The sequence below is a fragment of the Micromonospora thermarum genome (assembly GCF_012034245.1).
Taxonomy (GTDB): Bacteria; Actinomycetota; Actinomycetes; order Mycobacteriales; family Micromonosporaceae; genus Micromonospora; species Micromonospora thermarum.
This window is the reverse complement of the sequence record NZ_JAATEO010000028.1, coordinates 1-57671: the sequence shown is the minus strand read 5'-3', so window position 1 is coordinate 57671 and position 57671 is coordinate 1. Positions and strand designations below refer to the sequence as shown.

52 protein-coding genes (1 of these 52 running past the window's edge) are annotated in these 57671 nt (G+C 73.5%); 14 read left to right on the top strand and 38 right to left on the bottom strand.

What is annotated here, in order from left to right; genetic code table 11:
* Nucleotides 1-1183, bottom strand: partial view of a radical SAM family heme chaperone HemW gene (hemW, locus tag HCJ94_RS22965; protein WP_205801741.1) — the 5' portion only. It extends 41 nt beyond the left edge of the window; only the first 1183 of its 1224 coding nucleotides appear in the window; the start codon lies at nt 1181-1183; its stop codon lies off the left edge, out of view.
* A 19-nt stretch (nt 1184-1202) separates the two neighbouring features.
* Between hemW and HCJ94_RS22960 the strand changes: the two genes are divergently transcribed.
* A complete protein-coding gene (locus HCJ94_RS22960) occupies nt 1203-1985 on the top strand; it encodes an enoyl-CoA hydratase-related protein (protein ID WP_168003112.1) in 783 nt (260 codons plus the stop codon).
* Between the two features lie 175 nt (nt 1986-2160).
* Nucleotides 2161-3024, top strand: a complete 864-nt coding sequence (locus tag HCJ94_RS22955; RefSeq protein ID WP_168003111.1) for a hypothetical protein — start codon at nt 2161-2163, stop codon at nt 3022-3024.
* Nucleotides 3025-3048: 24 nt separating this feature from the next.
* Here the strand turns inward: HCJ94_RS22955 and HCJ94_RS22950 are convergent, their stop codons facing one another.
* From HCJ94_RS22950 to HCJ94_RS22910, 9 genes are all read right to left on the bottom strand, one after another.
* Entirely contained in the window at nt 3049-3690 is a 642-nt protein-coding gene (locus tag HCJ94_RS22950; protein ID WP_168003110.1) for an MOSC domain-containing protein, read from the bottom strand.
* A gap of 115 nt (nt 3691-3805) precedes the next feature.
* Nucleotides 3806-4636: a carbohydrate ABC transporter permease gene (locus tag HCJ94_RS22945; protein WP_168003109.1), complete on the bottom strand. Its 831-nt coding sequence runs from the start codon at nt 4634-4636 to the stop codon at nt 3806-3808.
* Nucleotides 4633-5619, bottom strand: coding sequence for a carbohydrate ABC transporter permease (locus HCJ94_RS22940; protein WP_168003108.1), 987 nt, complete (start codon nt 5617-5619; stop codon nt 4633-4635). Before HCJ94_RS22940 ends, HCJ94_RS22945 begins: the two co-directional genes overlap by 4 nt.
* Nucleotides 5616-6902, bottom strand: a complete 1287-nt coding sequence (locus HCJ94_RS22935) for a sugar ABC transporter substrate-binding protein (RefSeq protein WP_168003107.1) — start codon at nt 6900-6902, stop codon at nt 5616-5618. The genes HCJ94_RS22940 and HCJ94_RS22935 overlap by 4 nt, the downstream gene beginning before the upstream one ends.
* Before the next feature lie 216 nt (nt 6903-7118).
* Nucleotides 7119-7403: a GlsB/YeaQ/YmgE family stress response membrane protein gene (locus tag HCJ94_RS22930; RefSeq protein WP_168003106.1), complete on the bottom strand. Its 285-nt coding sequence runs from the start codon at nt 7401-7403 to the stop codon at nt 7119-7121.
* A gap of 203 nt (nt 7404-7606) precedes the next feature.
* Nucleotides 7607-7894 (bottom strand): GlsB/YeaQ/YmgE family stress response membrane protein, encoded by a 288-nt coding sequence (locus tag HCJ94_RS22925; RefSeq protein WP_168003105.1) that lies wholly within the window; start codon nt 7892-7894, stop codon nt 7607-7609.
* A gap of 366 nt (nt 7895-8260) precedes the next feature.
* Nucleotides 8261-10138 carry a translation elongation factor 4 gene (lepA, locus tag HCJ94_RS22920; RefSeq protein WP_168003104.1) on the bottom strand — a complete coding sequence of 626 codons (1878 nt, stop codon included), beginning with the start codon at nt 10136-10138 and terminating at the stop codon, nt 8261-8263.
* Nucleotides 10139-10370: 232 nt separating this feature from the next.
* Nucleotides 10371-10907, bottom strand: a complete 537-nt coding sequence (locus tag HCJ94_RS22915) for a DUF4240 domain-containing protein (protein ID WP_168003103.1) — start codon at nt 10905-10907, stop codon at nt 10371-10373.
* On the bottom strand, nt 10904-11068 hold the full coding sequence (locus tag HCJ94_RS22910) for a hypothetical protein (protein ID WP_168003102.1): 165 nt from the start codon (nt 11066-11068) through the stop codon (nt 10904-10906). Before HCJ94_RS22910 ends, HCJ94_RS22915 begins: the two co-directional genes overlap by 4 nt.
* A 129-nt stretch (nt 11069-11197) precedes the next feature.
* On the opposite strand from HCJ94_RS22910, the gene HCJ94_RS22905 reads away from it, so the two are divergent.
* A complete protein-coding gene (locus HCJ94_RS22905; RefSeq protein WP_168003101.1) occupies nt 11198-12352 on the top strand; it encodes an aminoglycoside phosphotransferase family protein in 1155 nt (384 codons plus the stop codon).
* Nucleotides 12353-12681: 329 nt separating this feature from the next.
* The gene (gene rpsT, locus HCJ94_RS22900) at nt 12682-12948 is read left to right on the top strand and encodes a 30S ribosomal protein S20 (protein WP_168003100.1); all 267 of its coding nucleotides are present in this window, start codon (nt 12682-12684) and stop codon (nt 12946-12948) included.
* 157 nt (nt 12949-13105) lie between these two features.
* On the opposite strand, the gene HCJ94_RS22895 is transcribed toward rpsT, so the two are convergent.
* The 9 genes from HCJ94_RS22895 to pepN form a co-directional block, all read right to left on the bottom strand.
* On the bottom strand, nt 13106-13546 hold the full coding sequence (locus tag HCJ94_RS22895) for a hypothetical protein (RefSeq protein ID WP_168003099.1): 441 nt from the start codon (nt 13544-13546) through the stop codon (nt 13106-13108).
* Complete coding sequence (holA, locus tag HCJ94_RS22890) at nt 13543-14523, bottom strand: DNA polymerase III subunit delta (protein WP_168003098.1); 981 nt, start codon at nt 14521-14523, stop codon at nt 13543-13545. Before holA ends, HCJ94_RS22895 begins: the two co-directional genes overlap by 4 nt.
* Before the next feature lie 573 nt (nt 14524-15096).
* Nucleotides 15097-17487 carry a ComEC/Rec2 family competence protein gene (locus HCJ94_RS22885; protein ID WP_168003097.1) on the bottom strand — a complete coding sequence of 797 codons (2391 nt, stop codon included), beginning with the start codon at nt 17485-17487 and terminating at the stop codon, nt 15097-15099.
* Nucleotides 17484-18293, bottom strand: a complete 810-nt coding sequence (locus HCJ94_RS22880) for a ComEA family DNA-binding protein (RefSeq protein ID WP_373684420.1) — start codon at nt 18291-18293, stop codon at nt 17484-17486. Before HCJ94_RS22880 ends, HCJ94_RS22885 begins: the two co-directional genes overlap by 4 nt.
* A 444-nt stretch (nt 18294-18737) precedes the next feature.
* Nucleotides 18738-19604, bottom strand: coding sequence for a DegV family protein (locus HCJ94_RS22875; RefSeq protein ID WP_168003096.1), 867 nt, complete (start codon nt 19602-19604; stop codon nt 18738-18740).
* Nucleotides 19605-19720: 116 nt separating this feature from the next.
* Nucleotides 19721-20347 carry a histidine phosphatase family protein gene (locus HCJ94_RS22870; RefSeq protein WP_168003095.1) on the bottom strand — a complete coding sequence of 209 codons (627 nt, stop codon included), beginning with the start codon at nt 20345-20347 and terminating at the stop codon, nt 19721-19723.
* Complete coding sequence (gene rsfS, locus HCJ94_RS22865; protein WP_168003094.1) at nt 20344-20745, bottom strand: ribosome silencing factor; 402 nt, start codon at nt 20743-20745, stop codon at nt 20344-20346. The genes HCJ94_RS22870 and rsfS overlap by 4 nt, the downstream gene beginning before the upstream one ends.
* A gap of 110 nt (nt 20746-20855) precedes the next feature.
* Nucleotides 20856-21452, bottom strand: a complete 597-nt coding sequence (nadD, locus tag HCJ94_RS22860; RefSeq protein ID WP_168003093.1) for a nicotinate-nucleotide adenylyltransferase — start codon at nt 21450-21452, stop codon at nt 20856-20858.
* Between the two features lie 83 nt (nt 21453-21535).
* Entirely contained in the window at nt 21536-24052 is a 2517-nt protein-coding gene (pepN, locus tag HCJ94_RS22855; RefSeq protein ID WP_168003092.1) for an aminopeptidase N, read from the bottom strand.
* Between the two features lie 68 nt (nt 24053-24120).
* Between pepN and HCJ94_RS22850 the strand changes: the two genes are divergently transcribed.
* Nucleotides 24121-24339, top strand: coding sequence for a DUF397 domain-containing protein (locus HCJ94_RS22850; RefSeq protein ID WP_168003091.1), 219 nt, complete (start codon nt 24121-24123; stop codon nt 24337-24339).
* A 6-nt stretch (nt 24340-24345) separates the two neighbouring features.
* On the opposite strand, the gene HCJ94_RS22845 is transcribed toward HCJ94_RS22850, so the two are convergent.
* Nucleotides 24346-24732 (bottom strand): hypothetical protein, encoded by a 387-nt coding sequence (locus tag HCJ94_RS22845; protein WP_168003090.1) that lies wholly within the window; start codon nt 24730-24732, stop codon nt 24346-24348.
* A 196-nt stretch (nt 24733-24928) separates the two neighbouring features.
* Between HCJ94_RS22845 and HCJ94_RS22840 the strand changes: the two genes are divergently transcribed.
* Complete coding sequence (locus HCJ94_RS22840) at nt 24929-26176, top strand: cytochrome P450 (protein ID WP_168003089.1); 1248 nt, start codon at nt 24929-24931, stop codon at nt 26174-26176.
* Between the two features lie 41 nt (nt 26177-26217).
* Here the strand turns inward: HCJ94_RS22840 and HCJ94_RS22835 are convergent, their stop codons facing one another.
* The 5 genes from HCJ94_RS22835 to HCJ94_RS22815 all read right to left on the bottom strand — a co-directional run bounded on the left by HCJ94_RS22835 (nt 26218) and on the right by HCJ94_RS22815 (nt 30084).
* Entirely contained in the window at nt 26218-27387 is a 1170-nt protein-coding gene (locus HCJ94_RS22835) for a zinc-dependent alcohol dehydrogenase (protein WP_168003088.1), read from the bottom strand.
* Complete coding sequence (locus HCJ94_RS22830; RefSeq protein WP_168003087.1) at nt 27384-28019, bottom strand: SRPBCC family protein; 636 nt, start codon at nt 28017-28019, stop codon at nt 27384-27386. Before HCJ94_RS22830 ends, HCJ94_RS22835 begins: the two co-directional genes overlap by 4 nt.
* 199 nt (nt 28020-28218) lie before the next feature.
* Nucleotides 28219-28869 (bottom strand): DUF3618 domain-containing protein, encoded by a 651-nt coding sequence (locus HCJ94_RS22825; RefSeq protein WP_168003086.1) that lies wholly within the window; start codon nt 28867-28869, stop codon nt 28219-28221.
* A complete protein-coding gene (locus HCJ94_RS22820; RefSeq protein WP_168003085.1) occupies nt 28866-29294 on the bottom strand; it encodes a phage holin family protein in 429 nt (142 codons plus the stop codon). Before HCJ94_RS22820 ends, HCJ94_RS22825 begins: the two co-directional genes overlap by 4 nt.
* 31 nt (nt 29295-29325) lie before the next feature.
* Nucleotides 29326-30084, bottom strand: a complete 759-nt coding sequence (locus tag HCJ94_RS22815) for a F0F1 ATP synthase subunit B family protein (protein ID WP_168003084.1) — start codon at nt 30082-30084, stop codon at nt 29326-29328.
* A gap of 248 nt (nt 30085-30332) precedes the next feature.
* On the opposite strand from HCJ94_RS22815, the gene HCJ94_RS22810 reads away from it, so the two are divergent.
* Nucleotides 30333-30803, top strand: coding sequence for a DUF4383 domain-containing protein (locus HCJ94_RS22810; protein ID WP_168003083.1), 471 nt, complete (start codon nt 30333-30335; stop codon nt 30801-30803).
* 154 nt (nt 30804-30957) lie between these two features.
* Here HCJ94_RS22810 and HCJ94_RS22805 read toward each other — a convergent pair whose 3' ends face one another.
* The 7 genes from HCJ94_RS22805 to HCJ94_RS22775 all read right to left on the bottom strand — a co-directional run bounded on the left by HCJ94_RS22805 (nt 30958) and on the right by HCJ94_RS22775 (nt 39867).
* The gene (locus tag HCJ94_RS22805; protein WP_168003082.1) at nt 30958-31386 is read right to left on the bottom strand and encodes a GNAT family N-acetyltransferase; all 429 of its coding nucleotides are present in this window, start codon (nt 31384-31386) and stop codon (nt 30958-30960) included.
* 70 nt (nt 31387-31456) lie between these two features.
* Nucleotides 31457-32905 (bottom strand): GTPase ObgE, encoded by a 1449-nt coding sequence (gene obgE / locus HCJ94_RS22800; RefSeq protein WP_168003081.1) that lies wholly within the window; start codon nt 32903-32905, stop codon nt 31457-31459.
* Nucleotides 32906-32995: 90 nt separating this feature from the next.
* Entirely contained in the window at nt 32996-33250 is a 255-nt protein-coding gene (rpmA, locus tag HCJ94_RS22795; RefSeq protein WP_088975624.1) for a 50S ribosomal protein L27, read from the bottom strand.
* A gap of 11 nt (nt 33251-33261) precedes the next feature.
* Nucleotides 33262-33576 carry a 50S ribosomal protein L21 gene (gene rplU / locus HCJ94_RS22790; RefSeq protein ID WP_117229528.1) on the bottom strand — a complete coding sequence of 105 codons (315 nt, stop codon included), beginning with the start codon at nt 33574-33576 and terminating at the stop codon, nt 33262-33264.
* A gap of 242 nt (nt 33577-33818) precedes the next feature.
* Complete coding sequence (locus tag HCJ94_RS22785) at nt 33819-36926, bottom strand: Rne/Rng family ribonuclease (protein WP_168003080.1); 3108 nt, start codon at nt 36924-36926, stop codon at nt 33819-33821.
* Nucleotides 36927-37056: 130 nt separating this feature from the next.
* Complete coding sequence (locus tag HCJ94_RS22780) at nt 37057-37776, bottom strand: TIGR03936 family radical SAM-associated protein (RefSeq protein WP_168003139.1); 720 nt, start codon at nt 37774-37776, stop codon at nt 37057-37059.
* Between the two features lie 105 nt (nt 37777-37881).
* Nucleotides 37882-39867 (bottom strand): TIGR03960 family B12-binding radical SAM protein, encoded by a 1986-nt coding sequence (locus HCJ94_RS22775; protein ID WP_168003079.1) that lies wholly within the window; start codon nt 39865-39867, stop codon nt 37882-37884.
* Nucleotides 39868-41189: 1322 nt separating this feature from the next.
* Between HCJ94_RS22775 and HCJ94_RS22770 the strand changes: the two genes are divergently transcribed.
* Nucleotides 41190-42344: a hypothetical protein gene (locus HCJ94_RS22770; RefSeq protein ID WP_168003138.1), complete on the top strand. Its 1155-nt coding sequence runs from the start codon at nt 41190-41192 to the stop codon at nt 42342-42344.
* A gap of 104 nt (nt 42345-42448) precedes the next feature.
* Nucleotides 42449-43855: a cryptochrome/photolyase family protein gene (locus HCJ94_RS22765; RefSeq protein WP_309227389.1), complete on the top strand. Its 1407-nt coding sequence runs from the start codon at nt 42449-42451 to the stop codon at nt 43853-43855.
* Between the two features lie 23 nt (nt 43856-43878).
* Here the strand turns inward: HCJ94_RS22765 and HCJ94_RS22760 are convergent, their stop codons facing one another.
* Together HCJ94_RS22760 and ileS are read right to left on the bottom strand one after the other, a co-directional pair.
* Nucleotides 43879-44577, bottom strand: coding sequence for a lysophospholipid acyltransferase family protein (locus HCJ94_RS22760; protein WP_168003078.1), 699 nt, complete (start codon nt 44575-44577; stop codon nt 43879-43881).
* Between the two features lie 87 nt (nt 44578-44664).
* The gene (gene ileS, locus HCJ94_RS22755; RefSeq protein WP_168003077.1) at nt 44665-47811 is read right to left on the bottom strand and encodes an isoleucine--tRNA ligase; all 3147 of its coding nucleotides are present in this window, start codon (nt 47809-47811) and stop codon (nt 44665-44667) included.
* Nucleotides 47812-48378: 567 nt separating this feature from the next.
* Between ileS and HCJ94_RS22750 the strand changes: the two genes are divergently transcribed.
* The 3 genes from HCJ94_RS22750 to HCJ94_RS22740 all read left to right on the top strand — a co-directional run bounded on the left by HCJ94_RS22750 (nt 48379) and on the right by HCJ94_RS22740 (nt 50253).
* Nucleotides 48379-48828: a hypothetical protein gene (locus HCJ94_RS22750; RefSeq protein WP_240944438.1), complete on the top strand. Its 450-nt coding sequence runs from the start codon at nt 48379-48381 to the stop codon at nt 48826-48828.
* Nucleotides 48829-48894: 66 nt separating this feature from the next.
* Entirely contained in the window at nt 48895-49620 is a 726-nt protein-coding gene (locus HCJ94_RS22745) for an ABC transporter permease (RefSeq protein WP_168003076.1), read from the top strand.
* 192 nt (nt 49621-49812) lie between these two features.
* On the top strand, nt 49813-50253 hold the full coding sequence (locus HCJ94_RS22740; protein ID WP_168003075.1) for a carboxymuconolactone decarboxylase family protein: 441 nt from the start codon (nt 49813-49815) through the stop codon (nt 50251-50253).
* A gap of 124 nt (nt 50254-50377) precedes the next feature.
* Here the strand turns inward: HCJ94_RS22740 and ndk are convergent, their stop codons facing one another.
* Nucleotides 50378-50803 carry a nucleoside-diphosphate kinase gene (gene ndk / locus HCJ94_RS22735; protein WP_168003074.1) on the bottom strand — a complete coding sequence of 142 codons (426 nt, stop codon included), beginning with the start codon at nt 50801-50803 and terminating at the stop codon, nt 50378-50380.
* A 141-nt stretch (nt 50804-50944) separates the two neighbouring features.
* Here ndk and HCJ94_RS22730 point away from each other — a divergent pair, with 141 nt between their 5' ends.
* Nucleotides 50945-52327 (top strand): VOC family protein, encoded by a 1383-nt coding sequence (locus HCJ94_RS22730; protein WP_168003073.1) that lies wholly within the window; start codon nt 50945-50947, stop codon nt 52325-52327.
* A gap of 69 nt (nt 52328-52396) precedes the next feature.
* Here the strand turns inward: HCJ94_RS22730 and HCJ94_RS22725 are convergent, their stop codons facing one another.
* From HCJ94_RS22725 to HCJ94_RS22715, 3 genes are read right to left on the bottom strand one after another with little or no spacing between them, the layout of a single operon-like run.
* Nucleotides 52397-52810 (bottom strand): DUF4233 domain-containing protein, encoded by a 414-nt coding sequence (locus HCJ94_RS22725; RefSeq protein WP_168003072.1) that lies wholly within the window; start codon nt 52808-52810, stop codon nt 52397-52399.
* Nucleotides 52807-54141: a bifunctional folylpolyglutamate synthase/dihydrofolate synthase gene (locus HCJ94_RS22720; protein ID WP_168003071.1), complete on the bottom strand. Its 1335-nt coding sequence runs from the start codon at nt 54139-54141 to the stop codon at nt 52807-52809. Before HCJ94_RS22720 ends, HCJ94_RS22725 begins: the two co-directional genes overlap by 4 nt.
* Nucleotides 54138-56756 (bottom strand): valine--tRNA ligase, encoded by a 2619-nt coding sequence (locus tag HCJ94_RS22715; RefSeq protein ID WP_168003070.1) that lies wholly within the window; start codon nt 56754-56756, stop codon nt 54138-54140. Before HCJ94_RS22715 ends, HCJ94_RS22720 begins: the two co-directional genes overlap by 4 nt.
* A 69-nt stretch (nt 56757-56825) precedes the next feature.
* Between HCJ94_RS22715 and HCJ94_RS22710 the strand changes: the two genes are divergently transcribed.
* Nucleotides 56826-57509, top strand: coding sequence for a hypothetical protein (locus HCJ94_RS22710; protein WP_168003069.1), 684 nt, complete (start codon nt 56826-56828; stop codon nt 57507-57509).
* Nucleotides 57510-57671 lie beyond the last annotated feature (162 nt).

Sequence of the window (57671 nt, the reverse complement as noted above, 5' to 3'; positions counted from 1 at the left end):
GGCCGCGCAGGGTGAGCACGGCCCGGCCGGCGGCGTAGTCGGCGTCGGCCAGCAGGCCGGCCGCCCGCGCGCGCTCGGCGCCGGCGCGGCCGGCCGGGTCCAGCACGTCCAGCGGCAGGCCGGAGGCGAGCCGCAGGCGCAGCATGACGTCCTCCATGTGCGTCTCGTCGGCGGTCAGCACCTCCCGGGCCAGGCCGGGTGACTCCCCCGCGGCGAGGCGCTTCGCGTACGCCGTGGGGTGCTTCACGTTCCACCAGCGCACGCCGCCGACGTGGCTGTGCGCCCCCGGCCCGAGGCCCCACCAGTCCCCGCCGGTCCAGTAGAGCAGGTTGTGCCGGCACCGGGCGGCCGGCGTCCGGGCCCAGTTGGACACCTCGTACCAGGAGAAACCGGCCGCGTCGAGGGCGGCCTCCGCGGCCAGGTAGCGGTCCGCGGCGACGTCGTCGGAGGGGTACGCCAGCTCGCCGCGCCGCATCCGGGCGGCGAGCCGCGTGCCCTCCTCCACGATCAGGGCGTACGCGCTGACGTGGTCCACGCCGGCGGCGACCACCTGGTCGAGCGTGGCGGCGAAGTCCTCCGCGCTCTCCCCCGGCGTGCCGTAGATCAGGTCCAGGTTGACGTGGTCGAATCCGGCGTCGCGGGCCTCCCGCGCGGCGGCGACGGCCCGGCCGGCGCTGTGCCGCCGGTCCAGAATCGCCAGCACCCCGGGCGACGCGGACTGCATGCCCAGCGAGATCCGCGTGTAGCCGGCCGCCCGCAGGGCCGCCAGCGACTCCGGCGTGACCGATTCCGGGTTGGCCTCGGTGGTGACCTCGGCGTCGGCCGCCAGCCCGAACGTGCGGTCGATGCCGTCGAGGATCCGGGCCAGGTCGTCGGCGGGGAGCAGGGTCGGGGTGCCGCCACCGACGAAGACCGTGTCGACCCGGGGCGGCGGGTTGTCGCGCAGCACCCGGGCCGCGAGGGCCAGCTCGGCCAGCACGGTGTCCGCGTACTCCTCGCGGCTGGCGCCGCCGCCCAGCTCGGCGGCGGTGTACGTGTTGAAGTCGCAGTAGCCGCAGCGGCTGGCGCAGAAGGGGACGTGCACGTACACGCCGAAGCCGCGGGCGCCGACCGAGGTCAGGGCGGTGGCGGGCAGCGAACCGTCGGCGGGGACGGTCTCACCTTCTGGAAGGACGCCGGGCATGGCCACTAGTGTGCCCGGCATGACCTCTCCGGACGCGCTCGTGCGGGTCGCCACGGCCCGCGGGGTGACCACCCTCACCCTGGACAGCCCGCACAACCGCAACGCGCTCTCCACACCGCTGATGACCCAGCTGCTGGACGGCCTCGCCGCGGCGGTCGCCGACGATGCCGTCCGTGTCGTCGTGCTGGACCACACCGGGCCGGTGTTCTGCTCCGGCGCCGACCTGAAGGAGACCGCGGCCGCGTACGCCAGCGGGACGGTGCCGGCGGGGATGCTGGGTGACGCGCTCGCGGCGGTCTGGGAGTGCCCGAAGCCGGTGGTGGCGCGGGTCGCCGGGCCGGCGCGGGCCGGCGGCCTGGGGTTGCTCGCGGCGGCCGACCTGGCGGTCTGCGCGCAGGAGGCGACCTTCGCGTTCACCGAGGTCCGGATCGGGGTGATCCCGGCGGTGATCTCCGCGACCGTGCTGCCCCGGCTGCACCCGCGCGCGGCGGCCGAGCTGTACCTGACCGGGGACACGTTCGACGGGCGGCGGGCCGCCGAGGTCGGCCTGGTGACGGCCGCCGTGCCGGCGGCGGAGCTGGACGACACGGTGGCCCGGTACTGCGACTCGCTGGTCCGGGGGGCGCCGGGCGCCCTGGCCGGGGCCAAGGGCCTGCTGCGCCGCCCGGCCGCCACGGATCTGCGCACCGAGATCGCCGACCTGGCCGCGCTGTCGACCGGCTACTTCCTGTCCGACGAGGGGCGGGAGGGCGTGCTGGCGTTCCGGGAGAAGCGGCCGGCGAGCTGGGTGCCGGGCGAGTAGCTGGTTTCCGCGCGGGGTGACGCGGGAAGGCCCCGTCCGCCTGCCGTCCGGCTGACCTGCGGTTTCCGCGCCCGCCGCGGCGGCACGGCCACGCTCGGCGGAGCCGTCTGGAACCGGTCGGACGACCCGCGGGGCGCGACGGGGGACGTACGCTCGTCGAACTGTCAGACAGGGGGTGCAGGTGCGAACTCGGGCCGCCGTCGCTGGTGGTGTCGTCGTCGTTCTCGTCGCCGTGGTCGGGTTGTTCGTCGTCCTCCGGCAGTTCGGCGACGGGCTCACGTTGCCGCTCGCCGCCCGGACGTGCACGGTGCAGGCCGACGGCGAGGTGGCCTTGGACGCGGACCAGATGGCCAACGCGGCGACGATCGCGGCCATCGGCATCCAGCGCGGAATGCCCGAGCGGGCCGTCGTGGTGGCGCTCGCCACCGCGTACCAGGAGTCGGGCCTGCGCAACCTCGCCGGCGGCGACCGCGACTCGGTGGGCCTGTTCCAGCAGCGGCCGAGCCAGGGCTGGGGCACGCCGACGCAGGTCCGCGACCCGCGGTACGCCGCCAACAAGTTCTACGCGGCCCTGGCCAAGGTGCGCGGCTGGGAGCGGATGCGGGTCACCGACGCGGCACAGAAGGTGCAGCGGTCGGCGTTCCCCGAGGCGTACCAGAGGTGGGCCGACGAGTCGGAGGTGCTGACCCGCGCGCTGCTCGCGCACGCGACCGGCGCGGTCGCCTGCACGGTCGGCGACAGTCCGCTGCGGCGGGGCGCGGCGGCGACCGCCGCCCTGACCCAGGGTTTGGCGCTCGATTGGGGCCTCGCCACGACGGCCGCCGCGGTAAGCCTGACCGGCCTCACGGTGACGCCCGACGACGAGCGCGGCGGCTGGCGGTACGCGCACTGGCTGGTGTCGCACGCCGAGGACAACGGCGTGCGGCTGGTCCGCTTCGGCGACCGGCAGTGGACCGCCGAGAAGGGCACCTGGGAGCGGGTGACGGGCGCGAAACCGGCCGACGCCCGCGTGGTGGCGGAGGTCTTCGCCGCGACGTGAGCCGGCGGCGGCGCGGGCCGCGCCTCAGCCGGCGGCGGTGACCCGGCGGCGGGCCTTCTCCCGGATCCACGACGGCAAGTCCTCCGCGTCGAGCAGCCGGGGCAGCAGCTCCGGCTCCAGGTTCAACGCCCGGAACACCTCGCCGATCGTCACCCCGTGCGCGGGCCGGTCCACCACCTGGACCGGGTCGCCGGCGCCGATCTCACCCTCGTGCAGCACCCGCAGGTACGCACCCGGGAGGGCCCGCACGGTGAACCGCTTGATCAGATCCGGCACGTCCCAGAACCCGGCGAACGTGGTGCAGGGCGTACGGGGCATCGTCACCTGGAGCACCACCGACCCGATCGACCACCGCTCGCCGATCACCGCGCCGGTCACGTCGACCGCGTGGGTGGTCAGGTTCTCGCCGAAGGCGCCGGGACCGATCCGGCGGTCCAGCTCGGCCGCCCACCAGGCGGCGTCCTCCTCGGCGTACGCGTACACCGCCTTGTCCGGGCCGCCGTGGTGGGCGCGCTCCCCGATGAAGTCGCCGGCGAGCCCCTCGGCGCCCACGCGCACCGGGCCGGGCGCGGGCCGCTTGTCGATGCCGCTCCGACCGCTCGCGTCGCCCGCCCACTCCGCCTCGGTCACGATGCCGAGGTTCACCGATGCCACCCTGCCCGTCATGGCGGCCAGCCTAGTCGCCCCCGCCCGGCCCGTCGATCTTGCACTTTCGGCCGCCATTCGTCGCCTTCGTGGCTTCTGTCGGGGCGGAAACTCCACGATCGCGGGGGCCTGCCGGTCAGCCCTTGACGGCGCCGGCGACCAGGCCGGAGACCATCCGGCGCTGCACCAGCAGGAAGAAGACGATCACCGGCAGCGTGAAGATCGTCGAGGCGGCCATCACCGGGCCCCACGCCGTGTCGTCCCGGCCGAAGAAGAACGTCATCGCCACCGGCAGCGTGTAGCGGTCCTGGTCGTTGATGAACGTCAACGCGAAGATCAGCTCGTTCCAGGCGGTGATGAACGAGAAGATGCTGGTGGCCACCAGGCCGGGCGCGACCAGCGGGAAGAGGATCCGCCGGAAGGTCTGTGCCCGGCTGGCCCCGTCGATCGCCGCGGCCTCCTCCAGTTCCTTCGGGACCGCGGCGACGAAACCACGCAGCATCCAGACCGCGAACGGCAGCGAGAAACCGAGGTACGTGAGGATGAGGCTGGGCAGCGTGTTGTAGAGCCCGAGCCGCTGGATCATCAGGAACAGCGGGATGACCAGGGCCTCCAACGGGATCATCTGCACCACCAGCAGCATGATCAGGAAGCTGGTCCGGAGGGTGAAGCGGAACCGGGCGACCGCCGTCGCCGCGAGCAGGGCAACCAGGCCGCTGAGCAGCACGGTCGCCCCGGCCACCAGGGCGCTGTTGAGGAAGAAGTCGGCGAAGGTCACGCCCGGGATCAGGTTGCCGGTGAGGATCTGCCGGTAGTGCTCCAGCGTGGGCTCGCCGGGGAGCGGCCGGGGCGTGCTAGAGAAGATCTCCGAACTCGGCTTCAGGGACGTGACGATCATCCAGTAGACCGGGAACGCCGCGAAGAGCGCCACCAGCAGACCGGCGCCGTTGAGGGCGAGCCGCTTCACGCGTCCTCCTCCTGCTTGAGCACCATGCGGACGTAGACGCCGGTCACCACCAGCAGGATCAGGGTCAGGATCACGGCGATCGCCGCGCCGAGCCCGTACTTGGGCGGCGGCGAGAAGGCCTCGGCGTACGAGTAGACCGAGAGCATGAAGGTGGACCGGTCCTGGGTGCCCCCGGCGAGGACGTAGTACTGGGTGAAGACCTTGAAGTCCCAGATGGTGGAGAGCACGACCAGGATCCCGAACACCGGCCGCAGCAGCGGGAAGGTGATCTGCCAGAACACCTTCCACGGGCCGGCCCCGTCGACCCGGGCCGCCTCGTGCAGTTCGCTCGGCACGCTCTTCAGCCCCGCGAGGACGCTGACCGCGATGAACGGGAAGGAGTGCCAGACCACCACGAGGGTGAGGATCGCGAAGAAGAGCAGGGGCGAGTTGAACCACCCGTAGCCGGTCCACTCACTGCGTCCGAACAGCGCCTGCGACAGGCCGTCGGGCAGCGCGTTGAACAGCCACGTGACGAGCCCGCTGGTGTCGTCGAAGATCCATTTCCAGACGATCGTGCCGGTCAGCGCCGGAGTGGCCCAGGCGAGCATCACGCAGCTCGCCACGAACGCGACCATCCGCTTGCCGAGCCGGTTGAGCAGCAGGCCGACCAGGGTGCCGAGGACCATCGTGAGGGCCACGTTGGCGGCGGCGAAGAGGACGGTGTTGCGCAGCACCGTCCAGAAGAACGGATCACCGAGGATGTCGGTGTAGTTCCCCAGGCCCACCCACGGCCACTCGCGGTCGCCGCGCAGCTGCCGCACGTTGTTCAGGCGGAAGAAGGACATCGCCACCACCTGGCCGAGCGGCCAGAGCAGCAGCACCGCGATGATCACCAGGCAGGGCAGGAGCAGCAGGTACGGGAGGCGGTCCACCCGTCGACGCCGCCGCGCGGGGGTCTCCCGCGCGGCGGACGTCTCCGGCGCCTCGGTCAGCGTGGTCACTTGGCGTTGAGGATGCTTTCCATCTCCGCGGCCGCGTCGGCGGTGGCCTTCTCGACCGTCTTCTGACCCTTCATGACCGAGCTGTTCATCGCCTGGGTCACCGTCTTGGTCCGGCTGACCTCGACCCACTTCGGGGACAGCGGCGTGAGCTTGGTGTTCTTCATGGCGGTGGCGAACGCCGCCATCATCTTGTCGTTGCTGTACTTCTCGGCGCCGACCAGATCCTGGTAGACGGGGAAGAAGCCCAGGCTCTCGGCGAACGCCTGGTCGTTCTTCTTGTTCAGCAGCACCGTCAGGTAGTCCCACGCGAGGTTCTGACGCTCGCTGTCCTTCCAGATGGCGATGTCGGAGCCACCGGCGAAGGCGGGCGCGGGCTGGCCGTCCGGGCCGGGGATCGGGAACGTGCCCCAGACCTTCTCGATCTCCGGGTTGTCCTTCTTGATGGCGCCCTGCTGCCAGCTACCGCCGAACGCCATCGCCGCCTTGCCGGTGGCGAACTGGGTCCGGGCGTCGATCTCGTTCCAGCCCGCGGCGGCCGACGGGGCGACCTTGTGCACGGTCACCAGGTCGGTCCAGAACTTGACGGCCTTCTGGGCCTCCGGGGTGTTCAGGCCGGACTTCCAGGTGTCGCCCTCCTTGGTGGCGACCTCCGCGCCGGCGCCCCAGAGGAACGAGTAGAAGGGCAGCTCTGAGTTACCGGGCACGGCGATGCCGTAGGTGCCGGGCTTCTTCGCCTGCACGGCCTTGGCGGCGGCGACCAGGTCGTCCCAGGTCTTCGGCGGCTGGACACCGGCCTCGGCGAACCAGTCGGTGCGGTAGTAGATGCCGCGCACGCCGGCGTACCACGGCACGCCGTACTGCTTGCCGTCCAGCTGCGCGTTCTTGACCAGGTCGGGGAGGATGTCCTTGCCCTCGGCCCAGCCGCCGAACTTGTCGGTCACGTCAGCGAGCGCCTCCTGGGCCGCCCAACCCTGGGTCTCGGTGTTGCCCAGCTCGGTGACGTCCGGCCCCTCACCACCGGCGAGGGCGGCCTGGAACTTCTTCGGCGCCTCGAGCCAGGGAACGTACTGGACCACCACGTCGGTGTCCGGGTGCTTCTGCCGGAACTCGGCCTCGACGCCGTCCAGGAACTTCGTCTGCGCGTCGCTGCCCTCGCCCATCATCCAGACGGTCAGCTTGCTGTTGTCAGCCGCCTCGTCGTCGGAGCCACCGCAGCCGGTCAGCACCATCGCGGCCGAGGCCACGACGGCGGTGACCGGGGCCAGCCGCTTCCACCTGTTCACGCCTATTCTCCCTCGCGCCACTTGGCACTAACCTTCTCCGCCGCACCTTAGTACGTAAAAATCCTTTACGACAGTGGGCGACCGGTGCGAAGCGTGGCGACCGTACCGCAGGGGGCCCGCCTTCGGGCGGACGGGACCGGGGCGAAAGTGGCGGTACCAGGACGAACGGGCGCCCGACCGGGAGGTCGGGCGCCCGTTGTTCAGGCTGTGCGAGTTTTACCGGTGGGTGATGCCGCGGCGCCGACCGGCGCCGGCCACCAGGGCCACCGCGACGGCGGCCAGCACGACCTGCAGCAGCAGCTCACGCCAGTCGAGGCCGGCGGTGTCGGCGAAGCCGGAGGCGCGGGCGATGATCGTGCCGAGCAGCGCGGCGCCGACACCGATGAGCATGTGCAGCCAGATCGGCATGTTCTGCCGCCCCGGCACGACCAGGCGGCCCAGCGCGCCGACGATCAGACCGACGATCAGCGCGGTGATGATGCCCCAGACGGTCAGCTCCACGGTCGTTCTCCTAACGGGAAGAGTGAGGTTCCGTGTCGGGTGGTGCTTGTGTGGTGACCACTCAGTTCCCGACCCGCCGAAGCCCCAAACCGACTTTGCGGGACAGCCCGACCCGGCAAGCCCCAGACCGGGCACCGGATCGAACCCGCACACACGACGGGCGCCCGACCTGCCGGTCGGGCGCCCGAGGCGAGATTCAGTTGTCAGTAGCGGCTGACACTGCGACGTCGCCCCACCCCGGCCACCAGGGCCACGGCGATGGCGGCCAGCACAACCTGGACCAGCAGCTCGCCCCAGTCGATGCCGGCGGTCTCGGTGGCGATGCCCATGGCCCGCGCCAGCACGGTGCCGAGCAGCGCCGCGCCGACACCGATCAGCATGTGCAGCCACATCGGCATGTTCTGCCGCCCCGGCACGACCAGGCGGCCCAGCGCGCCGACGATCAGACCGACGACGAGCGCGGTGATGATGCCCCAAACGGTGAGCTCCACGGTCGCCCTCCTTCACGAATTGTGTCCACCGTGTTGTGGTGTTCCTGTCGTGCCCCCTCAATGCCCGACGGGTCGGAAACCCAAACCGACTCACGGCGCGACCATTTCTTCGTCCGTCGATGGCGCCCCTGCGTCGATTCCGGCCTGGGCGACATCGGCGCAGGTCGGGGCCGGTCCGGACGGCGGTCGCCGGGCCGCGGCCGGGAGGGGAAGTTCTTCGGGCGGAGACACGTCCGCCGGTCGGGACGGCCGCGGCGAGCACCGGACACGGCGGCGCCCCGGCCGGGCGGGAGGCGGTCACGCCTCCCTGCCGACCGGGGCACCGGTATCGCGTACGTCGTCGAGCCGGCCGACCGCCGGCGGCGGTCACTTCTTGCCGGGTGCCTTGCCGTCGCCGGAGTCGGAGGAGAGCGCGGCGATGAAGGCCTCCTGGGGAACCTCCACCCGGCCCACCATCTTCATCCGCTTCTTGCCCTCCTTCTGCTTCTCCAGCAGCTTGCGCTTCCGGCTGATGTCACCGCCGTAGCACTTCGCGAGGACGTCCTTGCGGATCGCGCGGATGGTCTCCCGGGCGATCACCCGGCTGCCGATGGCCGCCTGGATCGGCACCTCGAACTGCTGGCGCGGGATGAGGTTCCGCAGCTTCGCGGCGATGCTGGTGCCGTAGTTGTACGCCTTGTCCTTGTGCACGATCGCGCTGAACGCGTCGACCGGCTCGCCGTGCAGGAGGATGTCGACCTTCACCAGGTCCGACGACTGCTCGCCGGAGGGCTCGTAGTCCAGCGACGCGTACCCCTTGGTGCGGCTCTTGAGCTGGTCGAAGAAATCGAAGATGATCTCCGCGAGGGGCAGCGTGTAGCGCAGCTCCACCCGGTCGGCGGACAGGTAGTCCATGCCGAGCAGGTTGCCCCGGCGGCCCTGGCACAGCTCCATCACCGCACCGACGTAGTCGTTCGGCGTCAGGACGGTGGCCCGCACGGTCGGCTCGTACACCTCGGCGATCTTGCCGGTCGGGTACTCGCTGGGGTTGGTCACCACGACCTCCTGGCCGTCCTCCTGGAGGGCCCGGTAGACCACGTTCGGCGCGGTGGAGATCAGGTCGAGATTGAACTCCCGCTCCAGCCGTTCCCGGATGATCTCCAGGTGCAGCAGGCCGAGGAAGCCACAGCGGAAGCCGAAGCCCAGCGCCCCCGACGTCTCCGGCTCGTACGTCAGCGCGGCGTCGTTGAGCTTCAGCTTGTCGAGCGCGTCACGCAGGTTCGGGTAGTCGGACCCGTCGATCGGATAGAGGCCCGAGTAGACCATCGGCTTCGGGTCCTTGTAGCCGCCGAGCGGCTCGCTCGCCGGCCGGGAGTTGATGGTGACCGTGTCACCGACCCGGGACTGCCGGACGTCCTTCACACCGGTGATCAGGTAGCCCACCTCACCGACGCCGAGCGCGTCGGCCTTCACCATCTCCGGCGAGATGACACCGATCTCCAGCAGCTCGTGGGTGGCGCCGGTGGACATCATCTTGATCCGGTCCCGGGCGCTGATCCGCCCGTCGATCACCCGGACATAGGTGACCACGCCCCGGTAGACGTCGTAGACCGAGTCGAAGATCATCGCCCGGGCCGGCGCCTCGGCGTCCCCGACCGGCGGCTGGAACTGCCGCACGATCTCGTCGAGCAGGTGCGGCACACCCTCGCCGGTCTTGCCGGAGACCCGGATGCAGTCCGCCGGGTCGCCACCGATGAGGTGGGCGAGCTCCTCGGCGTACTTCTCCGGCTGCGCGGCCGGCAGGTCGATCTTGTTGAGCACCGGGATGATGTGCAGGTCGTTCTCGAGCGCCAGGTAGAGGTTGGCGAGAGTCTGCGCCTCGATGCCCTGCGCTGCGTCGACCAGCAGGATCGCACCCTCGCAGGCGGCCAGCGACCGCGACACCTCGTACGTGAAGTCGACGTGCCCCGGCGTGTCGATCATGTTGAGCACGGCGCTCTCGCCGGCCCGGGCGCCCTCCCGGATCGTCCACGGCATCCGGACGGCCTGGCTCTTGATGGTGATGCCGCGCTCGCGCTCGATGTCCATCCGGTCGAGGTACTGCGCACGCATCTGCCGGGGGTCGACCACGCCGGTGAGCTGCAGCATCCGGTCGGCCAGGGTCGACTTCCCGTGGTCGATGTGGGCGATGATGCAGAAGTTCCTGATGCGCCCGGGGTCGGTGGCACCAGGAGCGTTCACGCCGGGATCGAGCGTCGGTGGCACAGCGGTCCGTTCTGGTCGGCTGACGTTGAGCAGGCCGGCGCGTCGCCGGCCCCCTCTATGCTCCCACGTCGCCCCCGCCCGCCCGCTGCGCGGGCGAACCCCGCTCCGCCAGGCCCGCGCATCTGCCGGCAGGCAGCCGCCGGCCCCGGCTGCTGCGGCCGGCCTCACGACGGCCGGTGGCCGGCGCGCTGTGGCGGACGGCCGGCGCGCGGCGCCGGGAGGCGAACCGCCGTCACTCGCCGGGCGGCTCCACGAACAGGGCGGCGAGCTTCGGCAGCCGGCGGCGGGCCTCGTCCTCGTCGTCGAAGTCCCAGAAGTCGTTCAGGTCCGGCACCGGGACCGGATCACGGTCCGCCGGCAGGTCGGCCGCGGTCGCCTTCCGGTACGCGTCCCACGGCACCGTCAGCATCTCCTCGCAGGCGAACTCCTCCCCGGAGAGCGACGCGGCGCGCACCTGGGGCACCTCGGCCAGCGAGTCCGGATCGGCGACCGCCCGGGCGAAGACCGCTCGCCCCTGGGCCATCAGCCAGCCTCGGAAGTGGTGAAAGCCGTCGTCGGAGACGCCGCCGTTGATCAGGTACGCCGCACCCCACAGGTCAACCCGGTGCGACGCGGCCAGCACGCGGGCCTGGTGGCGCGCGTACCCGACGATCTCCTCCGGATCCCGCCGCGCGAGCAGGGCCACCGCCCGGGCGGCGACCGCGTGCGGCTCTCCCCCGCCCCCGGCGCGGGCCTGGTCGATCAGCTGCCAGAAGTCGTCGGTCCTCATGGCCTGGCAGTCTCCCAGACCGCCACGTCGCCCCCGACGGGCAGCGGGAACAGCACGGCGAGCCGCGGGTAGCGCCGCCGCAGCTCGGCCGGGTCGTCGAGATCCCACGGCTCGCCGGCCGGGTCCGGGCTGCTGCTCAGGACCCTCCCGTGCGCCGCCACCGCGTCGTCCAGCCAGGCCAGCCGGTCCTCCGGGTCGCCGGTGGCGGTCGCCGACGCCTCGACCAGCGCCCAGAAGTCATCGGTCCCAATTACCCGGGCAGTATCGCCGTGACGTACGACACTGAAGGGGTGACCAGCTCACCGCCGTACCCGACGACCGCCCGCCGGCCCGGGTGGTCGGAGCTGCCGGTCGGCCTGCGGGCCGCGCTCGCCGACCGGCTCGGCGCCCCGGTGGTCGGGGCCACCGCCGCCGCCGACGGCTTCACCCGCGGGTTCGCCGGGGTGCTGACCGCCGCCGACGGCGGGCGGGTCTTCGTCAAGGCCGCGCCCGGGACTTCCCACCTGACCGACTGGTACGCGCGGGAGGCCGCCGTCCTCGACCGGCTCCCGCCGGGGGTACCGGCACCCAGCCCGCGCTGGACGCTGCACGAGGCGGGCTGGTTCGCGCTCGGCCTGGACGTGGTCGACGGGCACCCGCCCCGGCGGCCCTGGGAACCGGCGGAGCTGGCGACGACGCTGGCCACGTACGCGGCCGTCGCCGCCGCACTGGCCGAGCCGCCCGCGGACCTCGCCGCGCTCGACCCGCCCCACCTGGCCGACCTGGCCCGCGACGACATCCTCCGCTGGGGTGACGTGGCGGCGGGCCGGGAGCCGGCGCCGGCGCTCCCCGCCCACCTGGAGCGGCGGCTGCCCGAGCTGGTCGCGCTGGAGTCCCGCCTCCCGGTCTACGCCGCCGGGGCGACCGGCCTGATCCACGGCGACCTGCGCCCCGACAACGTCCTGCTCGACGCGGACGGGCGGGCGTGGTTGTGCGACTGGACCTGGCTCTGCCACGGGCCGGCCTGGTTCGACCTGGCCACCCTGCTCCTCGGCGGCTACGCCGACGGGCCGGAGGCGGTCGTGTCCGGGCCGGAGGCGGTCGTGTCCGGGCCAGAGGCGGTCGTGTCCGGGCCGGAGGCGCTCGCTGCTGGCGGCGGGACGGACTCGGTCGTTCCCGCTGGCGGGGCGCTCGCCGCCGGCGGCCGGACGGAGGCGCTCGCTCCCGCTGGCGGGGCGCTCGTTCCCGGCGCCGCCGCGGGGCTGGATGCCGCCTTCGCGGCGCACCCGGCCGCCGCCGACGCACCGCCGGACGCCCTGGACGTCACGCTGGCCGCCCTGGCCGGCTACTTCCTCACCACGGAGTCGATCACGTCGCCGACCGCGACCGAGCGGCTGCCGGTCCACCAGCGCCGCAGCGGCGAGCAGGCGCTGGCCTGGCTCGCCCGCCGCCAGGGCTGGACGTGAGCCGTCCGCGCCCGGTCACCTCGGGGTGGCGTGACCGCCGGCGCCTGGTCACCTCGGTGCGACGAGAACCGCCCGTGCGTAATGACCTGGCGTGACGCCCCTTCCCGTGCCGGCCCTGCCGGGCGTGGTCGCCGCTGGTGCCCGCGTCCTTGGTGCACGTCTGAGCCGGCGTTGTCGTGGCGCCCCGAACGCCGACCGGCACGAGTGGCCGGGAGGCCGTTTTGGCCCGTCCCCAGGCGACCTGGTAACCTGGCTCTTCGCGCAGCGATGACGCATGCTCGCGGCGCGTGGAAGCAGACCAACCCGAGCTATCAAGACGAGGCTGTCGCGTGGCGAACATCAAGTCCCAGATCAAGCGCAACCGGCAGAACGAGAAGCGCCGGCTGCGTAACAAGTCGGTCAAGTCGTCGCTGAAGACCGCCATCCGCAAGTTCCACGAGGCCGCCGAGTCCGGCGACGTCGAGCAGGCCACCGTCCTCATGCGGGAGGCGACCCGCAAGCTGGACAAGGCCGCCAGCAAGGGCGTGATCCACGCCAACCAGGCCGCGAACCGCAAGTCCGCCATCGCCAAGCGCGTGGCGTCCTTCTCCGCCTGACGCGGCGCCTGAAGACCTGACCGGAAGCCCCGGGCGACCCGCCCGGGGCTTCCGCCTGTCCGCACCCGCGCCCAGGGCGCGAACCGCGCCACCGGATCACCGTGCCCCGAGATCTCAGCGCGTGGCGCGAGCCGCGCTCCGTCTTCCGCGGTGCCGGTCAGGGTGCGGGTGGGGATGTCGGTTCGCGTAGCGAGGGCGGCAGGGGCTCCTCCGGCGTGGACGAGACGACGACGCCGGGCACGCTGTGCCGGATCCAGTCGACGCGGGCGGTGCCGACCGCCGGTTCCATCTGCCGCCGGAAGCGGTCCCGCTCCTGCTCGGGCACGAGCGCCGCGGAACGGACGACCCGGGCCGCCACCAGGTCGTTGAGCTTCACCATCACCGCGACCGTCGCGGGCAGGACCAGCACGGCCCACCAGGTGACCAGCTCGGCGAGGGCGAGCAGCGTGGCGAGGGCGACGGAGCCCTCGAAGAAGATGAAGCAGAGCACGCCACCGGGGTTGACGAACCGCAACCCGAGGACGCGGGCGTAGAGCGGCCGGTAGCGCTCCTCGTCGGCCACCACGGTGGCCCACGTCCCGCGGGTGGCTCCGGTCACCGGGCGCCACCCTGCCGCGCGGCCGCGACCGAGAAGACGGCCTTCTCGAGGGCGTACGCCCGGTCGTCGGAGCCGCCCTTCACCGCCGCGTTGCACTCGGCGGCGGCCTGCATGGCGTGGACGAGCCCCTCCGGTGTCCAGCCCCGCGCCTGCCGCTGCGCCCGCTCGATCTTCCACGCCGGCATGCCCAGGGTGCTCGCCAACTGGTACGGGCTGCCCCGCCCGGCGGAGGCGACCCGCGCCACCGTGCGTACGCCGTCGGCGAGGGCGTCCGCGATCGGCACCGGGTCCACGCCGACGTGCAGCGCCCAGCGCAGCGCCTCCAGCGCGGCCGGCACGTCCCCCACCATCGTGGCGTCGGCGACCGTGAAGCCGCTCACCTCGACCCGACCGCGGTAGTAGCGGGCCACCGTGTCGGGGCTGATCTTCCCGTCGGTGTCGGCCATCAGCTGGGAGCAGGCGGCGGCCAGCTCGCGCAGATCGGTGCCGACCGCCGCGATGAGCGCCTCGGCGGCGTCGTCGGTGCACCGGCCGCCGGCCCGGCGGATCTCGTCCCGTACGAACGCCACCCGCTCGCGGTGCCCCTTCAGCTTGACCGCCGGGACGACGGTCGCGCCGGCCGCCTTCAGACCGTCCGCGAAGGCCTTGCCCTTGGCGCCGCCCAGGTGGAGCACGACCAGGTGCACGTCCGGGTCGGGGTTCTTCGCGTACGCAAGCAGCGCGGTCGTCAGATCCTTGCGTGCGTCCTGGCCGGACCGCAGGACGAGCAGTCGCCGCCCGCCGAAGAGGGACGGGCTGAGCATCTCCGCGATCTCGCCGACGGTCAACGAGCCGGCCTGGTACTCGCGGACGTCCACGTCGGGGTCCATGCCGCGGGCGCGGGCGATCGTCTCGGTGACCGCGCGCGTGGCGAGCAGCTCCTCGTCGCCGAGGACGAGCACAATGGGAGCGAGGCTGGCGGCGGTCACGCCGCCCATATTCGCACGGTCGGCCGCCGGTGCCAGCCTGGTCGTCCGGACTCCGATGGCGGACCCCGCACTCAGCGCAAATCCCGACATTTATCTCCGGTCATCGCAATTCCGGCAACAAACCCTTCGATGCGGGTGCGGCGTGATCCGGTCCGCCGTGTCGACCACCGCGGAGTTCGGCCGCCTGCTCCACGCCCCGGCCGTCGCCCCACGTCGGTCTCTGTCACCACCGGCCCGCGTCACTGCGGCCCTGCCTCCCGCGATGGGCGAATGGTGCCGGTTGCACCCACTGCATCGATGTCCCAGAAGCGGCCGAAGGCGTTGAGTCGGTCGACGATTATCCGGCCGATCTCAGCCGGAATATGAGGGTCAAGGGTCATTTTCCCGCCGACGGGCTCCGCTCCGAGCAAGGCTCGGGCGAGCACGATCGGGACTCCGCTGGCCCAGGCCTGCGGACTGCACGCCGTCGGGTAGGGCACGGCGAAGTTGGTCTGGCTCCGGGGATGGCCGGCAAGTGCCTCCGGTAGCCGGTAGTCGAACTGCGCGTTGTCCGGCCCGCCGTGGACGGGCCGTGACGTCGCGCTAGGTGGGAGGCCGAAGCCGGTTCCCCCGCACGACGACGGCGAGACCCGACGGCCGAACCACGGCCGCCACGTCACCGTCGACGTCGGTACGCAGCACCCGCGCACCGCCCCGCGCGAGGCGGCCCAGCACCGCCGGGTTCGGGTGCCCGTACGTGTTGCCCGTCCCGACCGGGACGAGGGCGACCGCCGGTCGGACCGCGTCGAGGAAGGCTGGATCCTGGTACGCCGACCCGTGGTGAGCGACCTTCAGCACGTGCGCCCGGAGCCCGCCCGGCGGAGGGCGGTCGAGCAGGGCCCGCTGCTCCTCCGTCTCCGCGTCGCCGGCGAGCAGGATCCGCACCCCGCCGACCGTGGCGAGCAGCACCAGCGAGTTGTTGTTCGGGTCCGACCGGGTGCCGCGCAGCGGGTAGGGCGGCCCCACCACGGTCAGCTCGACCCCGCCGGCCCGGTAGCGCCAGCCGGCCGAGGCGGACAGCAGGTCGGCCGAATTGGCTGCGGCCTCCGCCCGCACCTGGTCCCGCCCGGTCGCCGGGTCGGGCCACGACGGGGTCAGGACGGCGGTGACGCGGCGCCCCCGGAACACGCCCGCGACACCGCCGGTGTGGTCGACGTGGAAGTGGCTGACCACGAGCAGCGGCACCTCCCGGACGCCGAGCCCGCGCAGGCAGCGGTCGGCCGCGCCGGGATCGGGCCCGGCGTCCACCACCACCGCCCGACCCGGCCCGACCGGCAGCACCACCGCGTCGCCCTGCCCGACCGCGCACGCGGCGACCACCCAGCCGGCCGGTGGCCACCCGGACGCCACCAGCCGCACCGGTAGCGCACCGAGCACGGCGGCGACGACCACCACGGCCACCAGTTGACGGACGACCCGACGCCGGGCGGCCGTCAGCAGCGCCAGGGTCAGACCGGACAGCAGCAGCGCCCCGGCCAGGCCGTCGGGCCACGGCAGCGTCCCCGCGGGTACGCGCGCCCCGTGGTGCGCGACGGTGACCAGCCACCACGCCGGCCAGCTTCCCAGCCACGCGAGGAACCCGGCCCCGGCCGGCCAGAGCGGCGAGAGCGCCGCCGCCACCACGCCGAGCACCGTGGCGGGCGCGATGGCGGGCACCGCCAGCAGGTTCGCCGGGACGGCCACCAGGCTGACGGTGCCGGAGATCCCCGCCACGACCGGTGCGCAGGCGAGCTGCGCGGCGGCCGGCACCGCCACCGCCTCGGCGACGCCGGCCGGCACCCGGCGGCGGCGCAGCGCGTCCCGCCACCGCGGGGCGAGCAGCAGCAGCCCGCCGGTGGCGAGCACGGAGAGCGCGAAGCCGGCGTCACCGGCCAGTTCGGGGTCGAGGAGCACCAGTACGGTCACCGCCGCGGCCAGCGCGGGCAGCGCCGCCCGGGGCCGGCCGGCCGCCAACGCGGCGAGCCCGATCGCTCCCATCGTGGCCGCCCGGACCACGCTGGGCGACGGGCGGACCAGAATCACGAAGCCGACCAGCGCGACCCCGCAGAGACCGGCGGCGAGCCAGGGACCCGCCCGAGCCCAGCGGGCGAGCAGCAGCACCGCACCGACGATGATCGCCACGTTGGATCCGGAGACGGCCGTGAGGTGCGTCATCCCGGTGGCGAGGAAGTCCTCCTCCACCATGGGCGGCAACCGGCTCGTGTCACCCACCACGAGCCCGGGCAGCAGGCCGCCCTGCTCGTCCGGCAGCGGGTCGCAGGCGTCCTGGAGACCGGTGCGTAGCGCGCCGGCGGCCCGCTGGGACGTCGGCGGTGCGCCGTGCTCGCCCGGAGGCCGCGCCGACCGGAGGACGGCGGCGGTCAGGTCACCGCCACGGGGAGCGGACAGTCGGCCGTCGGCGGTCAGCCGCTGCCCGGGTAGCAGCCCTCGCCAGGCCGAATCGGTGGCGAGGACGAGAACGCGCACCCGCGCCTCGACGCTACGACCGTCCGGCCCGATGAAGCGGGTCGACTCCACCGGGACCAGGAACATCGCGGGACGTCCGGGGACGCCGCGTACCGCTCGCGGGTCGTCACGGACGACCAGGTCGGCGGTGACGGTGGCGCCGGCGTCGACGAGCGCGCGGATCGGCGGCGCGTCCCGTACGGCGACCCGCGCGGCGGTGGCGCTCGCCCCGCACACCACGCCGAGGAGCACGGCGACGGCGATCCAGCCGTGACGGCGCACGGGCGCGGCCGCCGGCCGCCCCAGGTGGCCGAGCAGGTGCAGCGCGCCGACGCCGGCCGCCACGGCGGCGACCAGTGCGACGAGGAGCGTCGTCCGGGCATCCAGGTGCAGCCCGGCCAGCGCCGCGAGCCACGCGGCGACGGCCAGGCCGGCGAGCCGCAGATCCGGCACGGCATGGGTGCCCGGCGGTTCACGGTGGCCGGTCACACCGTCACCAGGTCCTTGAGCTGCTCGTACCGCGCGTCGCCGATGCCGTCGACCTGGCGCAGGTCGCTCACCGACCGGAAGCCGCCCTGCTGGTCCCGGTGGGTGAGGATGCGCTGCGCGAGCACCGGCCCGACCCCGGGCAGCGCGTCGAGCTGCGCCAGCGTGGCGGTGTTCAGGTTCACCTTGCCGCCCGCCCCGGGCATCGCACCCAGGTGCGGCCCGGACGGTGCCGCGCCGGGCGGTGCGGCGACGCCGACGAGGATGAGCTCCCCGTCGACGACCTTGCGGGCCGGGTTGAGCAGGGCGACGTCCACGCCCGGTAGCGCACCCCCGGCCGCCTGCACCGCGTCGGCGACCCGGGCACCGGCCGGTACGCGCACCAGCCCCGGCCGGCGGACCTTCCCGGCGACCGCCACCACCAGCTCCGCACCGGCCGTCGGCGACGGCTCGGACCCGGCCGGGGCTGGAGCGACCGCCGACGTCTCCACCACCGGCGTGACCGGCTCCGCCTGCGGACGGGACCGCCAGGCCCAGAACGCGGCACAGAGCACCACCAGCACGGCGACGACGGCCAGCGCCCGCACCCCACGCCGTCCCGGGTCGAACGCCCCCGGCCCCGCCAACGCCCGGCCGGCGCCACCCCCCGACCGGCCGCTCCCGTCGGCTGTCCATCCCTCGTCGTCGGCGGTCGTAGAAGGCATGTCGTCCGGGTCGCTGACCGGCGGCGCGTCGTCCGCATCAGTCAAGATCGCCGGCGCCGCCCCGCCGAGGCGCGGCCGGACGACAGCGAGCGGTCCGCGCTGGATCCACGGCCGACCTGGACGGACGCCGGACCGAGAGCCGGCCGCGAGACCCTCCACGCCGGTCCCGTCGTGAGCGGTGTCCCCCGGGGAAGCGGCGACACCGTGGTGTATCGACGTGGCGACCGGCGGATCGCCCACGCGGAGCCGGTTGGGGACGGCATCCGCCGGCTGACGGCCGATGCCATCGCCCGGCAGGACGTCGAGGACAGGCTGGTGTGGCGCGGCGGAGTCGTCCCCGTCGCCCATCGCCAGCGGTAGCACGCGGTGCAGCCGCTCCCGTACCACCGTCTCCTCGTCGTACGACACGGCGTGAGGCTAGGCCGCGACGGGCGGCGAGCGCGGCCCGTGACCTCCGCATCTGTGGACAACGGCGCCACTGTGGACAACGCCCTGATCATGCTGCCGGTGTGGTATGCGGGGCAGCGCACCGGCGCTATCGCAGCATTGTCAACGCGCCGTCGCTGCCGGTGGGCGGCGGTGCACGACCACGCAGGCCAGGCCCGGTCCGGCGTGCGCGGCGACCACCGCGCCGGCCTCGGAGACGTACGTGTCGCGCAGGCGGTCGCCGAGCCGGGTGGTCAGCGCCTCCCGGAGCGCCTCGGCGCGTTGCGGGGCGGCCAGGTGGTGCAGGGCGAGGTCCACGTCCGCGTCGCCGGCCGCCTCGACCGCCAGGTCGACCAGGCGCGCAACGCCACGGCTGGCGGTGCGTACCTTGTCCTTGAGGACGATCGCGCCGTCCGGCATGTGCATGATCGGTTTCACCGAGAGGGCGGTGCCGAGCAGCGCCGAGGCTGCGTTGATCCGACCGCCCCGGCGCAGGAACTCCAGCGTGTCGACGTAGAAGAAGACGGTGGTCCGGACGACGGCGTCCTGCGCGGCGTCGCGTACCCCGGAGAGGTCGGCACCGCCCGCGGCGGCCGCGGCGGCGGCGACCGCCGGGAAGCCGATCCCCATTCCGCAGGAGCGGCTGTCCACCACCGCCACCCGGTCGCCGAGTTCGGCGGCGGCCAGCCGGGCGGCCTCGACGGTGCCGGACAGCTCCGCCGACAGGTGGACCGACACGATCCCCTCGGCGCCCTCGTCGAGGAGCCGGCGGTACGTCGCCGCGAACTGTTCCGGAGCGGGTCGGGAGGTGCTCACCGACACCCGCCGGCCGCTGAGCGCGCGGGTGGCGTCGGCGGGGAAGGTCTCCACCCCTTCCAGCCCCTCCACGCCGTTCAGGACGACGGTCAACGGCACCACCGTCAGCCGGTGGGCGGCCAGCGGCTCGGGGGGCAGGTAGGCGGTGGAGTCGGTGACGACCGCGACGGGCATGCCGGAACGCTAGCCGATCTCGGCGAGGATCGCCGAGGCCGGACCATCGCCGGTCCGGACGACCGGGCCGCAGCGACGACCGCCGCCTCGGGACGACGGTGGCGGTCCGGTCGGCGTCAGACCGGGTCGGCGACCGGCGCGGAGATGAACCCGACGTTGTGGGCCCGCAGGTGCCAGCCCCGGGCGTCGTCGTGGCGCAGCTCCGTCCAGTGGCAGTTCTGCAGGGAGCCGACCGTCCGCAGGACGCTGTGGTCCCAGCCGAGCAGCTGGCCCACGCCCTGCCGGGCGCCGCCGCCGTGCGTGGTGACCACGACGGTGCCGCCGGGCACGGCGTCGGCGGCGTCCTGGAGTGCCGCGCCGACGCGCTTGCCGAGGTCGTCCAGCGTCTCGATGCCGGCGCCCGGGTCGGGGTCACCGGCGCGCCAGCGGGCGTACTCGTCCGGGTAGCGCTCGGCGGCGTCGGTGAGGGCGAGCCCCTGCCAGAGCCCGAAGTACCGCTCGCGCAGCCGCGTGTCGGTCCGGACCGGCAACCCGGTCAGCGCCGCCAGCGCGGCGGCCGTGTCCGCGGCGCGGCGCAGGTCGCTCGCGACGATCGCGTCCGGGCGCAGCGCGGCGAGCAGCGGCGCGGTGGTGCGGGCCTGCTCGCGCCCGAGGTCGTTCAGCGCGACGTCGGTCTGCCCCTGGACGCGGCCGGTGGCGTTCCAGTCGGTGTTGCCGTGCCGCCAGACGATCAGGCGGGTCATTCGGCGGCGGCGCCGGACTCGGCGGCGGCGAGGTCCCGGTCGACGAACGGGATCTGCGGGCAGTCCTTCCAGAGCCGGTCGAGGGCGTAGAACTCGCGCTCCTCGGTGTGCTGGACGTGCACGACGATGTCGACGTAGTCGAGCAGCACCCAGCGGCCGCCGCGCTCCCCCTCGCGCCGGACCGGCTTGGCCTTCTCCGGCAGCTCGAGCAGCCGCTCCTCGATCGCGTCGACGATGGCGAGCACCTGACGCTCGTTGGGGGCGGCGGCGAGCAGGAACGCGTCGGTGATGGCGAGCTGGTCACCCACATCGATGATGACGATGTCCTGTGCCTTCTTGTCGGCGGCGGCCTGCGCGGCGGCCATCGCCAGCTCGTGAGCGCGTTCGGAAACTGTCACCGTTCTCCTTCGATCATCCGTGCGACCCCTCCAAGCCTCTCACACACGGCCGCGTTCCGACCGGTCAGTTACCGTGCGTCGAGGGCACGAACAACCGCATTCGGGACAGATCACGCCCGATAGAGTCGCCGCTTGGCGATGTACTGCACCACACCGTCGGGGACCAGGTACCACACCGGCTCACCCCGGGCGACGCGCTCGCGGCAGTCGGTCGACGAGATCGCCATCGCCGGCACCTGCACCAGGCTCACCGTGTCGGCCGGCAGGTGAGCGTCGGACAGGACGAAGCCCGGCCGGGTCACCCCGATGAAATGGGCCAACTCGAAGATCTCGTCCAGGTCCTTCCAGGACAGGATCTTCGCCAGGGCGTCCGCGCCGGTGATGAAGAAGAGCTGGACCTTGGGACCGTACTCGGCGTGCAGGTCGCGCAGCGTGTCGACGGTGTAGGTCGGCCCGCCGCGGTCGATGTCGACCCGGCTGACCTGGAAGCGGGGATTGGAGGCGGTGGCGATCACCGTCATCAGGTAGCGGTCCTCGGCGGGGCTGACCGGCTCGTCCGCCTTCTGCCACGGCTGGCCGGTGGGAACGAAGACGACCTCGTCCAGCCCGAAGCGGTCGGCCACCTCACTGGCCGCGACCAGGTGCCCGTGGTGGATCGGATCGAAGGTGCCGCCCATGATCCCGATCCGCCGGATGTCTTCCTCCACCCCGCGATCCTAGGCCGGGCCCCGCTCCGGCTGCCCTGGGCCCGTCCGGCCGGCGCGGGAGGACCCGCGCCGGCCGGGACCGGTCAGGCCGCGGCGGCGGCGACGGCCGTGCGGGCGACCAGGGCGCGCCGCAGGTCGTCGTCGGCGTCGACCACGCGCCGGCGCAGACCGGGCGTGAGGTCGTCGCGGGCGAGCAGCGCCGCGACCTCCTCCCGGGTGGTCTGCGCGACGGCGTAGCGCGGGAACGCCAGGGCCGCGATCCGGTCCGCCACCCAGGGCGTACGGCGCTGCGCGGCGGCCGGCATGTCCGCGAAGTAGCGCGTCACGTACGGGCTGGTCAGCTCGGCCTGCTCCGGCTGCCAGAAGCCCTCGGCCGTGGCTTCGACCAGCCGGTTGGACAGTTCGGTGTCGGCCACGACGATCTCCCAGGCGGCCTGCTTGGCGGCCGGGTCGGGCAGCGCGGCACGGCAGCGGGCGGCCCGCTCGGCGCCGGCGGCGCTCCGGTCCGCCGCCGCCTCGGCGGTGATCTCCGCCGGGCCCGCCGCCCCGAGCACCACCAGCCGGCCCAGCACCGCCCAGCGCAGTTCGGCGTCGACGGCGAGCCCCGGCGGCACGTCCCGGCCGGCCAGCCAGCCGGTCAGCAGGTCGGCGTCGGTGGTCGCGGCGATCCAACCCCGGGCCGCCGCGAGCTGCAACGACCCACCCGCCGGAGCGGTGTCCAGCAGCTGGCGGCAGGCACCGGCGACACGGACCAGCGCCGCCTCCCGGGCCAGCGGGTCGAGATAGCGGTCGACCAGCGAGCGGCTCAACGTGAGCACGTCCTCGGCGATCACCACCTCGGTCTCCGCGGGCAGCGCGGCGGCGATCAGCCCCACCAGGGCGGCGACCGGTCGCTCCCCGTCGGCCGCGACGTCCAGCGCCTCGCCCCAGAGCAGCGCCCGCGCGAGCGGGTCCGCCAGGCCGGGCAGCACCAGCGGGACGGCGTCCGCCGAGGCCGGGTCGAGACGGATCTTGGCGAACGTCAGGTCACCGGCGTTGGGCAGCAGCAGTCGGGCGGCCGGGGCCCCGGCCAGCTCGGCGAGCACCGTCCGGCCGCCGTCGGCGTCCGGGTCCAGGTCGACCTCGGCGTGCGCGACGGAGCCGTCGGCCGCGTACCGGGCGACGCCGATCCGGTGCGGACGCAGCAGGGGGTGGGACTCGGGGGCGCTCTGCACCACCGCCACCTCGGTGTAGCGACCGTCGGCGTCGACGGTGACCTCGGCGCGCAGCGTGTTGACCTGCGCCGCGCGCAGCCACCGGTCGGCCCAGCCGGTCAGGTCCCGCCCGCTCGCCGCGGACAGGCTGCCCAGCAGGTCGGCCAGGGTGGCGTTGCCGAACCGGTGCTTCGCGAAGTGGGCGTTGAGGCCGGCCAGGAAGGCGTCGTCGCCGAGCCACGCCACGAGCTGCCGCAGGACGCTGGCGCCCTTCGCGTACGAGATGCCGTCGAAGTTGAGCAGGCCCTCGGCGGCGTCGCGCACCTCCTCCGGTGCGACCGGGTGGGTGGACGGGCGCTGGTCGGCCGCGTAGCCCCAGGCCTTGCGCCGCATGGCGAACGTCGTCCACGCCCGGTCGAAGCGGGTGGCCTCGGCGGTCACCCTCGTGCCCAGGTACTCCGCGAACGACTCGTTCAGCCACAGGTCGTCCCACCAGCGCATGGTGACCAGGTCGCCGAACCACATGTGCGCCATCTCGTGCGCGATGGTGGTGGCCCGCAGCTCGCGCTGGCTGTCCGTGACGGCCGAACGGAAGACGTAGTCGTCGCGAATGGTCACCAGGCCCGGGTTCTCCATGGCGCCGGCGTTGAACTCCGGCACGAACGCCTGGTCGTACTTGCCGAACGGGTAACGCTCGGCGAAGAGCTCGTGGAACCGGTCCAGGCACTGCTTGGTGACGGTGAAGACCTCGTCGATGTCGGAGTCCAGGTGGTCCGCGAGCGAGCGGCGGCAGAAGACGCCGAGCGGGACACCGTCGTGCTCGTCGCGCCGCACGTGCCAGGGCCCGGCGATCAGCGAGACGAAGTACGTGGCCAGCGGCGCGGTCGGGGCGAACTCCCACCGGCCGGGACGCGGGGTGGCGGCCAGCTCGCCGTTGGCGGCGACCGTCCAGTGCTCCGGGGCGGTGACCGTGAGGGTGACCGGGGCCTTCAGGTCGGGCTGGTCGAACGCGGCGAAGAGCCGCTGCACGTCGTCGAGGAAGGACATCGCGTACAGGTACGTCTCGCCGTCCGCCGGGTCCACGAACCGGTGCATGCCCGCGCCGGTGTTCGAGTACGCCATGTCGGCCTCGACCGTCAGCGTGTTGTGCTCGGCGAGGTCGGACAGCGGCAGCCGGTTGTCGTCCAGCGTGGCCGGATCGAGCTCGACGCCGTTGAGGCGGGCCGACCGCAGGGTCGCGGGCTTGCACTCGGCGAACGTGGCGGCACCGGGGGTCGCCCGGAACCGGATGGTGACGTGCGAGCGGAACAGCTCGCCGCCGCCGGTCAGGTCGAGGTCCACCTGGTAGGACTCGACGGTAATCACCGCGGCACGCGCGGTCGCCTCTACACGGGTCAGGCTCGGCATCCGCTTATCCTGCCCGATGGGGATTCCGACCTGCGCTCCCCCGACCTGCGGTACTGGAGGAATGGACCATGACGACGCACCCCAAGGGCGACTTCGACCTCTCCCGGGCGGTCTGGCAGCGCGCCGACGGCGACACCTCCGACGCCGCCGTCGAGGTCGCGTTCGTCGACGACCTGATCGGCATGCGCAACTCCGCCGACCCGGACGGGCCGGTGCTCGTGTTCACCCAGGCCGAGTGGGACGCCTTCGTCGCCGGCGCCCAGGACGGCGAGTTCGACCTCGACTGACATCGGTCAGTCACCGTCGCCCCAGCCGAGGCCGCCCGGGCCGGACGCGTGGTGGAAGCCGGGGTGGCCGGCCACGTCGACGCAGCGCTCGCCGTCCGGGCCGAAGGCCCCGCAGAAGAGCCGCTCGGCCCGGTGCCACGCGTCCGCCGGCGACAGGGCGGCCGCGCCGAGCACCACCTCGGGCCGGAGCAGGCTCAGGGCCTCCGCGTACCCCACCGCCAGCTCACGTGCCACGGACCCGCCGGCCGCGGTGAAGCCGAGGTGCACGGTGTAGAACCGGGCCGGTCGCGCCGGGCGGCGGCGCGGCGGCGCGAGGAGTGGGTGGTCGCCGGCCCCGCCGATGACCGGCCTCATCCGTCGCTGCCGCCAGTGCGGCGATCTGTTGTCCCGCATTCGCCCTCCCCGTGGCCGGCCGTCCGGCACCGCTCCCCGGAAGCCAACCAGGTTTCCGCGCCCGTGGGAGGGGCCAGCGCCGTACCCCGTGGGCCCCTCCCAGCGCGCGCCGCCGGTGATATGGACGGCGTGGTGGATTCAGGGGCGCTGGCCCGGGTAGAAGCGGTCGGGCGGACGAGCTGCGTCAGGAGGAGCGATGGCGACGATGCCGGTGGACCGCAGCCCGGAGAGCACCTTGTCCTTTTTGCGCTCCGGCTACCGGTTCATCAGTGACCGGTGCGACCGCTACGGCACGGACATCTTCACCACCCGCCTTTTGCTGGAGACCACCATCTGCCTGCGCGGCAGGCCGGCCGCCGAGCTGTTCTACGACACCGAGCGCTTCATCCGCGCGGGGGCGATGCCGATGCGGGCCCAGCGCACGCTCACCGGTGTCGGCGGGGTGCAGGGCCTCGACGGCGCGGCGCACGCCGTCCGCAAGGCCATGTTCGTGTCGATCATGACGCCCAGCGGGATCAACCGGCTCGGCCAGCTCTTCGACGACGAGTGGCGGGCCCGGATCCCGGTCTGGGAGCGCTCCGGGCCGGTGGTGCTCTACCCGGAGGTGGCCCGGATCATCACCCGGGCGGTCTGCGCCTGGGCGGGCGTGCCGCTGGCGGAGTCGCAGGTGAACCGGCGTACCGCCGAACTGCACGCCATGATCGACAGCGCTGCGGCGCTCGGCCCGAGCCACTGGAGGGGCCTGCTCGGCCGGGTCCGCGGCGAGCGCTGGGCCGGCGACCTGGTCGAGCGGGTGCGCGCCGGCACGCTGCCCGCGCCGGAGGGCAGCGCGCTGCGGGTCATCGCCGAGCACCGGGATGTCGAGGGCCGCCTCCTCCCCCGCCGGATCGCCGCGGTGGAGCTGCTGAACGTGCTGCGCCCCACCGTCGCGGTGGACCGCTTCGTCGTCTTCGCGGCCCTGGCCCTGCATGACCACCCCGCCTGGCGGGACCGGGTCGGCGAGAGCGAGGAGACCACCGAGAGCTTCGTCCAGGAGGTACGGCGGTACTACCCGTTCTTCCCGGTCGCCGCGGCCCGGGTACGGCGCTCCTTCGACTGGCAGGGCTACCACTTCCCCGAGGGCCGCCGGGTGCTGCTCGACCTGTACGGCACCAACCACCACCGGGCGCTCTGGCCCTCGCCGGAGGAGTTCCGCCCGGAGCGGTTCATCGGTTGGCGCGGCGACCCGTTCAGCTTCGTCCCGCAGGGCGGCGGTGAGCACCGCACCGGACACCGGTGCCCCGGCGAGTGGATCACCATCGCGCTGATGAAACGCGCGGTGACCAACCTGACCAGCGCCATGGCGTACGACGTACCGCCGCAGAAGCTGGCCGTGGACCTCGGCCGGATGCCGACGCTGCCGGCCAGCGGCTTCGTCGTCACCGGCGTCCGCCGCACCGCCTGACCCGCCCCGCGCCCCCGGTCGGGGCGCGCGACGCGGGCCGGTCAGGGATGCAGGACGGTACGGAGGCAGCCCTCCTCCTTCTTCTCGAAGATCTCGTAGCCGCGGGCGCCCTCGGTCAGCGGCATCGGGTGGGTGGCCAGGTAGCCGGGGTCGATCTCGCCGGCCGCGACCCGGTCCAGCAGCATGGGGATGTAGCGCTGGGCGTGCATCTGCCCCATCCGCAGCACGAGGGCCTTGTTCATGGCCGCACCCAGCGGAAACTTGTCGATCACCCCGGCGTAGACGCCGACGATGCTGACCGTGCCGCCCTTGCGGCACGCCATGATGGCCTGCCGCACGGAGGTGGGCCGGTCGGTCTGCATCCGGGCGGTCTGCTTCGCCTTGTCGTACGCGTACGCCGGGCCGACGTCGTGCGACTCCATGCCGACGGCCTCGATGCACGCGTCCGGGCCCCGGCCCGCCGTCATCTCCCGCAGCGCCTCCAGGACGTCGGTCTCCGCGTAGTTGACGGTCTCCACACCGAGCCGGTCGGCGGCGGTGGCCAGCCGTTCCGGCAGCCGGTCGACCATGATGACGCGCTCGGCGCCGAGCAGCTGCGCGGCGCGTGCCGCCATCTGGCCGACCCCGCCGGCACCCCAGACCGCGACCACCTCGCCGCCGGTCAGGCCGCAGAAGTCGGCGGCCATCCACCCGGTCGGCATCGCGTCGGAGGCGAACACCACCGAGTCGTCGGGCACCCCGTCGGGCACCTTGAACGCCCCGATGTCGCCGAACGGCACCCGCACGTACTCGGCGTGGCCGCCGGAGTAGCCGCCGGCGGCGTGCGAGTAGCCGAGGATGCCGGCGGGCGAGTGCCCCCACATCTTCTCGGCGAAGACCGGCTGGGGGTTGGAGTTGTCGCAGAGCGAGTACTGCTCGGTGCGGCAGTACCAACAGCCGCCGCACGCCACCACCGAGCCGACGACCACCCGGTCGCCGACGTTCAGCCGGCGTACGCCCGGCCCGGTCTCCACGACCTCGCCCATGAACTCGTGGCCGAGGATGTCGCCCTCCCGCGTCGCCGGCACGAACCCGTTGATGAGGTGCAGGTCGGAGCCGCAGACGCTGCTCGCCCGGACCCGCACGACGATGTCGCCCTCGGCGCGGATGTGCGGTTCCGGCACGTCGCGTACGGCCAGCTTGCCGACGCCCTCCCAGCACAGCGCCTTCACGCCCGTCCTCCCGCCATGAGCTTCTCCCGGACCTTGTCGGTGGCCTTCTCCTGTGCCGGGCTGCGCCCGGACGGGTCGCGCCGGGTGTCGATCACCTGGCCGCACTCGACCAGCGACTTGACCCGCCGCAGGGTGTCGCGCAGCGCCAGGTCCGGTTCGTGGCTGGTGGCCAGGCCGATCGCCCGGCGCAGCGGGCCGGACCGGTACCGCAGCTCGGCCCGGATCTCGGTGCCCCGACCCTGCGGTGCGGGCACCAGCTCGACCGTGCCCTCCTGTTTCGGCCCCTCGGTCACCCGCCAGCGCAGCCGGCCCGGCCCCTCGACGGTGATCTCGGCCCGCCACTGCGTGCCCACGCCACCGGGTTCGGTCGCCACGGCGCGCCACCGGTTGTCGTCGATCTGCTCCAGCGTCGCCCACTCCGCCAGCGCGCGGTCCATACGCCCCCGGTCGGTCCAGAAGCCGATCACCGCCTCCACCGGCCGGTCGACGGTCACCCCGCGCCGCACCACATACCAGCCGTTCCGCCGCTCGGGCTGGTGCCGGTGCCGCCGGCGGGCCACCGCGCGAGCGACGCCGACCGCCGTCACCGTGGTGGCGCCGAGCAGCGCCCACCTCGTTCCGTTGCTGGTCATCACGTCTCCTCCACCCGGGCGGCCCGGGGATGGGCCGCCCGCCTCGGGGCTGCGCTACCCGGGAGGAGCACACCGAAACGACAGACACCCCTCCTCCACCCCACCCCCCGATCTTGCACTTCGTGCCCGGTCATACCGGATCGAATTGGGCATTCGGGGGGCCCAAAGTGCAAGATCGCGGAGGGGAGGCGCCGCACGGTCAGTGGCGCACCTGTTCGCGGGACTGCTGGGCCTGGTCCTTGACGTCCTGCGCGGCGGAGCGCGTGTCGTCCTTGACCGTCTGCACGGCGTCCTGAGCGGTCGACTTCACCGACTCGGCGGCGTGCTGCGCCGGCTCGCGCAGCTCCTCCTTGACCTCCTGGGCGACCTCGGTCAGCTTCTCCTTGACCACACCGGCGTGCTCACCGGCGCGCTCCTTGACCTGCGTCGCCACCCGCTGCTCCCGCTGCGTGGCCGGGATCAGCGACGAGGCGAGCCAGCCGACACCGAACGCGATCAGGCCGGCGGCGAGCGGGTTGCCCTCCGACTTCTGCCGGATCGCCTGGGGCGCCCGGTGCGCGGCGTCGCTCACCGTCGAGGCGGCCGAGTGCGCCTTGTCGCTGACGGTGGAGGCCGCCGAGGACGCCTGGTCGCCGACGGCGTGGGCGCCGTGCTTCGTGCTGTGGCCGAGATCCGACGCGGTTCCCATCACCTTGTCCCTCACATTCTGCAGCGCGCCGCGGACCCGCTGCTTGCGGTCGTCGACGATGCGCGACGGGCTGACCTTGTACGCCAGCGCGTCCACATCGGAGCTCAGGTTGCTGCGGGTGGCTTCGATCTCCCGGCGGATCTGCTCCGGGTCCGTGCTCATCGGGTGACCTCCTGCGGGTGCGGCTTGAGCGCGTCGGGGATCCGCTGCACGCTCTCGTTGGTCTGCTTGAGGCCGCGGATACGCTCCGCGTTCTTCTTCGCCATGGAGTAGAGGACGGCGGCGATCGCGCCCCAGAGGACGGCCACGATCAGGGCCGCCCAGCCGGCGTCCATCACGTTGGACAGCCCGGCCCAGAGGGCGAGCGAGAGGAACAGGGCCACCATGTAGCCACCGAACCCGGCGCCGCCGAAGAAGCCGGCCGCCTTGCCCGCCTTCCTGCCCTCCGCACGGATCTCGGCCTTGGCCAGCTCCACCTCCTGCCGCATCAGCGTCGACAGGTCGCTGGTGACCTGGCGCATCAGCTCACCGATGGAGCTGTTGCGGACCTCGTCCGCGTCGTGCGGGTGATATCCCGGCGTGGTCATGCCGCCGCCTCCCTTCGGATGACTCGGCCGCTCACGGACGGGTGGTCCCGCTCGTCGGCACACCGGGCAGCGGGTCGGTCCGGGTCGGCGGGGGCAGCGGCTGCCCGGTGCCACCGGCCGGGTCGGCGTAGCTGGTCGTGGCCTGCGGGTCGACGTACGCGCCCGGGGTCGGGTCCAGGTAGCCGCCCGGCGGGATCTGCTCCGGCACGGCCCGCGCGGTCGGGATGACCGCCGCCTGCTCGGGGTCGTAGCCGGCGCGGGAGCCGTACGCCCCGCCGTCGGAGTCGCTCGCGGCCGAGATGTTGCGGGTCAGCCGGCCGGCGAGCACGCCGAGCACGGCGGCGCCGACCAGGAAGGTGCCCGGGTTGCGGCGGGCGTAGTCGCGCACCTCGGCGATGATGTCGCCGGGCTCGCGCTGCTCCAGCCAGCCGGCGACGCCGTGCACGCGGTCGGCGGCCTGGCGGGCGAGCTCGCTCACCGGGCCGGCCTGGCCGCCCTGCTCGGCCATCGTGCGCATCTCGTCGGCCAGCGAGCGGAGCCCGCCGGCGGCGCGGCGCTGCTGCTCACCGGTCTGGCTGGCGAGCTGGGTGCGCGCCTCTCCGTACAGGTTCCGGGCCTGCCGGCGGGCCTCGCCGACGACCTCCCGGCCCTGCTCCTTGGCGGTCTCGGCGACCGCCCCGCCGGCCTGCTTGGCCTCCGAGCCCACCTGGCGGGCCTGCTCGCGCGCCCCGCCCCCGTTCGTGGACTCCGACCCGTACGTGGACGACGTGGGTGACAGATCGTAGGTCATGATGTCCCTTCCGCTCGGATGACCGTCGCGGTCTTCTCTGGGGGATCGGCGACGGTCGTACCGCCGCCGACAAATCCCTACCCTGCGTTTCCGCTTCCATGCCTGATCGGCGATTTCTCTGCGGGGCCACCGGGACGGACTTCAAAATGGAGGATCGTCGGGTCCGGACGTCGCCGTCGCGCAGAGTGAGGGCGATCCGCGCACCGGCATCACGGACAGGGGTCCGTGGATCCACGAAAGGTGCAGCGATGGCGCGGAACGCACGCGGAGGATCGAGGACCGGGGTCCAGCTCGCGGCCCTCGCGGCGGCCGGGCTCTTCCTCCTGCTCGGGGTGCTCGGGTTCATACCCGGGATCACCACCGGCTACGACGAGATGCGGTTCGCCGGGCACCACTCGGGGGCGAAGCTGCTCGGCCTCGTCCAGGTGTCGGTCCTGCACAACATCCTGCACCTGGGCTTCGGCCTGGTCGGTCTGGTGCTGGCCCGCCGGGTCGCCGGGGCGCGGCTCTTCCTGGCCGGCGGCGGCGCCCTCTACCTCGGCCTCTGGCTCTACGGCCTGGCCGTCAACGAGGAGAGCGGCGCGAACCTCATCCCGGTCAACGGCGCCGCCAACTGGCTGCACCTCTTCCTCGGCTTCGGCATGCTCGCCCTCGGGCTCCTGCTCTCCGACCGGGTGGGCACCGGCGGCCGGCTCGACACGCCGTTCGACCGGCCCTGACGTCGCGCGCCGCCCGCGCGTGCGGCACCGCCGGCCCGCGTGACGGCCCCGCGTCCGGCAGCACCGGCCTCGTGACGGCCGCCGTTGACGGCCCCCTGGCGGCCGCCGCCGGTCACGGCCCGCCCGCCGATGCCCGCCCGAGGGCCGGCCGGTGTCAGGCAGCGATCGGGAGCCGCTTCGCGAAGCACACGGTGTACGGGTCCGGCTCGCCGTACCCGGGGATGCGCTGGTAGCCGCACGTCGTGTAGAAGGCGGCGAGGTGTACGCCGGTGCGCAGCCGGACCAGCGCGTGACCGGACTGGAACGCCATCTCCTCCAGCGCCGCCAGCAGTTGCCGGGCGACGCCCCGCCCCCGGTGCGCCGGCCGGACGTACAGCCGGTGCACCTCGCCGCTCCCGTCGTCGAGTGCCCGCAGCCCGCCGCACGCCACCGCCCGGCCGCCGAGCACCGCCACCAGGAAACGGACGTCCTCCGGCAGAGGGCCGGGCGGGCCGGCCCAGCCGCCGTCGCGAAGCTCGCGGTGCTGGGCCGCCACCAGGGCGGCGAGTTCCGGATCGCTGGCGGTACGTGCCGTGATCAGCATCACCCGACGGTAGGCCGGGCGTCTGTCGCGCAGGTTGCGGGCAGTCGACCCGATCACGGAGCGCACCGAGCTATTCGGCGTCCTGCTCCGGCTCGCCCGCCTCGACCTCGTCGGCCGGGCGCTGCCGCCGGGCCTTGCGGGCCGCCAGCCGCTCGGCGGCGCTGGGCCGGGCCGCCTTCTCCTCCAGCCGGATGTCGGCGCCCCGGACACCGGGGACGAAGTCGGCCCCCGCGTACAGGGTCGGCTGCCAGTCGAACTCGCGCTCCCCGATGCGCACCAGGTCGCCGGCCTGCGCCCCGGCCTTGCCGAGCTTCTCCTCGACGCCCAGCCGGGCCAGCCGGTCGGCCAGGTAGCCGATCGCCTCGTCGTTGTCGAAGTTCGTCTGCCGTACCCACCGCTCGGGTCGGACACCCCGCACGACCCAGGCGCCGTCCGGGGCGGCCTCGATCGTGAAGCCCGCGTCGTCGACCGCCTGTGGCCGGATGACGATCCGGGTCGGCTCGGCCGGCGGCGCGGCGGCCCGCGCGGCCTCCACCAGCTCCGCCATGGCGTACGTGAGCTCCTTGAGCCCCTCGCGGGTGGCGGCGGAGACCTCGAACAGCCGGAAGCCGCGCGCCTCCAGGTCGGGTCGGACGATCTCGGCCAGGTCCCGCCCGTCCGGCACGTCGACCTTGTTCAGCGCGACGAGGCGCGGCCGGTCGGCCAGGCCGCCGTACGCGGTCAGCTCCGCCTCGATCGTGTCGATGTCGGCCACCGGGTCGCGGCCCGGCTCCAACGTCGCCGTGTCGACCACGTGCACCAGCACCGAGCAGCGCTCGATGTGCCGGAGGAACTCCAGGCCGAGCCCCTTGCCGGTGGCCGCCCCGGGGATCAGGCCGGGCACGTCCGCGACGGTGAAGGTGTGGTTGTCCACCCGGACCACGCCGAGGTTCGGCACGAGGGTGGTGAACGGGTAGTCGGCGATCTTCGGCCGGGCGGCCGAGATGACCGAGATCAGCGACGACTTGCCGGCGGACGGGAAGCCGACCAGGCCGACGTCGGCGACGCTCTTCAGCTCCAGCACCACGTCCAACTGCTCGCCCGGCTCGCCCAGCTCGGCGAAGCCGGGGGCCTTGCGGCGGGCGTTGGCCAGCGAGGCGTTGCCCCGGCCGCCGCGCCCGCCCCGGGCCACCTCGAAGGTGGTGCCGGCGCCGACCATGTCGGCGAGCACCGTGCCGTCGGTGGTCTGCACGACGGTGCCGTTGGGCACCTTGAGGACCAGGTCGGCACCGTTCGCGCCGTCCCGGTTCGAGCCGGCGCCGCCCTTGCCGTTGGGCGCCTTGACGTGCGGGCGGAAGTGGAAGTCGAGCAGCGTGTGCACCTGCGGGTCGACCACCAGGGAGACGCTGCCGCCGTGCCCGCCGTTGCCGCCGTCGGGCCCGCCGAAGGGCTTGAACTTCTCCCGGTGGATCGAGGCACAGCCGTGCCCGCCGTCGCCGGCCTGCAGGTGCAGGACGACCCGGTCAACGAAAGTCGTCACGCCGACAATCCTTCCAGCGAGGTACGCCCCCGCACGAGAAAAGGCGAAGCGGGCCGGGACACGAGGTCCGCGGCCCGCTCAGCCGGAGAACTACTGCTGCGGCACGATGCTGACGGTCTTGCGACCGCGCTTGGTGCCGAACTGGACCGCACCGGCGGCCAGCGCGAAGAGCGTGTCGTCGCCGCCGCGGCCGACCAGGTCACCGGGGTGGAACTTGGTGCCGCGCTGGCGGATGAGGATCTCACCCGCGCTGACGACCTGACCACCGAAGCGCTTCACGCCGAGCCGCTGGGCCGCGGAGTCACGGCCGTTACGCGAGCTGGACGCACCCTTTTTGTGAGCCATTGGAGGACGACCTACTTCCCGCTGGAGATGCCGGTCACCTTGACCTGGGTCAGCGGCTGGCGGTGACCCTGGCGCTTGTGGTAGCCGGTCTTGTTCTTGAACTTGTGGATCCGGATCTTCGGGCCCTTGGTGTGCGCGGCGATCTCGCCGGACACCTCGACCTCGGCAAGCTTCGCCGCGTCGGTCACCAGGTCGTCACCGTCGACGAGGAGCACCGCGGCGAGCTTCACCGCGTCGCCGGGGGCACCGGCGAGCTTCTCGACCTCGATCACGTCGCCCTCGGCGACCTTGTACTGCTTGCCGCCGGTCTTGACGATCGCGTACATCGGAGGCGGACTCCCTGTCGTTGAGGCTGCTGGCGGTCGTTCCCGCGGCGGCTCGCCGGGTAGCAGAGGCACGGCGGCGCGGGCACACGGGAACTCGGCACACCAAAGTGCGCCGCAGGCAAGCGTACGCCATGGTCGGGCCGACTCCCAAACCGGGCCTGCCCGAACGGCCCCACCCTACCCCGCCGGACACGACGACAGGGCCCCCGCCGAAGCGGGAGCCCTGTCGTGGAGCACAGCCGTCAGGGGCGGGTACGCCGCCGCGCGCCGCCCCGCCGGGACCGCCGCCGGCCCGTACTGCCCTCGGGCTCCTCACCCTCGCCGTCGCCCAGCGCGTCCGGGTCGTCGGGCGCCGCCAGCCGGGCCGAGTCGCCGGTCTGGCTGTCGGCGATGTCCGGCGCCGCCGGCGTCTCGGTCTCGTACCGGGACAGGTCGTAGCCCATCGTGTCGTAGTAGTCGGCGTCCGATGCGGTGGTCGTGGTGCCCGTGGCGTCGGTGGTGCCGGTGATGTCGGCCGGGCTCTCGTTCTCGGCGACCTCGACCACCGCCCGCTCCGCCGGGGCGCTCTTGCGGCCCCGGCGACGGGACGGGGCGCCCGCCTCGACGGCGGGCGCGGCCGAGGCGACCGCCTTGACCTTCTCCGCCGCGCCGCCCGGGCGGGACTTCTCCGGCACCGGCTCGGTGTGGATGATCAGGCCCCGGCCCTTGCAGCACTCGCAGGTCTCGCTGAACGCCTCCAGCAGGCCCGCGCCGATCCGCTTGCGGGTCATCTGCACCAGGCCGAGCGAGGTGATCTCGGTGACCTGGTGCTTGGTGCGGTCCCGCCCGAGGCACTCGGTCAGCCGGCGCAGCACCAGCTCCCGGTTCGACTCCAGCACCATGTCGATGAAGTCGATCACCACGATGCCGCCGATGTCGCGCAGCCGCAGCTGGCGGACGATCTCCTCGGCGGCCTCCAGGTTGTTCCGGGTGACCGTCTCCTCCAGGTTGCCGCCGGCACCCGTGTACTTGCCGGTGTTGACGTCGACCACGGTCATCGCCTCGGTGCGGTCGATGACCAGGTGACCACCGGAGGGGAGAAAGACCTTCCGGTCCAGGCCCTTGAGGATCTGCTCGTCGATCCGGTACTCGGCGAACACGTCGGTGGCGCCCACGTGGCGGCGCAGGCGGGCGACCAGGTCCGGCGAGACGTGCGACAGGTACGACTCGACCATGCCGTACGCGCCTTCGCCCTCGATCACCAGCTCCCGGAAGTCCTCGTTGAAGAGGTCCCGGACGACGCGGATGACCAGGTCGGGCTCCTCGTAGAGCAGCACCGGGGCGCCGCCCTCGGCGGCCTTGGCCTGGATGTCCTCCCACTGCGCCTGGAGCCGCTTGACGTCGCGGGCCAGCTCGTCCTCGCTGGCGCCCTCGGCGGCGGTGCGGACGATCACGCCGGCGCCGTCCGGGACCAGCTTCTTCAGCGCATCCCGCAGGCGCTTGCGCTCGTTGTCCGGCAGCTTCCGGCTGATGCCGGACGCGTTGCCGCCCGGCACGTAGACGAGGTGGCGGCCGGAGAGCGCCACGTGGCTGGTCAGCCGGGCGCCCTTGTGCCCGATCGGGTCCTTGGTGACCTGCACGAGCACCGAGTCGCCAGACTTGAGGGCCTGCTCGATCGACCGGGCGCGGCCCTCCAGGCCGGTGGTGTCCCAGTTGACCTCGCCCGCGTACAGCACGGCGTTGCGGCCCCGGCCGATGTCGACGAACGCCGCCTCCATGCTGGGCAGCACGTTCTGCACCTTGCCCAGGTACACGTTGCCGGCCATCGTGGCGGCCGAGTTGCGGGTCACGTAGTGCTCGACCAGCACACCGTCCTCCAGGACGGCGATCTGCGTGCGGTCGCCGCGCTGGCGGACGGCCATCACCCGGTCCACCGCCTCGCGCCGGGCCAGGAACTCGGCCTCGCTGAGGATCGACGGTCGCGTACGCCGCTGCTCACGGCCGTCCCGGCGCCGCTGGCGCTTGGCCTCCAGCCGGGTGGAGCCGGAGACGCCCTGCACCTCGTCGACCGTACGGCGCGGCTCCCGGATCTTCACGACCGTCGGCACGCCGTCGTCCGTGGCCGCCTCGACGTCGCCCGTTCCCCGGCGCCGCCGGCGCCGGCGGCGCCGGGTCAGCCCGTCGCCGCCCTCGGCCTCGGGCTCCTCGTCCTCCTCGGCCTCGGGCTCCTCCGCCTCGGCCTGAGCGGCCTCCTCGGCCTCCTCGTCCTCGGCCTCCTCGGCACCGCCCTTGCCCCGGCCGCGGCCACGCCGGCCGCGCCGGCGCCGGCGACGGGCGGCCGCCGTCTCGTCCTCGTCCTCGTCCTCGGCGACCTCCAGGGCCTCCTCGGTCGGCTCCTCCTCGGCCTCGACCACCTCGACCGCTTCGACCGCCTCGACCGGCTCGACCTCGCGGCGACCGCGCCGGCGGCGGCGTGACGGCTCGGCCGCCTCCTCGGCGGCCGGCTCCTCGACGGCCCGCACGACGGGGATCTCCTCCGGCTGCGGGGCCATGAACAGCACCGTCGGCGCGGACAGGGCTGCCCGCCGGCGGCGCGTCGGGCGCTCCGGCTCGGCCTCCTCGGCGGGCGCGGGCACCCCGGAGGGCACCTCCCCGGCGCCGGTGACGGCCGGGGGCTGCGCCGCGCCGAACTCGGTGCCGGCCTCCGGCTCGACCTCGGTCGGACCGGCCTCGGCCGCCGCCGGCTCGGCCGGCGCGGCCTCGGTGCCGACCCCGGCGGCGTCGGCCGGGGTTTCCGCGGCCGGCTCGGCCGCCGCGGGGGCCGCCTTCTTGCGGCGGGTACGGGTCACCTTCACCGGGGGTACGACGTCCGCCCCGGCCTCCTCCGCCCCGGCCACGGCGACGGGCTCCTCGACGGCCTTGGTCGTGGTGGCCTTGCGCCGGCGACGTGTCGCCTTAGCGGGCGGCTCGCCGTCCCCGGACACGGGGGCGAGCACCTCCGCCTGGGGCGCCTCGCCGCTGCCCGGCGCGACGTCGCTGCTGGCCTCGACCGGCGCCTCGATCTGCTCCGGCTGGGCCACCGGGGCGACCCGCCGCCGGCTGGCCCGCTTACGCGGGGTGGACGGCGGGCCCAACTCGGCGACGCCGCTGCCGGCGAGCTCACCCGCCGGGCCGGTCGACTCGCCGGGGGCGCCGCCCGCCGGCTCGTCCGGGGCGGCCGCGGCGGGCTCGCCGGCGGCCGGGATTCCGCTCTCCGCCGACGAGTCGGCGGGGGTCGTGGGGGCACCGCCGTCGGCGGTGTGGTGTGCGGCGGCCTCGCCAACCGGCTGGGAGCCGGTGCGTTCGCCGCCCTCGGGCTCGTTCTCGAGCATGGGCGTCTCCAGTTCTGGCTACCCCGGGCGCGGGTGAGCGCTGCCACGCAGGGTCGCCGCAAAGGTGTTTCCGCCGGTCGCGCGAGCCGCGCGACCGCCGAAGTCTGCCTAGCCGGGCACCGACCGTCGGTCAGCGCCCATCGATGGTTGCCCCGTCGCGGTCCGCTTCCAACGGATCCGCGATCGCACCCTGCGCGGTCAGCGTGCCCTGTGCCAGCCGGGTCACCCTCGGTGAGACCGGCGGCTCCAGGTCGGCCACCACGCGGAGGCCGGAAAGGACGTCATCGGGCCGTACGGAGGGGGTGACCTGCCGCACGACCAGTTCGAGTATCGCACACGGTACCGCCGGGACCCCGGAAGGCGTCTCGGCCGGCGTGATCACATCGATGGAGATGACCGCCGCCCGCGCGTCGAAGGTACGCCGGCCCTGCTTGGTCATCCGCTCGACCAGCACCTCGTCGGCGGCGCTGAAGGCGGCCACCGCCTTCTGGAGCACGGCGGCGTCGACCTCGGGCAGCTCGATCCGCCAGTGCGAGGCCTCGATCCGGTCGGGCAGGCTCCCGCCCGTCGCGACCACGGCGTCGAGCACGTCGAGCCCGGGCGAGAGGGCGGCGTCGAGCGCGCCGCGCAGCGCGGCCGGGTCGACCGTCTCGCGCAGCCCGATCTCCAGGTACTCCGCCTCGCTCGCCACGCCGGTGGGCGCCGCGCTGGCGTACGAGATCTTGGGGTGGGGTGTGAAGCCCTGGGAGTACGCCATGGGCACACCCGCCCGGCGCAGCGCCCGCTCGAACGCGCGCGCGAAGTCCCGGTGCGAGGTGAACCGCAGCGGTCCCCGCTTGGCGTACCGGATGCGGATGCGCTGGACGACCGGCGCCTGCCCGCCCTCCGGCTGTGGTTTCCTACTGATCGTCGTGCTCCTCGGGTGTCCGGGCCGGCCGGTCGCCGGCCCCGGGGGCTACTGCGGGGTGCCGCTGGGGACCCGCAGGCCGTTGATCGGGGTCAGCGGGAGCAGCTTCTTCCCGGTGGGACCGATCTGGATCTCCGTGTCCATCGACGGGCAGACGCCGCAGTCGAAGCACGGGGTCCACCGGCAGTCGTCCTGCTCGTACTCGCTCAGGGAGTCCTGCCAGTCCTGCCAGAGCCAGTCCTTGTCGAGGCCCGAGTCGAGGTGGTCCCAGGGCAGGACCTCCAGCTCGTCGCGCTCCCGGGTGGTGTACCAGTCCAGGTCGACGCCGAAGGCCGGCAGCACCTCGGCGGCGGCTTCCACCCACCGCTGGTACGAGAAGTGCTCGCTCCAGCCGTCGAAGCGGCCGCCGTTCTCCCAGACCTTGCGGATCACCGCGCCCACCCGGCGGTCACCGCGGGACAGCAGGCCCTCGATCAGCGACGGCTCGCCGTCGTGGTAGCGGAAGCCGATCGCCCGGCCCAGCGAACGGTCGGCGTTGATCGCCTGTTTGAGCAGCCTGAGCCGGCCGTCGATGACCTCCGGCCGCTCCATCGCCGCCCACTGGAACGGGGTGTGCGGCTTCGGCACGAACCCGCCGATCGACACCGTGCAGCGGATGTCCTTCGAGCCGGTCGCCGCCCGGCCGGCCTTGATGACCTCGTGCGCCATGTCGGCGATCTCGAGGACGTCCTCGTCGGTCTCGGTGGGCAGGCCGCACATGAAGTAGAGCTTCACCTGCCGCCACCCGTTGGTGTACGCGGTGACCACGGTGCGGATGAGGTCTTCCTTCGACACCATCTTGTTGATCACCTTGCGGATCCGCTCCGACCCGCCCTCGGGGGCGAAGGTCAGACCGGTCCGCCGGCCGTTGCGGGACAGTTCCTGCGCCAGCTCGATGTTGAACGCGTCCACCCGCGTCGACGGCAGCGAGAGCGACACGTTGGTGCCCTCGTACTGCTGCGCGAGGCCGGAACACATGTCGCCGATCTCGGAGTGGTCGGCCGACGACAGCGACAGCAGGCCCACCTCGTGGAAGCCGGAGAACTCCAGCCCCTGCTGCACCATCTGCCCCACCGTGGTGATCGACCGCTCGCGCACCGGGCGGGTGATCATGCCCGCCTGGCAGAACCGGCAGCCCCGGGTGCAGCCCCGGAAGATCTCGACCGCGTACCGCTCGTGGACCGTCTCGGCCAGCGGGACGAGGGGCTTCTTCGGGTACGGCCAGGCGTCCAGGTCCATCGTCGTGCGCTTGTGCACCCGGAACGGCACGTCCGGGCGGTTCGGCACGACCCGCTGGATCCGGCCGTCGGGCAGGTAGTCCACGTCGTAGAAGCGCGGGACGTAGACGCTCTCGGTGCGGGCCAGCCGCAGCAGCAGCTCGTCGCGCCCGCCCGGGGAGCCCTCGGCCTTCCACTCCCGGACGATCGCGGTGATCTCCAGGACCGCCTCCTCGCCGTCGCCGAGCACGGCGGCGTCGACGAAGTCGGCGATCGGCTCCGGGTTGAACGCGGCGTGCCCGCCGGCCACGATCACCGGGTCGGCGTCGGTGCGGTCGGCGGCGAGCAGCGGGATGCCGGCCAGGTCGATCGCGGTGAGCAGGTTGGTGTAGCCCAGCTCGGTGGAGAAGGAGACGCCGAACACGTCGAAGTCCCGCACCGAGCGGTGCGCGTCGACGGTGAACTGCGGCACGCCGTGGGCGCGCATCAGCTTCTCCAGGTCCGGCCAGACCGCGTACGTCCGCTCGGCGAGCACGTCGGGCAGCTCGTTGAGCACCTCGTAGAGGATCTGCACGCCCTGGTTCGGCAGGCCGACCTCGTACGCGTCGGGGTACATCAGCGCCCACCGGACGGTCGCCGCGTCCCAGTCCTTGACCACCGCGCCCAGTTCGCCACCGACGTACTGGATGGGCTTGGTCACCTGGGGCAGCAGCGGCTCCAGCCGGGGCCACACGGAATTGGCCGCGGCGGGGCGCGGCGTGGTGGACGGGACGCTCATGATGCCCAAGGGTAGCCGCCCGCCGGCCGGCCGACCGCGCCGCACCGCGGGCACGGTCGGCCGGGTCACCGCCGGGGCGCGGCCGGGTCGGGCAGCCGGTCGGGGGCCCGGAAGCGGCCGTCCGGGCCGTACCACCGCCACGCCGCCGCCACCCGCTCACCGGTGGGGCCGGGGTAGGCGCGCCCGAAGGCGCGGGCGTCGGCCCGTGCGGCGGGAACACCGAGGCGACGACGAGGGTCTCCTGGTGCCGGTGCGGGTACGCGGTCTCCTCCGGCGCCACGTCGTTGACCGCGCCGCCCACCGACCGCAGCTGCACCAGCGCCCGGTGCCGGCCGGCCGCGGCGCGCATGATCGCCGCGGCGTCGCCGCCGTCCATCCCGGCGAGCAGGCCGTTGGTGGTGAGGCTCGGCTGCTGCCCGACGTTGGGGTGCAGGTGGGCCGTCGGCACCAGGGCCGGGTACGGCACCAGGTCGACCAGGTCGTCCAGGAGGTCGCCGATCTCGCGCAGCGGGGCGACCAGGGGCCGGACCCGCCGGAGGCTCTCCGCCGCCACCACCGCCGTGATCGACAGGACGGTCGAGGACCCGTACGGCAGCAGCATCGCCGCCGTGGACAGCTCGCGCGGCGACTCCCGCAGGACCTCGGCCCAGCGGCGCAGGGTGCTGCCGTCCGGTCCGGCCTCCACGGCGATCTGCGCGACCCCGACGTTGCGCACCTCGGTCGCCTCGATCTCGAAGGCGACCACGATACCGACGCCCACGCCGGCGCCCCGGACGGCCCAGAACAGCTCCGGTTCCCGCGTCGCGTCCGCGCGGACGACCGTCCCGTCGGCCGGCACCACCTCGGCCGCGCGAACGTCGGGGCACGGGTCGACCGGCGGGCGGTTCCCGGGCGGTGGCGCAGCGGGGCTAACCTCGGATCGGCGAGAGGAGACAGCCGCGATGCCGGAGCCGCAGCCGGGAGCAGACCGGCCGGTCGACGGGACGACCCCGCACCGGGACCGGGAACCGGCGGTCACCGACGAGCCGACCCCCACCACGCCGGCCCGGCCGACCGAGGGCGCCGGCCCCCGGGCGGAGGCGTCCGGCCCGGCGGGCACGGCCGCCGCGCCGGCGCCAGGCGCGCATCCCACCGCCGCCGCACCCGCGGACGACCAGCCCACCACGCCCGCGCCGGCCTCCGTCGCGGGCGACCCGCCCGCTCCCGTTCCGGCGGCCGGCGGTCAGCCCTCCGGGCCGCAGGGCACCCGCGAGTTCCCGGCCGGTGAGCAGCCGGCCGCGCAGGCCCATGCCGCGTCCGCCGGCCCGTCGGGCACCCGGAAGCTGCCGACGGACGAGGCACCTGGCCCCTCCGGCACCCGGAAGCTGCCGACGGACGAGGCTCCCGAGCCGCCCGCACCCCGGTGGAGCGGGTCGGCGGCGGTGCCACCCCCGCCGCCGCGCAAGCGCGGCTGGGGCGAGTCGGCCGAGCCGACCCCGGTGCCGCCGAGCCCGGTCGAGGCTCCCGAGGACCGGACGCCGGTCGACCCGTGGGCGGGCGCGGACACCGGTGGCTGGGACCTGCCGTCCGCCGAACTGCCGGAGCTTCCGCCGCTGCCGCCCACCACCCCCTACCCCTCCCCGGCGCCGACCCGCCCGTACTCCGGGCCGCCGGCCCCCGCGTCACCGGCGCCCGGGCACCCCGTGTCGCCGCCGGCCGCGTATCCGGCGTCGCCGGCCCCGGCCGCGTACCCGGCGTCGCCGGCCCCGGCCGCGTACCCGGCGTCGCCGGCCCCGGCCGCGTACCCGGTCGCTCCGCCGCCCGCCCCGCCGCTGCCGCCGGCGCCGCCGGCGCGGTCGAAGCGCGGGCGGCGGAACGCTCCGCCGCCGGTCGCGCCGCCGCCCGGCTGGCAGGCCCCCAAGGGGTACGTCCCGGTGCCGGTCCGCAAGCGCCGGAAGTGGCCCTGGGTGCTGCTGTTCACCCTCGCCTGCTGCTGCGGCTGCCCCGCCTACTGGGCGATGCCGATGATGAACCAGGTCCCGGCCAGCGCCGCGTTGCCGGCCGAGGTCGCGGACCTGCGGCTGCGGCAGGACGACCGCAGCACGGCGGCCGCGAAGGAACTGGAGGCGGAGGTCCGCAACGCCCACTGGCTGGCCAGCGACACGTTCGCCGGGGTCTACACCACCCGGACCGGCAAGCGGGTCACCGTCTTCGGCGGCACCGGCTTCTGGTTCAGCCCCGAGTCCGAAGCGGACGCCGAGATCGCCCGCCTCACCGAGCAGTACGCGCTGGGCGAGCCGCGGATCATCGACACCGGCATCCGGGGTCGGCACGAGCGCTGCGCGGTCGGGCGCGCCGACGGCACGGACGTGGTGGTGTGCACCTCGGTCGACCACGGCAGCATCGCGACCGCCGTGTTCACCCGCCTCTCCGTCGACGACAGCGCCGCCCTCCTCGGCACGCTGCGGGAGCAGATCGTCACGCAGCAGCAGAGCTGAGCGTTTCTTCAGTCCGCATTGTTCACCAGATGTGACAATCGGGACATGACGCGGCGCTGACTCTTCGCCGACCAGCTGGGGCCGCACTTCCTCGACGACCGCCGGTGCTCCTCATCGAGTCGAAGGCGGTGTTCCGTCGCCGTGCGTTCCACCGGCAGAAGGCCCACCTGATCCTGTCCGCGCTGCGCCACCGCGCCGCCGAACTCGGTGACCAGGCCGCCTACCTGCGCACCGAGACGTACCGGGACGGGCTGCGCGAGGTCCGCGAGCCGCTGGAGGTCTGCCACCCCACCTCCCGGGCCGCGCTGCGGTTCGTCCAGGGCCTCGACCAGGTCACCGTGCTGCCGCCGCGCGGGTTCGTGACCAGCCTCGACGACTTCGCCGAGTGGGCCGACGCCAAGCGGGGCGCCCTGCGGATGGAGGCGTTCTACCGGTTCACCCGGGAGCACCACCAGGTGCTCGTCGACGGCGACGAGCCGGCCGGCGGCCGGCGGAGCCTGGACCCGGCGAACCGCGAACCGCCGCCGAAGGGCGCGACGCGCCTGGACGTGCCGCCCCCGCCGATGCCGAAGGAGGACGACATCGACGCCGAGGTCCGGGCCGACCTGGACCAGTGGGAGCGGCAGGGCATCCGGTTCGTCGGGCGGGACGGACCGCGCCGGTTCCCGGCCACGACGAAGGAGGCGAAGGCCCGGCTACGGCACTTCCTCAAGCACCGGCTCGCGATGTTCGGCCCGTACGAGGACGCGATGCTCGCGGAGGATCCGTGGATGGCGCACAGCCTGCGGTCGTCCTCGTTCAACCTGGGGCTGCTCGACCCGGTGGAGGCCGTCCGGGGCGCCGAGCGGGCGTACCGGAGGGATGGCGCGCCGCTGGCGAGCGTCGAGGGCTTCGTCCGGCAGGTCATCGGCTGGCGGGACTTCATCTGGAACCTGTACTGGTACTTCGAGCCCGGCTACCAGGCCAGCAACGAGCTGTCCGCCCGCCGCTCGGTGCCGGCCTGGTTCCGCGACCTGGACGCCGACGCGGTGCGGGCGCACTGCCTGTCGGACGTCCTCGCCGACCTGCGCGACCACGGCTGGGTGCACCACATCCCGCGGCTGATGGTGCTCGGCAACTACGCGCTGCACCGCGGCTGGCGGCCGGCGGAGATGGTCGACTTCTTCCACCGCAGCTTCGTCGACGGGTACGTGTGGGTGATGACGGTCAACGTGGTCGGCATGAGCCAGTACGCCGACCTCGGCCGGATGAGCACCAAGCCGTACGTCTCCGGTGGCGCGTACCTCAACCGGATGAGCGACTACTGCGGCGGCTGCCGGTACGACCCGAAGGCGCGCCTCGGTGAGCGGGCCTGCCCGTACACCGCCGGCTGCTGGGCCTTCCTGGCCCGCAACCGCGACCGCATCCCGGCAAACGCCCGGATGGCGCGCACGATCGCCCAGCTCGACCGCCTGCCCGACGTGGACGAGGTGGTCGCGCAGGAGAAGCGCCGGGGCGACACGGCCCCGTGAGACGGGCCGGGCCCGGACCGCGTTCAGACCGCGCCGGGCTCACCGGCGACGGGCGGGTGCGCACGCGGCGGCGCGTAGCGGGAGACGTACTCCTGGCCGGTGAGCTTCTGGATCTCGCTCATCACCTCGTCGGTCATCGCCCGCAGCGACGTCCGGTCGTCCGAGCGACCGGTGAAGTCCAGCGGCTTGCCGAACCGCACGGTGATCTTGCCGGTGAACGGCCGCGGCACGCGGGCGCCGATCGGCTGGACCTTCTCGGTGCCGATCATGCCGACCGGGATGATCGGCACCCCGGCGGACACGGCCAGCCGGACCGCGCCGGTGCGCCCCCGGTACAGCCGCCCGTCCGGTGACCGGGTGCCCTCCGGGTAGACGACGACCAGCTCACCGGCCTGGAGCGCGGGGATGGCCGCGTCGAACGCGGACAGGGCCGCGCGACCGCCGGCCCGCTCGACCGGGATCGCGCCCAGGCCGGTGAGGACGAACTTCGAGAACCGGCCCTTCAGACCCGTGCCCTTGAAGTACTCCGACTTCGCCCAGAACGCGAGGTGCCGGGGGACGACGGTGCCGAGGAACAGCTCGTCGGCGACCGAGAGGTGGTTACCGGCGAAGATCGCGCCACCGGTCTCCGGCACGTGCTCCAACCCCTCCACGGTCGGCCGGAAGGCCAACCGCAGCGCGGGCGCCACGGTGAGCTTGCCGATGGTGTAGAGCAGCGGCACTGGTCCTCCGGCAGGTCGGGGTGCGGTAGGGGCGCTGTCACGGTAGCGGACGCGCCCCCACCGCGACGACACAGGTGGCGGGCCCTCTCATACCCGGCGGACGGTCACCGTCACCTGCTCGCCGTCGCCGACCTCGCCGGTGAAGCCGTCGATGCCCTCGGCGAGGTCGACCGACTCGGCCAGCACCTCCCGCCGCACGAAGTCGAGGTACGCGGACACCGCCGCCCGTACCTCCTCGGAGGCGGCGAGCGCGACCACGATCCGGTCCGACACGTCCAGGTCGGCGTCGCGGCGGGCCTGCTGCACCACCCGGACCACGTCCCGGGCCAGGCCCTCGGCGGCCAGCTCGGGCGTGACCTGCGTGTCCAGCACGACCACACCCTCGCCGCCGGGCAGCGGCGCGGAGTGCTCGGCGTCGGCGGCGACGAGGCGCAGCTCGTACTCGCCCTCGGCGAGGGTGACCCCGGCGGCGACCGGGGCGCCGTCGACCAGCTCCCACTCCCCCGCCTTGACCGCCTTGATCACCTGCTGGACCGCCTTGCCGACCCGCGGTCCGAGCGCCCGGGGCACGACGGTGAGCACCTGCTGGCAGTAGGCCCGCACCTCGCCGGTGAACACGACCTCCTTGACGTTGACCTCGTCGGCGACCAGGTCCGTGAAGGGCCGCAGCTGATCGGCGGCCGGCGAAGCCACGGTCAGCGTCGACAGCGGCAGGCGTACCCGCAGGCCCTTGGCCTTGCGCAGCGACAGCGCCGCCGAGGCGACCGCCCGCACGTTGTCCATCGCGGACACGAGCTCGTGGTCGGCCGGGAACTGGGCGGCGTCCGGCCAGTCGGTCAGGTGCACCGACCGCTCGCCGGTCAGGCCGCGCCAGATCTCCTCGGCGGTCAGCGGCGCGAGCGGCGCGACCACCCGGCAGAGCGTCTCCAGGACCGTCCACAGGGTGTCGAACGCGTCGGCGTCGCCGGACCAGAACCGGTCCCGGGAGCGGCGCACGTACCAGTTGGTCAGGGCGTCCAGGTAGGACCGGACGGTGGCGCAGGCGCCGGAGATGTCGTACGCCTCCATCTGCGCCTGCACCGTCGACACCAGCTCGTTGGTCTTCGCCAGCACGTACCGGTCGAGCAGGTGCGTCGAGTCCGTCCGGCGGCGAGCGGTGTAGCCGTCCGCGCTGGCGTAGAGCGAGAAGAAGTACCAGACGTTCCAGAGCGGCAGCAGCACCTGGCGCACGGCGTCCCGGATGAGCGTCTCGGTGACCGCCATGTCGCCGCCGCGCAGCACCGGCGAGGACATCAGCATCCAGCGCATCGCGTCCGAGCCGTACGAGTCGAACACGTGGTAGACGTCCGGGTAGTTGCGCAGGCTCTTGGACATCTTGCGCCCGTCCGAGCCGAGCAGGATGCCGTGGCTCAGGCAGTTGCGGAACGCCGGCCGGTCGAACAGGGCGGTGGCCAGCACGTGCATCGTGTAGAACCAGCCGCGGGTCTGCCCGATGTACTCGACGATGAAGTCGCCCGGGTAGTGGTGCTCGAACCACTCGGCGTTCTCGAACGGGTAGTGCACCTGGGCGAACGGCATCGAGCCGGACTCGAACCAGCAGTCCAGCACCTCCGGCACCCGGCGCATCATCGACTTCCCGGTCGGGTCGTCCGGGTTGGGGCGGACCAGGTCGTCCACCGCCGGCCGGTGCAGGTCGGTCAGGCGTACGCCGAAGTCCCGCTCGATCTCGGCGAGGGAGCCGTACACGTCGACCCGGGGGTAGGTCGGGTCGTCGGACTTCCACACCGGGATCGGCGAGCCCCAGAACCGGTTCCGGCTGATCGACCAGTCGCGGGCGTTGGCCAGCCACTTGCCGAACGAGCCGTCCTTGATGTGGCCGGGCGTCCAGTTGATCTGCTGGTTCAGCTCGACCATCCGGTCCTTGAACGTGGTCACCGCCACGAACCAGGACGACACCGCCTTGTAGACCAGCGGGGTGTCGCAGCGCCAGCAGTGCGGGTACGCGTGGGTGTAGGTGTCCTGCTTGAGCACCACCCCCCGCTCCTTCAGCTCCCGGATCACCGGCTTGTTGACGTCGAAGACCTGCTCGCCCTGGTAGGGCGGGACCAGCGCGGTGAACCGGGTGTGGTCGTCCACGGTGACGATCGTCGGGATGCCGGCGGCGTTGCAGACGTTCTGGTCGTCCTCACCGAACGCCGGGGCCAGGTGGACGATCCCGGTGCCGTCCTCGGTCGTGACGAACTCCGCGCCGAGCACCTGGTACGCGTTCTCCCCCGCCTGCTCGACGAGGAAGTCGAACAGCGGGGTGTACCGGCGGCCCACCAGGTCCCGGCCGTACACCGTGCCGACCTGCTCGTACCCCTCCAGCTCCTTCGCGTACGCGCCGAGCCGGGCCGCGCCGACGACGTACCGCTCGCCGTCCCGCTCCAGCACCGCGTACTCGATGTCCGGGCCGACGGCGAGCGCCAGGTTGGACGGCAGGGTCCACGGCGTGGTGGTCCAGACGCCGAGCTTCACCGGCCCGCGCACCGGCTCCGGCGCGCTCTCGTCCGGGGTCAGCGCGAACCACACCGACAGCGTCGGGTCGTGCCGGTCCCGGTAGACGTCGTCCATCCGGGTCTCGGTGTTCGACAGCGGCGTCTCGCAGCGCCAGCAGTACGCGAGCACCCGGAAGCCCTCGTAGACCAGACCCTTGTCGTGCAGGGTCTTGAAGGCCCACATGACGCTCTCCATGTAGTCCAGGTCGAGCGTCTTGTAGTCGTTGGCGAAGTCGACCCAGCGGGCCTGGCGCGTGACGTACCGCTCCCAGTCCTGGGTGAACTCCAGCACCGACGTGCGGCAGGCCTCGTTGAACCGGGCCACGCCCAGGTCGAGGATCTCCGCCTTGCTGGTGATGCCGAGCTGCTTCTCGGCGACCACCTCGGCCGGCAGGCCGTGGCAGTCCCAGCCGAAGCGCCGCTCCACCCGCCGGCCGCGCATCGTCTGGTAGCGCGGGACCACGTCCTTGACGTAGCCGGTGAAGAGGTGGCCGTAGTGCGGCAGGCCGTTGGCGAACGGCGGGCCGTCGTAGAAGACGTACTCGTTCTCCCCGTTCCGGCCGGCCTCGCGGGCCTCGACGGAGGCCTCGAAGGTCTTGTCGGCCGTCCAGTGCTCCAGGACCCGGCGCTCGACGGCGGGCAGGTCCGGGCTCGCGGGGACGCCGGCCGCGGTCGGGTCGTGCAACGGATAGGCCATCGGGGGTCGCTCTCCTCAGCAGCTCACTCGTCGTGTGGTCTGCGAGGACGAACCTTTTCCGGTACGCCGTCGGCGTGCCCGGGCATGGCCCGCGGTACCACCCCGCTTGGCGGCCGAGGATCGACCGCCCGCTCGTTGGCCGGCTGTGACGGGCCGGACCCGTCCGGTTCTACTCGGGCGCGGACGCCCTTTCTTCCGGAGGCTCACCGGTGATGGCCGGGTCATCGCCTTTGGCCGTCAAGACTACCCGACCGCCGCGGGAGATCGCCCGCGAGTAACGGCCCGCTAGGCTCGGGCCGTGATCCGGATCGAGCTCGACGAGCCCACCCTCGCGCGCACCCGGATCGCCACCAGCCCGCTCTGGGAGGTGCTGACGAGCCTGTACCTGCTGCACCGGAATCCGGGCGAGCCGCCGTGGCCGTACACCGGCTGGGCGCGGCACGCCCGGCGGGTGCTCGCCGAGGTCCCGGCGGCCGCGCCGGCCCGGTTGCTGGTCACCCCGGGCGGCACGGCACCGGACTTCCTGACCCCGATCCCGCCGTCGCCGGCGCCGACCCTGGCCGAGGAGTGCTGGCGCCGCGACCGCCCGCGCTGGTGGTCCTGCCGATCACCCTCGCCACCGCGCTCACCGGCACGTACGCGATGGCCGCCACCCTGCTCTGGGGCCGGCTGCTCTACGGCATCCCGCTGGACTTCGCCGACCCGGTCGCGTTCGCCGTGGCGGTGCCCGGCTGCATCGTCGGGCTGGGCATGTTCGGCCTGCTGCTCGCGTCGACGTTCGTGCTGCTGCGTAACGCCAACGCGCTGACGAACACGCTGGAGTACCCGATCTGGCTGGTCTCCGGGATGCTCGTGCCGATCACCGTGCCGGGTGGACCGGCCCGGTCGCCGCGGCGCTGCCCACCACGTGGGGAGCCCGGGCGGTCCGCGAGGCCGCCACCGGCAGCGGCCCGGTCTGGCCGTCGCTCGGTGTCTGCCTGGCGATCAGCCTCGGCTGCCTGGCGGTCGGCGCGCTGATGATGACGTACGTCGAGCGGCGGGCCCGGGCCGCCGCCACGCTGGCGCTCGCCTGAGGAGGGGACGATGACCGACCTGTTCCGTCTGGTGGGCACCGGTGGTGTGATCGCCTACCGGGCGCTGTTCAACTGGACCACCCCGCCGATGTTCATCGGCACCCTGCTCGTCGGGCCGCTGTTCCAGCTGCTCTTCTTCGCGTACCTGGGCCGGCAGCTCGGCGTGGCCGACGACCGCTTCTACATCGTCGGGAACGCCGTCCTGGCCGCGTCGCTGGCGTGTGTCTTCGGCGGCACGATGGCGGTGTCGAACGAGCGCCGCTTCGGCACCCTCGGGCACGTGCTGCTGTCCCCGCGCAGCCGCACCGCGGTCTTCCTCGGCCGGGTCCTGCCGTACGCCGGCAACGGCCTGCTCATCGCGGTGACCACGCTGACCGCGGCCGCGCTCCTGCTCGGCCTGCGGATACCCGTGTCGGCGCTGCCGGCCCTGCTGCTGGCCCTCGCCGTGGCGGCGCTGTCGTGCGGCTTCTTCGGGCTGACCCTGGGCGCGGTGGGCCTGCGGTTCCGCGACGTCTGGCTGGTCTCGAACGTGTCGGTGGCCCTGCTGCTCCTGCTCACCGGCGTGAACGTGCCGGCCGCCGAACTGCCGGCCGGCATGCGGGTGGCGGGCCAGCTCCTCCCGATCACCCACGCGGCCGAGGCGGCGGTGGGCCTCGCGTACGCCGTCCTGGCCGCCGCCCTCCTCAAGCTCTTCGAAGCCGAATCCCGCCGCCACGCCAGCCTGGACACCCTCTGATACCCCGCCCACCCCCGTCGATCTTGCACTTTCGGCCCTTGTTCTGTCGCTGTTGCGACCGTTTGTCGGGGCAGAAAGTGCAAGATCGCGGGGTGCGGATGCCGGCGTGAGCGGCGTCACGGGCTTCGGGGGTCACGACGGGGCGGGTTGGACCGTCGAGTCGGTGACAGGAACACCGGCAGGGAGGTAGTCATGCAGCGGATGAACGCGGCCGAGGTGGCGCCGGAGGCGTACCGGGCGGTCATGGGGCTGGAGAAGTACGTCCGGGCGAACGTCGAGCACACCGTGCTGGAGCTGGTGAAGCTGCGCGCGTCGATGCTGAACGGCTGCGCGTTCTGCGTCGACATGCACAGCCGGGACGCCCTCTCGGCGGGCGAGTCGAGCCGGCGTCTGTTCGCCGTCGCCGCCTGGCGGGAAGCGCCGTTCTTCGACGAGCGGGAGCGCACCGCGCTGGCGCTCACCGACGCCGTCACCAGGCTCGGCGAGCACGGGGTCCCCGACGACGTGTGGGACGCGGCGGCGAAGGTGTGGTCGGAGAAGGAGCTGGCGGACCTGGTGATGGCCATCGCGACGATCAACGTGTGGAACCGGATCGCGGTCACCACCCAGGCACAGCCGCCCGCCGAGGTCTGAGCGGCGGACACGACGGCGGCCGGTGCGGGGGTGCGCACCGGGCGCCGTCGTCCGTGCGGTCAGCCCGGCGTGTACGTGGTCCGCCCGGCTCGCGTCGAAGCGGTCAGGCCAGCTCGGGGAAGGATCAACCCAGCGCGGGGAACCAGAGGGCGATCTCGCGCTTCGCGCTGTCGACGGAGTCGGACGCGTGCACCAGGTTCTCCCGGTTGGACAGCGACAGGTCACCCCGGATGGTGCCGGCGGCGGCCTTGCGGCCGTCGGTGCTGCCGAGCATGCCGCGGACGACCTCGATGACCTGGTCGCCGGAGAGGACCAGCGCGATCAGCGGGCCGCCGGTCATGAACGCCTTCAGCGGCGGGTAGAACGGCTTGTCGACGTGCTCGGCGTAGTGCTGGTCGGCGAACTCGCCGTCCATCGTCCGGGTCTCCATCGCGTCGATCCGCAGCCCCTTGCGCTCGAAGCGGGAGATGATCTCGCCGACCAGCCCGCGGCGGACCGCGTCGGGCTTGATCAGTACGAGCGTGCGCTCTTCCGGGCTGCTGCTGGACACGCTGGGTTCCTCCTGTGCGCGGAAGACGGTCGGGCTGGGTACGGTCAGCCTAGCGACCCGGTCCCGGCGCCGGCGCGGCGGCCGGACTTCCCCCGGTGGCCGGTCCGGCCTAGCCTGGCCCTGACCCCCGGGAGGTCCACAGTGGCGAATGGCGGGAACCGGCCCATCGCGCCGGTCCGCAAGCTGGTCGGCGCGGTGCTGGGCACGGTGGCCACCTTCGTGATCCTGTTCGGCCTGGGCATGACCAGTTGGGCGATCGTGGCGCTCGGCGTCGCGCTGCTGGTGCTGGCGATCGCACTGGCCACCGTGCGCGCCGGGGGGCGCACCTGGGTCATCGGCGAGGGGCACGTGCACAGCGTCTCCGAGCCACCCACCCAGTACGCCTTCGGCCGGTGCGAGCTGCAACTCGTCATCGACGCGCCGGGCCTGCCGCCGAGGTCCAAGAAGATCATCGACCCGCGGGTGCCGGTCGCGAAGTGGCCGGCACCCGGCCAGACCCTCCCGATCCGTGTCGCGCTCGACGACCAGCGGCACGTCCGGGTGCTCTGGGACGAGGTGCCGACGCACGCCGAGACGGCCGCCGTCGTCGCTGACCTGCCCCCCGAGTACGCGGACGCCGAACCGGTGGAGGAGGTGCTGATCCGCCAGGAGGCGCCGCCGTGGGCCGGCCGCACGCCGGAGGACGACCTCCGCGACCCGTACGGCGACCCGTACGCGGGCCCGCCCGCCGAACCCGTCGTGCCGCCGGCCGAGCGGGAGACCGTGGTCGTGCACCAGGTCCCGGGCGGGCCGAAGGTGGTGGAGGGCACGCTCGTCGACCCGCCGTCCAGCGACCTGCCCCGCCGGGCGGCCACCCCGACCCCGCGTCCCCCCGCGGAGGAGGCGTTCGACCCGCCCGGCGGGACGAGGTTCGACCAGCCGGCCGACCCGTACGACCCGGTGGTCGACGCGCCCCGCACCGGGGAGCCGTACTCGCCACCGGCCGACGCGCCGGAGCCGCCTCCCGCCCGCGCTTTCCGGGTGCCCTCGCCGGCGGATCCGCTGGACCCGCTGGACCTGCCGCTGGACGACCCGCCCCCGCCACGCACCGACGAGGCGGTGACGCCGGAGGGCCTCGACGAGGCGATCTTCGGCGAGGCCGCCGGCGATCCGCCGATCGCCGGGGTGGGGCTCACGCTGCTGGTCACCGACCTGTCGCGGTCCCTCGCCTTCTACCGGGACCTCGGTTTCACCGAGGTCGACCGGGGTTCCGGCAACGCGGTGCTCGCCTCCGGGGCGACCCGGCTGGTGCTGCGTGAGGTCACCGAGGCCGCTCCCGTCAGCCGCCGGCTGGTGCACGTCAACCTCGAGGTGGACGACATCGAGACGGCGTACGCGCGGCTGCGCGAGTCGGGGGTGCGCTTCACGTACGCGCCCCGGGTGGTGAACCGGGGCACGAAGCTGGAGGTCTGGGCGGCCGCTTTCCGCGACCCGGACGGCCACGGCATCGCCCTGACCCAGTGGCGGGAACGCGCCGAGGCCTGAACGCCGTGCACGCGCCCGGAGGTAGCCCGGACGGCGGCGCAGACCCGGCACCGGGGTCGGCCGCGCCGGTCAGCCCAGGATGACCCGCCGCACGTGCAGGGCGTACGCCCAGACCAGCGCGAAGACGATCCCCAGGACCAGCAGCGACCAGTGCAGCAGCCCGGCGAGCATGAGCAGCCCCTGGAGCACGGTGCCGGCGTGCCACGCCCACGGGCGGCGCATCAGGCCGGCCAGCAGCACCGCCGCCACCGCCAGGGCCAGCACGGCGGCGACCGCGGCGCCGCTCAGCCCGCCGCCGACCACCCGGATCGGCTGGATCGCCAGCACCAGTACCAGGGCCTCCAGGACGAGGGTCCCGGCGCCGAGCCCGCGGACCGCTCGCTCCGGGTTGCGCAGGCCGGACCGCCGCGGCGCCCCGCCCGACTGCCCGGGGGACGCGCCCGGCTGGGCCGACGGCCCACCCGGCTGCTCCGGCGCGGTCATCGCTTGAGCAGCCGGCGGGCGTCGGCCACGGTCACCACCGAACCGGTGATCAGCACTCCGACGCCGGCCAGCTCGCCCGGCACGTCCTCCTCGGCGAGCGCCACCGCCGCCTCGATCGCGTCCGGCATCTCCTCGGCCACCTCGACCCGGTCCGGGCCGAACACCTCGGCGGCCAGCGCCGCCAACTCCCCCGCCGGCATCGCCCTGGGCGAGCTGTTGCGCGTCACCACCACCTGGTCGACGACCGGTTCCAGCAGCTCCAGCAGGCTGGCCGCGTCCTTGTCACCGAGGACGCCGAGCACCGCCACCAGCTTGCTGAACGCGAACTCCTCCTGCAGGGCGGTGACCGTCGCCGCCATGCCCTGCGGGTTGTGTGCGCCGTCGAGCAGGACGGTCGGCGCGGTGCGGACCCGCTCCAGCCGGCCCGGCGAGCTGGCCGTGGCGAAGCCCTCCCGCACCGTCTCGACGTCGAGCTGGCGGCGGGCCCCGGCGCCGAGGAACGCCTCGACCGCCGCGAGCGCCACCGCCGCGTTCTGCGCCTGGTGGGCGCCGTGCAGGGGGACGAACACCTCCTCGTACACGCCGCCCAGCCCCTGGAGGGTGAGCACCTGCCCGCCGACGGCGACCGACCGGCGCAGCACCCCGAACTCGGAGCCCTCCCGGGCGATGGTCGCGCCGACCTCGGCGCAGCGTTCGAGGATCGGCCGGGCCGCCGCCTCCTCCTGGGCGGCGGAGATGACCGTCGCGCCCTTGTGGATGATGCCCGCCTTGTGCAGCGCGATGTCCTCGACCGTGTCGCCGAGCCACTCGGTGTGGTCCAGCCCGATCGGTGTCAGCACCGCCACACCGGCCTGGAGCACGTTGGTCGAGTCCTCGGCGCCGCCGAGCCCCACCTCGACCACCGCGACGTCGACCGGGGCGTCGGCGAACGTGGCGAACGCCAGCGCCGTGGTCATGTCGAAGTACGTCAGGGGCTCCGCCGACCGCTCGTCCACGAGCTGGGCCAGAGGTGCCACCTCCCGGTACGTGGCGGTGAACCGCTCCTCGCTGACCGGCTCGCCGTCCAGGCTGATCCGCTCCCGGACGGTCTCCAGGTGCGGGCTGGTGTAGCGGCCGGTGTGCAGGCCGAAGGCCCGCAGCAGGGAGTCGATCATGCGGGCCGTGGACGTCTTGCCGTTGGTGCCGGTCAGGTGGATCGACGGGTACGCCCGCTGCGGGCTGCCGAGCAGGTCCAGCAGGGACTCGATCCGGTCCAGCTCGAACACCATGCGGGTGAACCCGCGGCCGGCGAGCTCGGCCTCGACGGCGGCGAAATCGGTGCGGTCGGTCACGAGGGCAGGGCCTCCAGAGCGGCGTCGATGCGGGCCAGGTCGGCCTCGGCGGTTGCCAGCCGGTCCCGGATCTTCTGGACCACCGGCTCCGGGGCCTTGCCCACGAACGCCGGGTTGCCCAGCTTCGCCCGGGCCTGCGCGGCCTCCTTCTCGGCCGCGGCACGGTCCTTGGTGAGCCGGGCCCGTTCGGCGGCCACGTCGATCGCGCCGCGCGTGTCCAGGGCGACGCTCACCTCGCCCGGCATGGTGAGGGTGGCGCTGGCCTGGAAGCCCTCGCCGGCGTCGTCGAGGCGGACCAACGACCGGATCAGCGGCTCGTGCCCGGCGATGCCGGCGCCGGCCAGCCCGTCGAGCCGGGCGACGACCCGCTGCGTCGGCCGCAGCCCCTGGTCGGAGCGGAACCGGCGGATCTCGGTGACCACCCGCTGGAGGGTGGCGATCTCCGCCTCGGCGGCGTCGTCGACCAGCGCCCGGTCGGCCACCGGCCAGGAGGCGGTCATGACCGTCTCGCCCCCGGTCAGCGCGGTCCACAGTTCCTCGGTGACGAACGGGATCACCGGGTGCAGCAGCCGCAGCAGCTGGTCGAGCACGTGCCCGAGGACGCGCCGGGTGGCGTCGGCGGCGGTACCGCCGGCGGCCAGCACCGGCTTGCTCAGCTCGACGTACCAGTCGCACACGTCGTCCCAGGCGAAGTGGTAGAGCAGGTCGCACACCTTCGCGAACTCGTACGCCTCGAACTGCTCGTCCACCTCGGCGGTGACGTGCGCGAGGCGCGACAGGATCCACCGGTCGACGGTCGACAGCTCGCTCGCCGCCGGCAGCGGGCCCTCGGTGTGGGCGCCGTTGAGCAGCGCGAATCGGGTGGCGTTCCACAGCTTGTTGCAGAAGTTGCGGGAGCCCTGGCACCACTCCTCGCTGACCGGCACGTCGCCGCCCGGGTTCGCGCCGCGCGCCAGGGTGAACCGGGTCGCGTCGGCGCCGTACCGGTCGATCCAGTCGAGCGGGTCGACGACGTTGCCGAACGACTTCGACATCTTCTTGCCGTGCTCGTCGCGGACCATGCCGTGCAGGGCGATGACGTCGAAGGGCTGCCGGCCGTCCATCGCGTACAGGCCGAACATCATCATCCGGGCGACCCAGAAGAAGAGGATGTCGTACCCCGTGACGAGGACACTGGTCGGATAGAACTTCGCCAGCTCGGGGGTCTGCTCCGGCCAGCCGAGGGTGGAGAACGGCCACAGGCCGCTGGAGAACCAGGTGTCCAGGACGTCCTCGTCCTGGCGCCAGCCCTCGCCGGTCGGCGGCTGATCGTCCGGCCCGACGCACACGACCTCGCCGTCCGGGCCGTACCAGACCGGGATGCGGTGCCCCCACCAGAGCTGGCGGGAGATGCACCAGTCGTGCATGTTGTCGACCCAGGCGAAGTACCGCTTGGCCAGCTCCGCCGGCTCGATCTTCACCCGGCCGTCGCGGACCGCGTCACCGGCCGCCTTGGCCAGCGGCGAGGTGTTGACGAACCACTGCAACGACAACCGGGGCTCCACCGTCGTACGGCAGCGCGAGCAGTGGCCCACCGCGTGCACGTACGGCCGCTTCTCGGCCACGATCCGGCCCTGCTCCCGCAGCGCGGCCACGATCGCGGGCCGGGCCTCGAACCGGTCCAGGCCCTGGAACGGGCCGTGGGCGGTGATGACGCCCCGCTCGTCCATGATCGTGAGTGAGGGCAGGTTGTGCCGCTGGCCGATCTCGAAGTCGTTCGGGTCGTGCGCCGGCGTCACCTTCACCATGCCGGTGCCGAACGACGGGTCGACGTGCTCATCGCCCACGATCGGGATCCGGCGCCCGGTCAGCGGCAGCTCGACCTCGGTGCCGATGAGGTGCTTGTACCGGTCGTCGTCCGGGTGCACCGCCACCGCGGTGTCGCCGAGCATCGTCTCCGCCCGGGTGGTCGCCACCACGACGTCGTCGCTGTACCGGATCGAGACCAGCTCACCGTCGTCGTCGGTGTGCTCCACCTCGATGTCCGACAGGGCGGTCAGGCAGCGCGGGCACCAGTTGATGATCCGCTCGGCCCGGTAGATCAGGCCGTCGTCGTACAGCTTCTTGAACATGGTCTGGACGGCGCGCGACAGGCCCTCGTCCATGGTGAAGCGCTCGCGGTCCCAGTCGACGGAGTCGCCCAGCCGCCGCATCTGGCCGAGGATCGCGCCGCCGGACTCGGCCTTCCACTGCCACACCCGCTCGACGAACGCCTCCCGGCCCAGGTCGTGCCGGGACAGCCCCTGGGCGGCGAGCTGCCGCTCGACCACGTTCTGGGTGGCGATGCCGGCGTGGTCCATGCCGGGCAGCCACAGCGCCTCGTGGCCCTGCATGCGCTTACGCCGGACCAGCGCGTCCTGCACGGTGTGGTCCAGGGCGTGGCCCATGTGCAGGGAGCCGGTGACGTTGGGCGGCGGGATGACGATCGTGAACGGGGGCTTGTCGCTGTCCGCCGAGGCGCGGAAGTGGCCGGCGGCTACCCACTGCTCGTACCGTCGCTGCTCTACCTCGCCGGGCTGGTACTGGCCGGCAAGGGTCGGGGCGTCGGGGCGTCGGGCATCCAGTCTCTCGGTCACCCTGAAAGTCTACGGAGAGCTTCGACGGACCCGACGTGCGCCACCGGTGCTTCGCGTACGGTGTCGGCTATGTCCGACGCACATCTCACCGAGCGGCCGGTCGACGACGCGCCCGAGCCGGTCGAACTGACCGACGAGCCGATCCGCCTCGGTGCCGGAGCCCCCGAGGGGTCTCCCGAGCGGCGGCCGGGCCGGTTCCGGCGGCGGCGGGTGGCGTGGCTGCTCGCGGCGGCCGTCGGGCTCGCCGGCGTCGGAGCCCTCGGCACCGCCGGCTGGCGGATCGTGCAGCAGAAGGACGCCGACTTCACCAGCCCGGACCGGGTGGCCGGGCTGACCCGGGACGACAGTGAGCGGGCCCGCAGCACCGCGGACTACCTGCGCAGCGGGTTCGCCGCCGACATCGAGCTGGACCGCAGCTTCGGCACCGTCTACCGCGATCCCGCCGACGAACGCCGGTCGGTCCTCATCTTCGGCGGCACCACCCTGCTGTGGCAGCCCGAGCGCGACCTCGACAGTCTCTTCGGCCTGATGACCGACGAGACCGGGGCGGTCACCGGCCTGCGCGAACTGCCCGCGGGCCGGTTCGGCGGGGTGTTGAAGTGCGGCACCACCAGCGGCGAGGGCGGCGACTTCGCCGTCTGCGGCTGGGCCGACCACGGCAGCGTCGTCATGGCGATGTTCCCGGACCGCTCCGTCGACCAGGCCGGCACCCTCCTGCGCGACATGCGCGAGGCCATGCAGACCCGCAACTGAGCCGTCCCAGGAAGGCTCCACACGGCCCCGCCGGCATCGTCGCCGGCGGGGCTTCTTCAGGGAGTACGCACACCGCGTCCCGCCCTCGACCGTGCGACCCGGCAGGGGCTGACGCCGATTCCCGCGGCTTCAACCGCAGGGGTGACGTGGAAAAGGGTCCGG

Bases quoted from the DNA above. Each gene is read 5' to 3' on its own strand.
- HCJ94_RS22805 (WP_168003082.1), bottom strand. From the start codon at position 31,386: ATGCTGATCACGGCACGTACCGCCAGCGATCCGGAACTCGCCGCCCTG.
- HCJ94_RS22820 (WP_168003085.1), bottom strand. From the start codon at position 29,294: ATGACCACGCCGGGATATCACCCGCACGACGCGGACGAGGTCCGCAAC.
- HCJ94_RS22815 (WP_168003084.1), bottom strand. From the start codon at position 30,084: ATGACCTACGATCTGTCACCCACGTCGTCCACGTACGGGTCGGAGTCC.
- HCJ94_RS22830 (WP_168003087.1), bottom strand. From the start codon at position 28,019: ATGACCAGCAACGGAACGAGGTGGGCGCTGCTCGGCGCCACCACGGTG.
- HCJ94_RS22840 (WP_168003089.1), top strand. From the start codon at position 24,929: ATGGCGACGATGCCGGTGGACCGCAGCCCGGAGAGCACCTTGTCCTTT.
- HCJ94_RS22850 (WP_168003091.1), top strand. From the start codon at position 24,121: ATGACGACGCACCCCAAGGGCGACTTCGACCTCTCCCGGGCGGTCTGG.
- pepN (WP_168003092.1), bottom strand. From the start codon at position 24,052: ATGCCGAGCCTGACCCGTGTAGAGGCGACCGCGCGTGCCGCGGTGATT.
- HCJ94_RS22775 (WP_168003079.1), bottom strand. From the start codon at position 39,867: ATGAGCGTCCCGTCCACCACGCCGCGCCCCGCCGCGGCCAATTCCGTG.
- HCJ94_RS22785 (WP_168003080.1), bottom strand. From the start codon at position 36,926: ATGCTCGAGAACGAGCCCGAGGGCGGCGAACGCACCGGCTCCCAGCCG.
- HCJ94_RS22725 (WP_168003072.1), bottom strand. From the start codon at position 52,810: ATGACCGCGCCGGAGCAGCCGGGTGGGCCGTCGGCCCAGCCGGGCGCG.
- HCJ94_RS22745 (WP_168003076.1), top strand. From the start codon at position 48,895: ATGACCGACCTGTTCCGTCTGGTGGGCACCGGTGGTGTGATCGCCTAC.
- HCJ94_RS22710 (WP_168003069.1), top strand. From the start codon at position 56,826: ATGTCCGACGCACATCTCACCGAGCGGCCGGTCGACGACGCGCCCGAG.
- HCJ94_RS22960 (WP_168003112.1), top strand. From the start codon at position 1,203: ATGACCTCTCCGGACGCGCTCGTGCGGGTCGCCACGGCCCGCGGGGTG.
- rpmA (WP_088975624.1), bottom strand. From the start codon at position 33,250: ATGGCTCACAAAAAGGGTGCGTCCAGCTCGCGTAACGGCCGTGACTCC.
- HCJ94_RS22810 (WP_168003083.1), top strand. From the start codon at position 30,333: ATGGCGCGGAACGCACGCGGAGGATCGAGGACCGGGGTCCAGCTCGCG.
- HCJ94_RS22875 (WP_168003096.1), bottom strand. From the start codon at position 19,604: ATGCCCGTCGCGGTCGTCACCGACTCCACCGCCTACCTGCCCCCCGAG.
- HCJ94_RS22915 (WP_168003103.1), bottom strand. From the start codon at position 10,907: ATGAGGACCGACGACTTCTGGCAGCTGATCGACCAGGCCCGCGCCGGG.
- HCJ94_RS22950 (WP_168003110.1), bottom strand. From the start codon at position 3,690: ATGACGGGCAGGGTGGCATCGGTGAACCTCGGCATCGTGACCGAGGCG.
- rplU (WP_117229528.1), bottom strand. From the start codon at position 33,576: ATGTACGCGATCGTCAAGACCGGCGGCAAGCAGTACAAGGTCGCCGAG.
- holA (WP_168003098.1), bottom strand. From the start codon at position 14,523: ATGGGCGGCGTGACCGCCGCCAGCCTCGCTCCCATTGTGCTCGTCCTC.
- HCJ94_RS22740 (WP_168003075.1), top strand. From the start codon at position 49,813: ATGCAGCGGATGAACGCGGCCGAGGTGGCGCCGGAGGCGTACCGGGCG.
- HCJ94_RS22825 (WP_168003086.1), bottom strand. From the start codon at position 28,869: ATGAGCACGGACCCGGAGCAGATCCGCCGGGAGATCGAAGCCACCCGC.
- HCJ94_RS22870 (WP_168003095.1), bottom strand. From the start codon at position 20,347: ATGACCCGCCTGATCGTCTGGCGGCACGGCAACACCGACTGGAACGCC.
- HCJ94_RS22845 (WP_168003090.1), bottom strand. From the start codon at position 24,732: ATGCGGGACAACAGATCGCCGCACTGGCGGCAGCGACGGATGAGGCCG.
- ileS (WP_168003077.1), bottom strand. From the start codon at position 47,811: ATGGCCTATCCGTTGCACGACCCGACCGCGGCCGGCGTCCCCGCGAGC.